This window comes from Microbacterium elymi, assembly GCF_021582895.2.
Taxonomy (GTDB): domain Bacteria; phylum Actinomycetota; class Actinomycetes; order Actinomycetales; family Microbacteriaceae; genus Microbacterium; species Microbacterium humicola.
The window spans coordinates 2,227,888-2,285,558 of record NZ_CP091139.2 but is presented as its reverse complement, the minus strand read 5'-3'; the positions used below and the strand labels follow the sequence as shown (position 1 = coordinate 2,285,558).

Sequence of the window (57,671 nt, the reverse complement as noted above, 5' to 3'; positions counted from 1 at the left end):
CCGACCGCCTTGTCCATGCCGCCCCACGGCGCCATCGCGGGCGACCCGTTGGTCGTGAGGATCGCCGCGCATCCGGCGGCCGCGGCCCGTCGGGTGAAATACGCCGCAGTGCCGAAGTGGTTCGAGTTGCGCACCCCGACGACGCCGACCCCGTGCACCTTGGCCCGTTCGACGGCCAGGTCCATGGCGCGCGCCGCCACGACCTGGCCCACGCCGGAGTGGCCATCCACGCTGACCAGCGCACCGGTGTCGTTGAGCACCTCCATGCGCGTGACGGCCTCGATCCGGCCGGTGCGCAGCCGCTCGACGTACCAGGGCAGCCGCAGCATCCCGTGCGACGGATGCCCCCACTCCTCGGCGACGACCAGCGAGTCGGCGACCAGCTCGGCATCCGGCGTCGGCACCCCGAACGTCTCGAGCACGCGGGTGCCGAACGCGCGCAGGTCGGCGGCAGAAGCCATCATGCGTCCTCCTCCGCGGTCGCACCCGCGACCGGATCGCGCGGCACACCCGTCCCCGACCACGCCGCGACCAGCAGCATCACGCTGCTGGCGGCCAGCACGCCGGCGGCGCCGGTCGCCGCGGCGAGGATCCCGAGGCTGGCCGGCAGCACGGTCTGCCCGAGTCGATTCGCCGCCAGCCGCATCGACATGGCGAGCCCGCGGGTGCCGGGCGGGGCGATGAGCGAGATCCACGACATCGTGATGGGCTGGCAGATCCCGATCACGAACCCGTATCCGCACGCGAACGCGATCAACGCCCACGGCGGCAGGTCGAGCACGAAGCCCGCGAGCATGACCGCGGAGAGCAGGATGCTGCCCACCAGCAGTCGTCGTCGCCCCAGCATCCGCGACAGCGCCCCGAGGAACAGGCGCGAGAACATCGAGAACCCGGACCGGGCGATCAGCATCAGGCTGATCACCAGAGCGGGGAACCCGCGGTCGTGCCCGATCAGCGGCGCGTACGCGATGAAGATGTCGACCGATGCCAGCACCAGGCTGCCGGCGACGAGGGCGTTCGGCAGCCCCGCGTGGACAGCACGCCGCGGGCGGTGCGCAGCATCCCGAGCCGCTCGACCAGCCCGGAGCGGGCCGGGGACCGGATGAACAGCGAGACCACCAGCATGAGCACCGCGCAGGCGAGGCTGACCCCGAAGATGAGCGTCACCGGCGGCATGTCGACGGTGCCGCCGGGCAGGATCAGCATCGCCGGGCCGACGGTCTGCCCCAGTGCCACGGCGAACCCGTAGATGCCGAACGTGGTGTCCGAGCGCCGCGCGGTCGAGATCGCGCCGACATAGGACTGCTCGCCCAGCACGGTGAACATCTGGCCGCAGCCCAGCAGCACCGAGGCCACCATCAGCGTCACCAGCGACGAGCCGGCGGACACGGCGACGGCCGCGGCGGCGGCGACCGTGACCGCTCCGATCACCATGCCGCGGCGTTCGCCGATGAGGTCGGTGACCCGGCCGGCGGGCAGTGCGAGGAACAGAGCCGGCAGCGCGTAGAACGCCGACAGCACGCCCAGCACGGCGGGCGAGCTGCCCAGCCCGAGTGCCGCGTACGACAGCGACGGGCGCATGCCGAAGATGATGATCTGCATCAGGGCGGCGTGGATCAGCAGCAGGATCAGCCCACGACGCCCGGTGGCCATCAGCGCCCGCGCCCGCGGTCGAGCTGGTGACGCAGCACGTACTTCATGATGCCGCCGTGGCGGTACAGCTCGCGTTCGCGCGGCGTGTCCAGGCGGACGGATGCCGAGAACTCGATGTCGCCGGCCTGCACCGTGACCTGCCCGGAATCGAGGTCCGCCAGGCCCCGGATGTCGATCGGCTCGGCGCCGGTGAGCCCGAGCGCATCGGCACCCTGGTCGGGCTGGAACTGCAGCGGAAGAATCCCCATGCCGATCAGATTGGCACGATGGATCCGCTCGAACGACTCCGCGAGCACCGCGCGCACCCCCAGCAGGGCGGGAGCCTTGGCCGCCCAGTCCCGGGATGACCCCGTGCCGTACTCCTTCCCGCCGATCACCACGAGCGGCACGTCGGCGGCCCGATACGCCTGCGCGGCATCGAAGATCGTCTGTTGAGAGCCGTCGAGCAGGTTGCGCGTGTACCCGCCCTCGACGCCCGGCAACAGCCGGTTGCGCAGCCGCACGTTGGCGAAGCAGCCGCGCATCATCACCTCGTGGTTGCCGCGCCGCGATGCGTAGGTGTTCAGCGCGCGCGCCGGAACGCCGAGGTCGGCCAGGTAGCGCCCCGCCACCGACGCGGCCGGAATGGCCCCGGCCGGCGAGATGTGGTCGGTCGTGATCGAGTCGCCGAGCAGCGCGAGCACCCGGGCGCCGACGATGTCCGCCGGCGCGTCGGCGTTCGCGCTCATCCCGTCGAAGAACGGCGGATGCCGGATGTAGGTGCTGTCCGGATCCCAGTCGAACACCGCCTTCTCGGGTGCCGCCAGCGCCCGCCAGCGGTCGTCGCCGGCGAACACGTCGCGGTAGGCGGCGGTGAACATCTCGGGGCTCAGCGTCCGCTCGATGAGCGCGGCGATCTCGTCCTCGGCGGGCCACAGCTCGGCGAGCCGGATCGGCCGGCCCGCGGCATCCTCCCCCAGCGGATCGTGCACGAGGTCGATGTCCATCGTCCCGGCCAGGGCGTACGCGACGACCAGCGGCGGTGAGGCGAGGTAGTTCATCCGCACGTCGGGGTTGATCCGCCCATCGAAATTGCGGTTGCCGCTCAGGACGGCCGCCACCGCGAGGCCCTGCTCGCGCACGGCGTCCTGCACGGCGGGGATGAGCGGGCCGGACGCGCCGATGCACGTCATGCAGCCGTAGCCGGCGGTGGTGAAGCCGAGGGCGTCCAGGGCGGGGCTCAGCCCGGCCTTCTCGAGGTACTCGGTGACCACGAGCGAGCCGGGCGACAGCGTCGTCTTCACCCACGGCTTGCTCCGCAGACCGGCCGCCACCGCGTTGCGGGCGAAAAGGCCCGCGGCGAGCATGACGGCGGGGTTCGACGTGTTCGTGCAGGAGGTGATGGCGGCGATCGCGACGGTTCCGTGTCCCAGGGATCCATGCCCCAGCTCGGCGGATGCCGCGGGCAGCGCCACCTCGAAGCGCTCGGCCGGATCGGCGCCGGCGGGCAGGAGCTTCCGGGAGGGTCGCGCGATGGGAGGTCCGGGCGTCGGCCAGCGCCACCCGATCCTGCGGGCGGCGGGGGCCGGCCAGCGATGCGGTCACGGTGCCCAGGTCGAGCTCGATGATCTCGGTGTAGGCCGCGGTCTGCTCGGGCCGGTGCCACAGCCCCTGCCGCTTGGCGTACGCCTCGACCAGAGCCACCCGCTCCGGCGAGCGCCCCGTGAAGCGCAGGTAGCGGATCGTCTCGGCGTCGATCGGGAAGTAGGTGCAGGTGGCGCCGGCCTCCGGGCTCATGTTCGCGATCGTCGCCCGGTCGGCAAGCGTCAGCCGGGTGACCCCGTCGCCGAAGAACTCCACGAACGAGCCGACCACGCCGTGGCGGCGCAGCATCTCGGTCACGGTCAGCACCAGGTCGGTGGCGGTCGTCCCCGCCGGCAGTGCGCCGGTCAGGCGGAAGCCGACCACGCGGGGAACCAGCATCCCGAACGTCTCGCCCAGCATGATCGCCTCGGCGTCGATCCCGCCGATGCCCCAGCCCAGCACGCCGAGTCCGTTGACCATGGTGGTGTGCGAGTCGGTGCCCAGGCACACGTCGGGGTAGGCCCAGCCGTCCACGGCCTCGACCACCCGGGCGAGCCGCTCGAGGTTCACCTGGTGCATGATCCCGGCGCCCGGCGGCACCACCTGGAAGCCGTCCAGTGCGTGCTGCCCCCATTTCAGGAAGCGGTACCGCTCGGCGTTGCGCTCGTATTCGCGCTCGACGTTGCGCTCGCGCGCGTCGGGCGTGCCGAAGAAGTCTGCGATGACCGAATGGTCGACCACGAGCTCGGCGGGGATCCGCGGGCCGATGGCCGCCGGGTCGCCGCCGAGCGCGGCCATCGCATCGCGCATCGTCGCCAGGTCGACCAGGGCCGGCACCCCGTTCGTGTCGTGCAGGAAGGCGCGGGACGGGGTCAGCTCGATCGCGGTGCGGAATCCGGCATCCGTCCCCCACCCGATCAGGGCATCGGCCTGCGCCCGTGTGACGCGGTGCCCGTCCTGGTTGCGCAGCACGTTCTCCAGCAGGATGCGGACCGAGTACGGCAGTCGGTCCGGCGCGACGCCGTCCAGGGCCGCGATCCGGTAGCGGCCGAAGGCGGTGGTCAGGAAGGCGTCGGACTCAGCCATCGGCATTGATCGCGGCGGCCACCGCCGCCGCGAAGCCGCTCGTCGAGGCCGAGCCGCCGAGGTCGCCGGTGGCGGTGCCTGCGGCGACCGTGTCGTCGACCGCCGAGCGGATCCGCCGCGCCGCCTCGACGAGCAGGTCGTCGTCGTGGCGGGCGCCCAGCCACTCCAGCAGCATCGCGGCCGAGAGGATCATCGCAATCGGGTTCGCGATGTCGCGGCCGGCGATGTCGGGGGCCGACCCGTGCGCGGCCTGCGCCATCGCCTGGGTGAGCGAACTGTTCAGCGAGGGCGCGATCCCGAGCGACCCGGCCAGCTCGCCGGACAGATCGGAGAGGATGTCGCCGAACATGTTCTCGGTGACGATGACGTCGAAATCGCCCCCGCGACGCACCAGGTGCACCGTCATCGCATCGATGTGGAAGTCGTCGATGTGCACCTCCGGGAAGCGCGAGCCGACATCGCGGCACACGTCCCGGAACAGGCCGGTGGTCAGCGCGAGCACGTTCGCCTTGTGCACGATCGTGACGTGCTTGCGCCGCTGCATCGCCAGTTCGAACGCGGCCGTCGCGATCTTCTCGGTCGCCGCCCGGGTGATGATGCCGTGCGCGATCGCGACGTCCGGCGTGGGCATGAACTCACCCGTGCCGGCATAGGTGTTGCGGTCGGCGTAGAACCCCTCGGTGTTCTCGCGCACGATCACCAGGTCGGTGTCGGGCACGAGGGCCCGGCTGCCCGCGAACGAGGTGGCGGGACGGATGTTGGCGAACAGGCCCGCATGCTTGCGGATGGTGCCGCTCGGGTTCAGCCGCGACCGGTGCGGCTCGGGGTACGAGACGCTGTCGTGCGGACCGAGCATCCACGCTTCCAGCCCGTCCAGCGCGGTCAGGGTCTCGGCCGGCACCGCCGCACCGTGGGTGTCGATCGCGGTGCGGCCGAGCGGCAGTTCGACCCACGCGATCTCAACGAGCCCGACCGCCCGGACCGCGGCATCCACGCACGCGACCGCCGCCGGGACGATCTCGGGTCCGATGCCGTCGCCGTTGAGCAGGCCGATCCGATATGCGTCCGTGCTCATGCCGCCACCTTCATCAGATCGAGGACTTCGGTGGACGGCCCGGACGCGCCGGGGAAGACATGCGCGTCGCCCGGCGCGAAGACCAGGCGCACGGCGCCGTCCAGCGAGCCGTCGGGGGCGACCACCTGCACCGCGATGTCGCCCAGCCGCAGCATGTACTCGTACCGCGACCCGACGTACGCCTTGGTCACGACCTCGGTGTCGAGCACGTTCAGGTCGCGGCTGCCCGGCTCCTCGGTCACGATCTTCAGCTTCTCGGGCCGCACCGCGACCGTCACGGGGGCGCCGGGCAGCCAGTCCTCGGTGGTCGCCACCGACACGATGGCACCGGTGGCCTGCAGCCGCACGTCCACCTGATCGGCGCGCATCTGCTCCACGGTGCCGATCAGGAAGTTGCAGCTGCCCACGAAGGCGGCCACCGCCGCCGTGGCCGGGTGCTCGTAGACCTCGTGCGGAGTGCCGACCTGGGTCATCACCCCGTCGAACATCACCGCGATCCGGTCGCTCAGGGTCAGCGCCTCGTCCTGATCATGCGTGACGTACAGCGTGGTGATCCCGAGGTCGGCCTGCAGCCGCTTCAGCCACGCCCGGGCCTGCTCGCGCAGCTTCGCGTCGAGGTTGGACAGCGGCTCGTCCAGCAGCAGCACGCTCGGCGAGTACACCAGGGCACGCGCGAGCGCGACGCGCTGCTGCCCCCGGACAGCTGATGCGGGTAGCGGTCCTTCAGGTGCGCGAGGCCGACCTTGTCGAGCGCCTCGTGGATGCGGGCGTCCTTGTCGGCACGGCTCGCCTTGCGGATGTTCAGCGGGAACGCGAGGTTGCGCCTGATCGTCATGTGCGGCCACAGCGCGTACGACTGGAACACCATGCCGAGGTTGCGCTCCTCGGTCGGCACGTAGACGCGCTCGGCGCGGTCCACCAGCGGCCGGTCGCCGATCGAGATCGACCCCTCGGTGGGATCCTCCAATCCGGCGATGCAGTTCAGCGTGGTCGACTTGCCGCAAGCCGCTCGGGCCGAGCAGGGTGAAGAACTCGCCGTCCCTCACCTCGAAGTCGATGTCGTTGAGGACCTTGACGTCTCCGAACGTCTTGGCCATGTGGGAGACACGGATCTCAGGCATCCTTCTTCTCTTTCATCAGGAGGTTCGCAACACCGACGACGACGGCGGTGATGGCGATCTGGATGGTCGCGAGGGCCGCGACCGAGCCGGTGTTGCCCTGCACCCAGAGCTCGAGCATGGTCGTGCCGATCACATTGGTGTTCGCGGACGACAGGAACAGCGCGGCCGAGTACTCCTTGAGCATCGTGACGAACACGAGGAGCATCGCCCCGGCGAACGCCGGCACCAGGAGCTTGCGCAGAATGCGGACGAACACGCCGACCCAGTCGGCCCCGACCACCCGGCCGGCGTTGTCGAGTTCGCCGGCGATCTGCATCAGCGCCGGCGAGATCGAACCGAAGGCCGTGGGCAGCGCCCGCAGCCCGAACGCGATGATCACCGCGGCCAGGGTGCCCTGGATGACGCTGCCGCCCGGCATGATCGCGAACGCCCAGAAGAACCCGATGCCGACGATGATGCCGGGGATCGCCTGCGGCGCCAGTGCGAGGTACTCGACGGCCCGGGCGAACCGGAACGTCGAGCGTTTGGCCACCACCACCGCGATCAGAGCCAGGGCACTGACCAGGACGGCGCCGACGACGGCGATGATCACGCTGTTGTAGATCGACTGGATGTAGGTCTGGTAGGTGAACACCGTCTGGTAGTTCTGCAGGGTCAGAGTCTTCAGCGGGCTCTGCAGCGGGGTGAAGATGAGCGTGAACGAGCGGAACACCAGGCCGAGGATCGGCAGCGCCGCCCCGAACACCACGTAGATGACGATGAGCACGGTGGCCACCCACTTCAGCCAGCCGAGGTCGAGCCGGCGCGGCCGGACGGCCTTGCCGCGCACGGAGACGAACCGCTTGCGCGTTCTTGAGCACCTTGGCCTGCAGTGCGACCGTCGTGATGGTCACGGCGAGGATGATGGTCGACGCCGAGGCGAGGATGCCGTAGTCCGGCTGGATCGACTGCAGTCCGTGCGTGTACAGGAACGTCGAGAACACCTCGATGCGCACCGGGGTGCCGTACAGCAGCGGCACGCTCAGCGTCTCGATCGACATGCTGAAGATGAGGATCGACGCGTAGACGATCGGCGGGCGCAGCGCGGCACGACGACCTGGAACAGGATGCGCAGCGGACCCGAGCCGCAGACCTGCGCGGCGCTCTCCAGCGATGCGTCGGACTTGCGCAGCGCGTTCGCGCAGAACACGTACGCGATCGGGGCGAGACCGACGGCTTCGGTCAGGGCCATGCCGGGGATCGAGTAGAGGTTCCACGGCACGAACCCGATCCACCGCTGCACCTCGACGCTGACGAAGCCGGCCGGACCGTACAGCGCGATCCAGCCGAAGCCCAGCAGCAGCGAAGAGATGAAGAACGGCCACTGCATCGACCCGGCCAGCAGCCGCCCGAACGGCAGCTTGGTGCGCACGACCAGGACCGCCATCGGGATGGCGAACAGCAGCGTGAGGAACGTGGTGAGGAGGGCGAAGATCGCCGTGTTCAGGATCACCTGGCCGAAGCCGGCCTCGGTGAAGAGCTTGACGTAGGAGGCGAGCGTGAACGCGCCGGTGGAGTCGTACAGCGGCTTGCTGCGGATCGACTGGTACAGGATCGGCACGATCGGCGCGATGACGAACAGGGCGACGATGACGAGCACCGCCCACTGCACGACGCGGTCCCGCCCGACGCCGAAGAGGCGCAGGTACTTCGGCGCCGGGAGCGTCGGCGACCGATCCGCCGGCTTCTCCGGAGCGCTGGTCAGAGTTGTCATGGGTTCATTTCCCCTGTCGGAGGATGCCGCGGGGTGGCCGGGGCGATCGCCCCGGCCACCCGAGCGATCACTTTCCGAGCATCCCGTTCCACTTGTCGGTGAAGGCCTTCACGTCGGCGTCGGAGGTGACCTTGTAGGGGACGCGGATGATCGCGTCCTCACCGGCCAGGTCGACGATCTCCTGGTAGGTGTGCCGGCCCTCGACCTGCTTGACGCTGTCGCGGTAGGCGGTCAGGCCTCCTTCGGCGACCGCGTTCTGGCCCTCCTCGGACAGGACGAAGTCGAGGAAGAGCTTGGCGGTGGCCGGGTGCGGCCCCTTCGGGGTGATGCCGATGCCGCGGCCGAGCACGACCGTGCCGTCCTTCGGGTAGACGAACTTGAAGATGCCCGTCGCCTTCGTCTCCTGCGGGAACGCGACGGCGCTGGAGATGAAGAAGCCGGCCAGGTACTCGCCCGAGGTGATCTTGTCGATCTGCGTGCCGGAAGAGGTCTCGGGCCGTGCCGACGGCAGGATCTTCTCCAGGGACGACCACGCGTCCGGGTTGCCGTCCACGAAGCCCTTCGACACCGTGAAGCCGAACGAGCCGCTCACGTCGCGCGTGGTGATCTTGCCCTTGAACTTCGCCGGATCGGCGGAGACGGTCTTGGCCAGATCCGCGATGCTGGTCGGGTTGCTGCCCAGGAGCTGCTCGTTGTAGGCCAGGCCGACCGGGTCCATCGACAGCGCGTACACGTTCGGCATGACCTGTGCGAAGTCGGGCAGCTGGACAGCTCCGGCGATGTGTAGTCCAGCACGCGGTCGGGCTCGGCGTCGTACTTGGTCCACGCCTGGACGGCGTTGGTGACCAGGATGTCGGCGGGCGCGTTGCCGGTCGCCGTCTCGCTGAGCTGCTTCTGGAACACCTCGTCGGAATCGAGGTTGTTCGCGGCGATCTTCGTGACGAACGGGTACTTCTTCTGGAAGTCGCGGAAGATCGGGGCCCAGTTCTCCTGGTCGGTGTTCGAGTAGATCGTCAGCGTGCCGCCCTCCTTCTTGGCGGCGTCGACGATCTTGCCGTAGTCGGACGGATAGTAGCTGGGCCACACCCCCTGCGAGATCTTGTTCTCCGGCGCCTTGGGCGCGGAGTCGCCGGCGCAGGCGCTGAGCGAGACCGCGAGCCCGGCCACCGCCACGGTGGTGACCGCGATGGTCGACCAGCGTCGACGTGTGCGGCCCGGCTTCGATGAACGCGACAGACGATTCATGTTTTCACTCCCTTGTGATGCACGGCCGGGGCGTGCGACCCCGGATCGAAGATCACAGTATGGTTATAACGAGAACACGTCAAGGGCCCGCTGGGTTTATCGAACTTTCCGCTAGTTTCGTGCATTTAGCTCATGCGGCCCGAGATTTCGCGGGACTACCGGAATCCTTCGTTATAACCACCGCCATCGTATGTTATAACGGAGGGACTGACTTCCCGACGATGGGCACCGATGAGCACAGCGACCCCCGACTACGCGGTCAAGAGCGATCTCGCCTACGCGGTGGTGCGCGAGCGCATCCTGTCCGGCGAGTACCCGCCCGGCTCGGGGTTCAATCAGGCGACCCTCGCGGTCGAGCTCGGCATCAGCACGACGCCGCTTGCGCGAGGCGCTGCGCAAGCTGCAGTCCGAGGGTCTGGTCGACCTCGGCGCGCATCGCGACGCCACCGTGACCCGCCTCAGCGTCGAGGAGGCGCGCGACCTGCTGGAGATGCGACTGGCCCTGGATCCGTTGGCGGCCGGGCTGGCCGCCGAGCGGCGCACCCGCGACGACATCGCGCAGATCCGGGCGGCGTCCGAGATCCATGCGCTGCCCGGACACCCCACCCTCGACCAGCTCGTCCGGCACCGGCGGTTCCATCAGGCGATCTACCGCGCCTCGCACAACGACGTGCTGATCACGACGCTGGACGCGCTGTGGGACAAGTCCGACCGCTATCGGCTCGCCGCCCTGCGCCACGACCGTGCCGACGACGAGCTGCACGAGAAGGACGCGGAGCACCACCGGATGATGATGTGCGTCATCGCCGGCGACGTCGCCGGGGCGACCGAGGTGATGCGCCGGCACATCCGATCCAGCCTCGGTGCGACCGCCACGCAGCCTTGCAAGCCGAAGCGGACGCCTGAACCCGTCCCGGGAAGGACACCACATGACCACCTCCACCGCAGACCTCTGGGACGAGCGCGGCGATCAGCTGAGCTCGCTGACCACCCAGTTCCGGGACTTCGGCGGCCTCACCCGCTTCGCCGGGCCGGCCCGGACCGTGCGCTGTCACGAGGACAACGTCGTGCTGGCCGCGCTCCTGGAGACCCCGGGCGACGGTGCGGTGCTCGTCGTGGACGGCGGCGGGTCGCTGCACTGCGCGCTGATGGGCGACCGCATCGCCGGACTGGCCGTGGACAACGGGTGGGGCGGCGTCATCATCAACGGCGCCGTCCGCGACAGCGCGGCGCTGGCCGCCCTGCCGATCGGCATCAAGGCCCTCGGCGTGAACCCGCGCAAGAGCGGGAAGGCCGGGGCGGGCGAGGCCGACGTCGAGCTCCGCTTCGGTGACGCGGTCATCCGCCCCGGTGCCATGATCCACGCCGATGAGGACGGCGTGGTCGTCGACCGCTGACATGGCCGAGACATCCCCGAGGATCGCCCTGGTCGGCGCGGTCGCCGCCGCGGCCCCGCCGGCCGAGCAGGCCTTCGCCGCCGTGTTTGGCGAGGCGCAGACATGGAACATCCTCGACGATCGGCTGATCGCGGACGCGCTGGACGCGGGCCGGGTCACCGCACCGCTCGCCGCGCGGATGACCGCCCTGATCGACTACGCCCTGGCGCACGGGGCCGCCGGCGTCCTCCTGACCTGCTCGATGTACGGGCCGGTCGCGCACGCGGTCGCCGCCCGTGCCGCGGTCCCGGTGCTCGCGTCGGATGACGCCGCGTTCGCGGATGCTGCGGCCGGCGGATTCCGGCGGATCGCCCTGGTCGCGTCCCTGCCCATCCCGCTCGCCGACGCCCGCGCGCGGTTCGACGCGTTCCGCTCGGGTCGCGAGGCCGGTCTCGAGGTGGTGGACGTGCTGGCCGCCGATGCGGCCGGCGTCACGGATGCCGCGGTCCTGACCGACGCCCTCGAACGGGCGGTCCGCGGCATCCCGGACCTCGATGCCGTGCTGCTCGCCCAGTACTCGATCGCCCCCGCGGCCGACGCGCTGGCCGCGCGCCTCGGCATCCCGGTGCTGGCCGGCCCGGGTCGCGCCGCCGCGCTCATGCGCGACCTGCTGCACACGGACGCGCGATGATCGGCGCGGTGGCCGACGACCTGACCGGCGCGACCGACGTCGCCGCCGCGTTCGGCTCGGCGGGGCTGCGGGTCGGGCTGTTCTTCGGCGGCATCGACGACGACGCCTCGAGCGCCGACCTCGATGTCGTGGTGGTGGGGCTGAAGACGCGCACCGTCCCCGCCGCCGACGCCGTGTCCGCCGCTCTCGCCGCGACCCGCGCACTGATCGCGCGCGGCTGCGCGCAGGTCTTCTTCAAGTACTGCTCGACCTTCGACTCGACCCCGGCCGGGAACATCGGGCCGGTCGCCGATGCGCTCGCGACCGAGCTCGGCGCCGGGCCGGTCGTGTTCGCCCCGACCACCCCGGTGCAGGGGCGCACCGTGTACCAGGGCCACCTGTTCGTCGGGGACGTGCTGCTGAGCGAGTCGACCCTGCGCGACCATCCCCTGACCCCGATGACGGATGCGCGTCTTCCGCGGGTGCTGGCCGCGCAGACCGTGCACGGGGTCGGCCTGGTCGACCTCGCCGTCGTGCGGACCGGCAGTGCCGCGATCGAAGAGCGGATCGCGGCGCAGGCCGCCTGCGGGCGTGAGTTCGTGATCGTCGACGCCGTGGACGACGACGACCTCGACGCGATAGCCCACGCCGTGCGGAACCGGCCGCTGGTCACCGGTGCCGCGGGGCTGGCCGCCGCGCTGGCCCGCGCGCACGCCGCAGCATCCGCCCGGGGCAGGGCGGCGGTCGCAGACGACACCGCCGACCGGCTGACCGCCGCGGGAACGGCCGCCGCGATCGCGGGAAGCTGCTCCGCACGCACCCGCGAGCAGATCGCACGGTGGCAGGAGAGCGGGCCGGCGCTCCGGCTCGACCCGGTCCGCCTCCCCGACAGCGAGGCGCTCGCTCAGGATGCCCTGGCCTGGTACGACGGCGCCCGGGCCGAGGGGCCGGCGCTGATCTACTCCAGCGCCGGACCGGGCGAGCTGCGCGAGGCTCAGGAGGCCCTGGGCGCCGAACGCGCCGCGCAGCTCGTGGAGCACGCGCTCGGACTGGTCGCCGCCGGGCTCGCCCGCCGGGGTGTGGATCGCCTCATCGTCGCGGGAGGCGAGACCTCGGGCGAGGTGATCCGCGCCCTCGGCATCGGCCACGGCCGGGTGGGCGCCGAGGCCGCACCGGGCGTGCCGTGGATCTTCGCCGATCAGCCGGCGCCGATGGCGCTGCTCCTGAAGTCCGGCAACTACGGCGATTCGGACCTGCTCGTCCGGGCTGCGGAGGCGCACCGTGTCCATTGAGGAGGATCTCGCCCGGCACGCCATCGTCGCCGCCGCGCACTCTGCTTTCGCCCGCGGTCTCACCCACGGGTCGACCGGCAACATCAGCGCACGGGTCGGCGACCGGGTGCTCGTGACCCCGACCGGCAGCGCCTGGGCACCGTCGGCGTCGACGACCTGTCGGTGACCGACCTCGACGGGCGGCACCTGGACGGGCCGAAGCCGTCGAAGGAGGCGTTCCTGCACACCGCGATCCTGCGGGCCCGGCCGGATGCCCGCGCCGTCGTGCACACGCACTCCACGCACGCCGCGGCGGTCTCGTGCCTGGCCGACCTCGACCCGGACGACGTCCTGCCCGCCGTCACCGCCTATTACCTCATGCGCGTGGGCAGGATGCCGCTGATCCCGTACTTCCCGCCGGGCGATCGCCGGCTCGGCGAGGCCGCCGAACGGCTCGCACCGGAGCATCACGCCCTGCTGCTGGCCAACCACGGGCCGGTCGTGGCCGGAGCGAGCGTGGCGGCCGCGATGGATGCGGCGGAGGAGATCGAGCAGACCGCCCGCCTGTTCTTCCTGCTCCAGGGCCACCGCACCCGCCCGGTGCCGTCCTGACCCGTCAGTCGTTCAGCACCGCGCGGCCGACGATCACCCGCATGATCTCGTTCGTGCCCTCCAGGATCTGGTGCACGCGCAGGTCGCGCACGACCTTCTCGATGCCGTAGTCCTGCAGGTAGCCGTACCCGCCGTGCAGCTGCAGCGCCTCGTTCGCGACCTCGAATCCGGCGTCCGTCGCGAAGCGCTTGGCCATCGCGCACTGCATCGCGGCGTCCGGGGCCTCCGCGTCGACGGCGGCCGCGGCATCCCGCACCAGCGCGCGCGCCGCGGTGAGCTTGGTCGCCATGTCGGCGATGGCGAACATCACGGACTGCTTCTCGGCCAGCGGCTCGCCGAACGTGAACCGCTCGTGCACGTAGCGCACGGCCTTGTCCATCGCCCATTGGGCCCCGCCCAGCGAGCACGCGGCGATGTTCAGCCGGCCGCCGTTCAGGGCCTTCATCGCGATCTTGAACCCCTTGCCGACCTCGCCCAGGACGGCGGATGCCGGCACCCGCACCTCGTCGAAGATCACCTGGCGGGTGGGCTGGGCGTTCCAGCCCATCTTCTTCTCGTTGGGGCCGAAGCTCAGGCCGGGCGTGCCGTCCTCGACCAGGAACGCGGTGACACCGCGGGCGCCGGGCTCGCCGGTGCGCGCCATCACGACGTAGACGGATGCCTCGCCCCCGCCCGAGATGAACTGCTTGACGCCGGTGAGCACGTACTCGTCTCGGCCACCGTCCGAGACCCGGATTGCGCTGGTGGTCAGGGCCGCGGCATCCGACCCCGCCCCGGGCTCGGTGAGGCAGTAGCCGCCGAGGGCGCTCATCGTGGTCAGCCGCGGCAGCCACTCGCGGCGCTGCTCCTCGGTGCCGAAGCAGTCGATCATCCACGCGACCATGTTGTGGATGCTGATGTACGCGGCGATCGCGGGGTCGCCCATCGCGAGCTGCTCGAAGATCGCGACGGCCTCCGTGCGGCCCAGACCCGCCCCGCCGACATCCTCTCGGACGTAGATGCCGCCGAGTCCGACATCACCGGCCCGCTGGACCACGTCGCGCGGGAAGTGCTTGGTCTGATCCCACTCCTGCGCGTGCGGCTCGAGCTCGGCCGCGGAGAAGTCGCGCACCGCCTCCAGGATCGCCTGCCGCTCTTCGGTCGTGGTCATGCTCATGTCGGATCCGCCCATCGATCGGCCCCTCGACCGGGCATTGTGTGCCCTGGGGGCGATGCCCATGTGGGCATCACGATCATTTTACATGGACGTCCTAGTATCTGCGCGGGCGTCCGCGGATGCGGCGAACCGGGCTACAGCCGCTCGATGATGGTGGCGTTGGCCATGCCGCCGCCCTCGCACATCGTCTGCAGTCCGTAGCGGCCGCCGGTGGCCTCCAGGTGCGCGAGCAGGGTGCCCATCAGCCGGGTGCCGCTCGAGCCTAGCGCGTGCCCGAGCGCGATCGCGCCGCCCCACGGGTTCAGCCTGGCCGGGTCGGCCTGCAGCTCGTGCGCCCACGCCAGCGGCACCGAGGCGAACGCCTCGTTGACCTCGTACGCGTCGATGTCGCCGAGCGACAGGCCGGAGCGCTCGAGAACCCGGCGGGTGGCCGGGATCGGCCCGGTCAGCATCATGATCGGGTCGTCGCCGACGACCGCGAAGGCGTGGAACCGCGCCCGCGGGGTCAGGCCGAGTTCGACGGCCTTCTCCTCGCTCATGATCAGCACCGCCGAGGCCCCGTCGGTCAGCGGTGACGAGTTGCCCGGGGTGATCCGCCAGTCCAGCTCGGGGAACCGGGTCTCCATCTGCTCGGTGCGAAACGACGGGTTCAGGCCGGCCAGGCCCTCGACCGTGGTCGCCGGGCGCACGGTCTCGTCGACGGTGAGCTCCGCGGCGCCGGGCACCGGCAGGATCTGGCTGTCGAACCGGCCGCTGCTCCAGGCATCCGCCGCCCGTCGGTGCGACTCGGCCGCGAACGCGTCGAGCACGGCGCGGTCCAGGCCCCACTTCGCGGCGATGAGCTCGGCCGACACGCCCTGGTTGATCAGGCCCTCGGGGTAGCGCGCCGTCAGCCCGTCGGACGGCGTGCCGCCGTGCGCGGACGAGCCGAGCGGAACCCGGCTCATCGACTCCACGCCGCCGGCGATCACTATGTCGTACGCGCCGGCGATCACGCCCTGCGCGGCGAAGTGCGCGGCCTGCTGGCTCGAACCGCACTGGCGGTCGATGCTGGTCGCCGGGACGGTCTCGGCGAAGCCGGCCGCCAGCACCGACTGCCGGGCGACGTTCAGGCTCTGGTCGGCGACCTGGCTGACGCATCCCCACAGCACGTCGTCGACCTGCGTCGACTCCAGTCCGTTCCGCTCGAGCACCGCGCGCAGCACTCCGGCCGACAGATCGACCGGGTGGACGCCGCTGAGCGCTCCCCCGGGCTTGCCGCGCCCGACGGGGGTGCGGACGACATCCACGATGACGGCGGTGGTCATGACTGCGCCTCTTCCGGCCGGTCCGCGACCGCGGCGACCGCGGCATCCGGCACGTAGCCGTCGATGTGCCGCTCGTCCGGCCCATTGTAGGCGGACAGCGGCCGGATCAGGGCGTTGGATGCCTGCTGCTCCATGATGTGCGCGGTCCAGCCGGTGATCCGGGCGGCGACGAACAGCGGCGTGAAGGTCAGCGTGTCGAACCCGATGAGGCTGTAGGTCGGCCCGGACGGGTAGTCCAGGTTGGGGTAGATGCCCTTGCGCTGGACGAACTCGCGCTCCAGCGTCTCGTACAGCGCCAGCACATCGGGCCGGTCGTAGTGCGCGACCAGGGTGTCCAGCGCCGCCTTCATCGTGGGCACGCGCGAGTCGCCGCGCTTGTACACGCGGTGGCCGAAGCCCATGATCTTGCGCTTGCGCGCCAGCGCGTCATCCAGCCAGGAGCTGACCTTCTCGGCCTCGCCGATCTCGTCGAAGATGTGCAGCACCGCTTCGTTCGCACCGCCGTGCAGCGGACCCTTCAGCGCCCCGATCGCGCCGACCACCGCCGAGTAGAGGTCGCTCAGGGTCGAGGTGATCACCCGCGCGGTGAACGTGGACGCGTTGAACGAGTGCTCCGCATACAGCACGAGCGACCGGTTGAAGGCGTCCACGACGACCGGGTCGGCCTCTTCGCCGAACGTCATCCAGAGGAAGTTCGCCGCGTAGTCCAGGTCGTCCCGCGGGGGCACGAGGTCCTGCCCGCGGCGCCGCCGCTGGCCGTAGGCGACCATCGCCGGAAGCGCCGCGAAGAGGCGGATGCTGCGGTCCAGGTTCTCCTCGACGCTGCCGCTGGCCTCGAGCACGTTGCCGGCGCCGGCGGTGTCGTCGGCGCCGATGATGCTGACCGCGGTGCGCAGCTCGTCCATCGGGTGCGCCTGCAGCGGCACCAGGTCGATGGCGGCCTTGACGTTGTCGGCGAGGGCGCGGTGCGCATGCTCGGCGGCACGCAGCGCGGCCAGCTGGCCGGCATCCGGCAGCTCGCCGTGCCACAGCAGGTAGGCCACCGCCTCGAACGGCTGGGTGGCGGCCAGCTCCTGCACCGGGTAGCCGCGGTACAGGCGGCGAGTTCGTGTCGGGGTTGACCTTGCTGACCGCGGTGTAGTCCACCACGACCCCCGCGAGCCCCTTCTTGATGTCGATGTCTGCCATGACTCTCCTATCGGGCGATCTGGAAGTTGAAGACGCCGGTGTCGAAGTGGTTGTACCCCTCGTAGTCCACCAGATCGTAGAGCTCGGCGCGATGCTGCATCTCGCCGAGCTTCGACGTGAGGTGGCCCTCGTCGATCAGCGTATCGAGCGCCCGGTCGGCGGCGCCCATCGCGATGCGCAAGCGAGACGGGCCAGATCACGATGTTCACGCCCACGTCGCGCAGCTGGTCGACCGAGAACAGCTCGCTCTTGCCGAACTCGGTCATGTTCGCCAGGATCGGCACATCGACGGCGCGGCGGATCGCGGCGAACTCGTCCAGGGTGCGCATCGCCTCGGGGAAGATCGCGTCGGCCCCGGCATCCACCAGCGCCTTGGCGCGGTCGGCCGCGGCATCCAGCCCCGCCGCACCGTCGGCGGTGGCGCGGATGTCGGTGCGCGCCATGATGAGGAAGTCCGGGTCGCGGCGGGCATCGGCGGCGGCCCGGATCCGCTTGATCGCCGTGTCCTCGTCGACCACCTGCTTGCCGTCCAGATGCCCGCACCGCTTCGGGTTGACCTGGTCTTCGATGTGGGTGCCGGCCAGGCCTGCGTCCTCGAGCGTCTGGATGGTGCGGGCCACGTTCATCGGCTCGCCGAACCCGGTGTCGGCGTCGATGATGGCCGGCAGCTCGGTCATCCGGGCGATCTGCTGACCGCGGCCGGCGACCTCGGACAGCGTCGTCAGCCCGATGTCGGGCAACCCGAGGTCGGCCGACAGCACCGCGCCCGAGATGTAGACGCCCTCGAAGCCCTTCCGCTCGATCAGCCGCGCCGACAGCGGGTTGAACGCCCCGGGGAAGCGCAGCAGCTCGCCGGACGCGAGCCGCGCGCGCAGGGCGCGCCGCTTCTCGGCTGCGGGGGTCTGCGCGTACAGCATCAGAACAGCCCCTTCGGTGCCGGCGCACCGGCGAGGATGCCGTGCCGGGCGACGATCGACAGCTGTCTGACCTCGTCGGCGGACAGCTCGGGCAGACGCTGGGCGAGCGCGAGGAAGCGCTCGATCTCGTCCGGCTCGAGCACGGGTTCGGCCAGCATCCGGAACTTGCGGATGTAGTCCTCGCGCGCGAACGGCCGGGCTCCGAGCGGGTGCGCATCGGCGACGGCGATCTCCTCGACGAGGGTGCCGCCGTCGGCGAACGTGATCTCGACGCGGCCGCCGAACGCCTTCTCGGCGGGGTCCTCGGAGTGGTAGCGGCGCGTCCACTCCTCGTCCTCGGCGGTGGTGACCTTGTGCCACAGCGCGACGGTGTCCGCGCGGGCCGCGCGCTCGGGGGCGTACGAGTCGACGTGATGCCACGTGCCGTCCTGCAGCGCGACCGTGAAGATGTACGGGATCGAGTGGTCCAGCGTCTCGCGGGATGCCGCCGGGTCGTACTTCTGCGGGTCGTTCGCCCCCGAGCCGATCACGTAGTGCGTGTGGTGGCTGGTGTGCAGCACGATCGAGGCGACGTTCTCCGGCGAGAACGCGTCCGGGTGCTCGGTGTGCAGCTTGCGGGCCAGGTCGATCCAGGCCTGCGCCTGGTACTCGGCCGAGTGCTCCTTGGTGAACGAGTCGAGGATCGCGCGCTTGCTCTCCCCGTCGGCCGGCAGCGGCACGTCGTAGGAGGCGTCCGGGCCGTCCAGCATCCAGGCGATGACGCCGTCCTCGCCCTCGTAGATGGGCGACGGGCTGGTCTCGCCGCGCATCGCCCGGTCGACGGCCTCGATCGCCATCTTCCCGGCGAACGCGGGGGCGTGCGCCTTCCAGGTGGAGATCTCGCCCTTGCGCGACTGGCGGGTGGCCGTCGTGGTGTGCAGCGCCTGGCCCACCGCCTGGTAGATGGTGTCCACGGGCAGCCCCAGCAGGGTGCCGATCCCGGCGGCGGCCGACGGGCCGAGGTGGGCGACGTGGTCGATCTTGTGCTTGTGCAGGCTGATGGCGCGGGCGAGGTCGATCTGGATCTCGTACCCGGTCGCGATGCCGCGCACCAGTGCCGCCCCGTCGCTGCCGGCGTGCTGGGCGACGGCGAGGATCGGCGGGATGTTGTCGCCGGGGTGGGAGTACTCGGCCGCCAGGAACGTGTCGTGGTAGTCCAGCTCGCGCACGGCGACGCCGTTGGCCCAGGCCGCCCACTCGGGGCTCGTGCGGCGTTCCAGGGCGCAAGCCGAAGATGGTCGCGCCGTCGCCGGACACCGAGACCGCGTGGTCCAGGGCCTGCTGGCGGGCGGCGCTCACGGGAGCGCGGGTGAGGGATGCCGCGGCCACCGCCGCGTTGTCGATGATCCGGTTGATGATCATCTCGACGACGTCCTGGTCGGCGGGGATCGGGTCGGCGGCCACCTCGGCGATCTTGTAGGCGAGCTGCTCGGTGCGCGGCAGGCTCTCTTCGCTCTTGTGGACGCGGACGCGATGCGTGACGGTCATGCTGCTCCTTCGTGTGCGGTCGTCGTCGGCGCCTCGACGGAGGCGAGGATGCTCTCCAAGGCGTTGTGGACGTGGATGTGGGTGGCGTGTGCGGCCAGTTCGGCGTCACGCGCGGCGATCGCCCGGGCGATGGTGCGGTGCTCGGCGACGGCGGCCGCCACGCGGCCGGGATTCTCGCGGGCCAGCCGGCGCACGCGCACCAGGTGGGTGCGGATCGTGCGCAGCGCGGCGGTGAGGTAGTCGTTGGCGACGGAGGCGTCGATCTGCGCGTCGAACTCGGCGAACAGCTGATCGTAGGAGGCCGCCGGGTCCCCGGCATCCGCGCCGACCCGATCGAAGCCCTCGGCGAGCGCGGCGAAGGCCGCGGCATCCCCCGCTGCGCGGCCAGGCGGGCGGCGGTCTCTTCCAGTGCGCGGCGGACCTCGAACAGCTCGCGGATGTCGTCGGCGTCGATCTCGCTGACCACGGTCACCCGGGGCGACTGCTGCACGGCCAGCCCGTCGGCGGCCAGGCGCCCGAGCGCTTCGCGCAGGGGCGTGCGGCTCACACCGAGACGGGCGGCCTGCTCGACCTCGCCGAGGACGGTGCCGGGCGCCAGTGCGCCCGACTGGATCTCGTCCAGGAGGGTGCGATACGCCCGATCGCTTGCTCGCACAGCCGCCCTCCCTCGATTCACCCTGCCCGTCCAGTGTATACACAACCTCCCATCACTGGCGCGCGGGTGCCGCTGACCGGCGATACCGTATACATTCTGTCGGACCTGGCATCGGTGCCGAGTGGCGACTGCCCGGGCGGCTGAGGAGGCGGTCAGCGCAGCAGGACCACCGTGACGCCGAGCACCGGCGCGTTCGACAGCCGCGCGTCCGAGGTGAGCAGGTCGGCGTCGAGCAGGCGCGCTGCGGCGACGTAGAACGCATCGCTGATGCGCAGCGATGCGCGCAGTGCCCACGCCTCGGCCGTGATCAAGGCGTCGTCGACGCGGCGGATCGGGACGCTCCGATGCAAGCGCAATGGCGCGTTCGGCCTCGTCGGCGCTGATCTCGCCTGCGCGCACAAGGCGCCACAGCGTCGACAGCACCTCGAGGTCGATGATCGCCGGCGCCCACAGTTCGCATCCCTGCAGGGCAGCCAGCGCAGCGTCGCGCTGCAGCGTGGGAAGGATGGCGTCCACGAGCGCGCTCGCGTCGACGACGCGCCTCATGCGGCGTCCGGGTCGTACTCGCCGCGAGCCCCGTCGAGCGATCCCAGCACATCGATCGCACGCGCCGCGCCGGCCGCCCGCGCCTCGGTGGCCCAGTCGTCGAACAGCGGGCGGTCGAGGTCGACGCGGAGCACGCGCGTCACGTACTCCGACATCGAGATGCCCAGCCGGGCCGAGCGCTCCCCCAGCTTGGCGTGAAGATCGTCCGGAAGGTTGCGAACCTGCAGCGTGCTCATATCATGAGGCTAGCATGCACTTATCATGCACGTCGGGATGTCGAGGGAGTGACAGCCGGCAACGGACGGGGCGCGGCATCCACCCGATGATGGATGCCGCGCCCCGTTGTGCGCCGGATGTCAGACCGTGGCCTTCTCCGACTCGTCGTCGACCAGGCCCGCGGCCTCATCGGTGACCCGCAGCTCGGCCTCGTCGATGTCGCTGTCGTCGGCGAACGGCAGTCCCGCACGCGGGGCGTTGTACAGGTCGAGGTCGATGATGTGCTCGCGCTTGGCGACGATCGTCGGCACCAGCGCCTGCCCGGCGACGTTGACCGCGGTACGCCCCATGTCCAGGATCGGGTCGATCGCCAGCAGCAGGCCGACGCCCTCCAGCGGAAGGCCGAGCGTGGACAGCGTGAGCGTGAGCATCACGGTCGCGCCGGTGGTGCCGGCGGTCGCCGCCGATCCGAACACCGCCACCACGATGATCAGGATGTACTGGATCGGCGTGAGCGCGACACCGAAGAACTGCGCGACGAAGATCGCGGCGATGGCCGGGTAGATGGCGGCGCAGCCGTCCATCTTCGTCGTGGCGCCGAACGGCACCGCGAACGAGGCGTACGAACGCGGCACGCCGAGGTTGCGCTCGGTGACCCGCTCGGTCACCGGCAGCGTGCCGATCGACGAGCGGCTCACGAAGCCGAGCTGCACCGCCGGCCACACGCCCGAGTAGTACTGCCGGATCGACAGCCCGTGCGTCTTGACCAGGATCGGGTACACGACGAACAGGACGATGGCCAGACCCACGTAGACGGCGACCGCGAACCAGATCAGCGACGCGAGCTTCTCCCAGCCGTAGTTGACGACCGCGCTCGCGATCAGGCCCAGGGTGCCGATCGGAGCGATGCGGATGATCCACCAGAGCACCCGCTGGATGATCTTCAGGAACGACTCGACGACCGCCAGGAACGGCTCGGCCTTCCGGCCGGCCTTCAGCGCGGCGATGCCGATGACGGCGCTGACCACGATGACCTGCAGGATGTTGAACCCGACCGCCGAGCTGACGCTGTCTCCGTCCAGCGAGCTGGAGACCTGCAAGCCCGAGGAAGTTCTGCGGGATCAGCCCGATGAGGAAGTTCCACCAGGTGCCCACCGAGTGCGGCTCGCCGGTCTGCAGTCCCTCGCCGGCGCGGTTGCCGGGCTGGATGACCAGGCCCAGCACGATGCCGATCGAGACCGCGATGAAGGCGGTGATGGCGAACCACAGCAGCGTCTGCCCGGCCAGGCGCGCGGCGTTGCGCACCCGGCGCAGGTTCGAGATGCTCGAGACGATCGCGGCGAAGATCAGCGGCACGACCGCCGCCTTCAGCAGCGTGACGTACGACGAGCCGATCACGCCGAGGGTCGCGGCCAGCCCGTTCGGGTTGCCGGCGCTGTCGTCGCCGATCGACAGCGCCCACAGTCCCAGCACGATGCCGAGGACGAGGGCGATGAGGATCTGGAATCCGAAGTTGGTGAGCAGGCGCCGGGCAGGTCCGCGCTCTGCCTTGGCGTCGCGTGACGCGGTCTTGGTGCTCATGCGAGTCCGTTTCTGAGAGAAGACTGGGTGAGCCCGATGCTATGCAGGGCGAGCGGCCGCTGGTGCCGGTGTGACGTTTCGTGACGTCATCCCGCGTCATTTCAGAGTATTCACTAATTTGTGAAATCGGCGTACACTCGCCATCCATGACCACAGTGATCGACACCGGCGACCTGCACAAGCACTACGGTCGCGTCCACGCCCTCGACGGCCTCGACCTCCGCGTCGACGCCGGTGCGGTGCACGGCTTCCTCGGCCCGAACGGCGCGGGGAAGACCACCACCATCCGCGTGCTGCTGGGCCTTGCACGCAAGACGTCGGGGGCGGCATCCGTGTTCGGGATGGACCCCTGGACGGATGCCGTCGCCATCCATCGGCACACCGCGTATGTGCCCGGCGACGTCAGCGTCTGGCCGAACCTCAGTGGCGGCGAAGCCGTCGACCTGCTCGTCCGCCTGCGCGGCACCCCCCGCGCCGACCGGGCCTATCGCGCCGAGCGCGAGCGGCTGATGGCCGAGTTCCAGTTCGACCCCCGCAAGAAGGGGCGCAAGCTATTCGAAGGGCAACCGGCAGAAGGTCGCGCTGATCGCGGCGTTCGCCGTGCCGGCCGACCTGTACATCCTCGACGAGCCGACCAGCGGACTGGACCCGCTGATGTCGGTGACCTTCCACCGCGAAGTGGCCCGGGTGCGGGATGCCGGTGCCACGGTGCTGCTGTCCAGCCACATCCTCTCCGAGGTCGAGCAAGCTGTGCGATCGCCTCTCGATCATCCGCGCGGGACGGATCGTCGAGTCGGGGACGCTGGCCGAGCTGCGCCACCTCACGCGCACCGAGGTGTCGTTCGCCGCCGACGGGCAGGTCGCCGAGCGTCTGGCCGCGATCCCCGGCGCCCACGACCCGTCGGTGCAGGAGGGACGGGCGCGGTTCACGGTGGACAGCGACAAGATCGCGCAGACCCTGCCGGCGCTGGCGCAGCTGGGCGTGGAGGGGCTGCGCGTGGCGCCGCCGTCGCTGGAGGAGCTGTTCCTGCGGCACTACGGCGACGACGTCGCCGAGCTCGAGACGGCCGGGGCCGAGCGATGAGGCGGCTGACCGCTCTGCTGCGCCAGCGCGTGCGCCGGGACTGGCTCGAGCTGCTGCCGTGGATCGTCGGCACCGCCCTGATGGCCTACGCCGGCTACGCCGGAGTGACCCAGTCCTACTCCACCCTCGCCGACCGGCAGAACATCCTCGCCGCCGCCGTCGCCAACCCGGTCATCCTGATGTTCCGCGGCCTGCCGTCCGGCCCGAGCGAGGGCGCGTTCCTGGCATTCGAGATCCTGCCCTGGCTGGCGATCCTCGCGGCGCTGATGACGACGTTCCTGGCGGTGCGGCACACCCGCGGCGACGAGGAGGCGGGCCGGACCGAGCTGCTGTCGGCGACCCCGGCGGGCCGCACGATGCCCACCCTGGCCACGATCGTGCACGGCGTGCTCGCCAGCGTCGTGCTCGCCATCCTCACCGCCCTGGCGCTGATCTCCACCGGGCTGGGCCCTGCCGGATCCTGGCTGGCCGGTGCCGCCGCCGGCGCCACCGGCATCGCCTTCCTGGGCATCGGGCTGATCGCCGCCCAGCTGGCCCGCACCTCGCGTGCGGCCAACTCCATCACCATCTGGGTCCTGGTGGGCACGTTCCTGCTGCGCGGAATCGGCAACGCCGCGGGCACGCCCAGCGACGACCTGACGCACATCACCAGCAGCTGGCCGGCCTGGATCTCGCCGTTCGGCTGGGCCGAGCAGACGCGTCCGTTCGATGAGGGCACCTGGTGGCCGGTGCTGCTGGCGGTCGGGGTCGGGCTCGGGCTGAGCGTGCTGGCCACCGTCCTGCAGTCGGTCCGCGACATCGACGCGAGCTTCCTCGTGGGGCGGCAGGGACGGGTGCATGCGCGGCCGGCACTGTCGACGTCGCACGCGCTGGTGTGGCGCCTGGCGTCCGGCTCGATCATCGGGTGGGCGATCGGCGGGGCGCTGACCGGCATCCTCGCGACGAGCTTGGGCGGCATCGTCGACCAGGTCGCCGGTTCGAACCCCGCGGTGGCCGACATCATCACGAAGCTCTCGCAGTCGGGCTCGATCGACGAGGCGGTCGTGACGGTCTTCTTCACGATGCTCGGCATCGTGGCCGGGTGCTGCGCGGTCCAGACGGTCGTCCGCGCCCGGCAGGAGGAGGCCCACGGCACCGCAGAGCCGGTGCTGGGAACGCTGGTCGGCCGCGTGCGCTGGCTCGCCGACTACCTCATCGTCGCCAGCTGTGCGGTGCTGATCATCGTCGTGGCCGCCGTCGCCGCCGGATTCCTGGGGCTGGCCGCGGCCGGCGGCGACGGCGACCTGTACCGCACGGTGCTCGTGGACGGCGGCGGCGAGTTCGTGGCGGCATCCGTGTTCACGGTCGTCACCGCGCTGGTGTTCGTGCTCCTGCCCCGCGCGACGATCGGGCTCGCCTGGGCGCTGCGCTGATCGCCACGATGCTGGGGATGTTCGGCCCGCTGTTCGGCCTGCCCGAGTGGACCACGAACTTCTCGCCGTTCGGCGTGACGCCGGTGGTCTCGGGCAGCGACGTGGACGTGCGGGGGCTGTGGTGGCTCATCGCCGCGGTCGTGGTCGGGGCCGCCGCATCCCTCACCCTGATGCGGCGGCGCCAACTGGCCGCCGACGGATAGATTCGATGTGATGAGCCAGCACCGAGCGAGCGAGCAGGCCGAAGAGGCGGCGGCCGTGATGACGGCCGCCGGCATGCCCCGCATGCCGGCCCGGGTGCTGATGGCGCTGCTGGCCGCTCCCGACGGCGGCTACACCGCCGCCGAGCTCGGCGATCGTCTCGGCGTGAGCGCCGCCGCCGTGTCGGGCGCGGTGCGGTATCTGCAGACGCTGCACTTCATCCGCCGACGTTCCCGGCCCGGGCATCGGCGCGATCGCTACGAAGTCGTCTCGGACTCGTGGTTCGGCGTGATGACGGCCAACGCCCCGGTGTACAACCGGCTCGCCGACCTGATCGACGGGATCCGGGCCGCGCAGGACGACCCGGATGCCGCGGTCCATGCGGCCGAGATGTCCTCGTTCCTGCGGTTCATGGCCCGGCGGATGCCGGAACTGGTGCAGGAGTGGGAGGCCGAGCGGAACGGGCCGGAGGGCGCCTGAGCACCCTCCGGCCCGTCGGAGTCAGGCCGACTCGGTCTCGCCGCCTGCCTCGAGGACCGACACCGTGCCGGTCGCGACGGCCATCAGCGCCTCTTCGGCGTCGATGTCGGTCGCGGCCTGCTCGAACTGGGCCTGATACAGCCGCCAGTACGCGCCCTCGCGCGCGATCAGCTCGTCGTGCGTGCCCTGCTCGACGATGTCGCCGTGCTCCATCACGAGGATGAGGTCGGCGTCGCGGATGGTGGAGAGCCGGTGGGCGATCACGAACGAGGTGCGGCCCTGGCGCAGGCACCGCCATCGCGTGCTGCAGCGAGCTCGGTGCGGGTGTCGACCGAGCTGGTCGCCTCGTCCAGGATCAGCACCGACGGCTGTGCCACGAACGCGCGGGCGATGGTGATCAGCTGCTTCTCGCCCGCCGAGACGTTCGACGCGTCCTCGTCCAGCACGGTGTCGTACCCGTCCGGCAGCGAGTGCACGAACCGGTCGACCCGGGTCGCGGTGGCCGCGGCGACGATCTCGTCGTCGGTGGCCGACTCGCGCCCGTACCGGATGTTCTCCCGGATCGTGCCGGCGAACAGCCAGGGGTCCTGCAGCACCATGCCGGTGCGGCTGCGCACGTCGTCGCGGGTGAGCGCGCCGATGTCCTGCCCGTCCAGCAGGATCCGGCCGCCGTCCAGCTCGTAGAACCGCATCAGCAGGTTCACCAGCGTCGTCTTGCCGGCCCCGGTCGGTCCGACGATCGCGACGGTCTGCCCCGGTTCGACCCGGAACGAGAGATCGCGGATGAGCGGATGCTCGGGGTCGTACGCGAAGCGCACCCCCTCGAACTCGATCACCCCGGCGCCCGGCTCGGAGCGCGGGCGCGTCGTCGGAATCCGGCTCCTGCTCGTCGGCATCCAGCAGCTGGAACACCCGCTCGGCCGACGCCGTGCCGGACTGCACGACCGCGGCCATGCCGCCCAGCTCGGACAGCGGCTGGGTGAACTGCTGCGAGTACTGGATGAACGCCTGCACATCGCCGAGCCGCAGATTGCCGGACGCGACCATCAGTCCGCCCAGCACCGCGATGCCCACGTAGGTCAGGCTGCCGATGAACATCATGCCGGGCATGATGATGCCGGACAGGAACTGCGCCTTGAACGAGGCCTGGAACAGCTCCTCGTTCTCATCGGCGAACTTCTCGCGCGAGTCGCGCTCGCGGCCGAACACCTGGACCAGCGCGTGGCCCGAGAACGACTCCTCGACGCGGGCGTTCAGTCGCCCGACCTTGCGCCACTGCGTGTTGAACGCCTTCTGCGACTTCGGGCCGATGACCCCGAAGATGACCGCCATCAGCGGCAGCGAGACCAGCGCGACCAGGGCCAGCTGCCACGAGATGGTGAACATCATGATCAGCACGCCGACCACCGTCAGCACGCTGGTCAGCGCGCCCGACAGGGACTGCTGCATCGTCTGGGTGATGTTGTCGATGTCGTTGGTGACCCGCGAGATCAGCTCGCCGCGCTGCACCTTGTCGAAGTACGACAGCGGCAAGCCGGTTCAGCTTCGCCTCGACCTCTTCGCGCAGTCGCCACATGGTGCGGACCATGATCACGTTGATCACATAGCCCTGCACCCAGCTCGAGCAGCGCGGAGGCCACGTAGATGACCAGGACCCAGGCGATGATGTAGCGCAACCGCTCGAAGTCGACCCCGGCGCCGACGTGGAAGTCGCTGAACGCGGCCACCATGTTGGCGATGTCGGTCTGCCCCGCCTGCTCGAGCGCGTCGACGACCTGCTGCTGGGACGCCCCCGCGGGGAAGTTCGCCCCGAGCGCGGCCGAGATGACGCCCTCGAAGATGATGTTGGTCGCCTCGCCGAGCACCTTCGGTGCGATCACGGCCAGGGCGACGCCGATCGCTCCGGCTAGCGAGACCAGGGAGAAGGCGATCCAGTGCGGCCGCAGCAGTCCGATCATCCGGGTGAAGCTGGCGCGGAAGTTCGCGGCCTTGCCGGGCGCGACCCCGCCGCTCCAATCGTCGGCGTTCAGCCGCGCCTGCTCGGCGAGCTCCTGTTCGAGCCGCTCCTCTTCGGTGAGCATGTCCGGCGCGCTCATGCCTGCACTCCCAGCTGCGAGTCGACGATCTCTTTGTAGGTGGAGCAGGTCTGCAGCAGTTCGTCGTGCGTTCCGATGCCGACCACCCGGCCGTCGTCGAGGACGACGATCCGGTCGGCGTCGGTGATGGTGGACACGCGCTTGCGCGACGACGATCTTGGTCACCTCCGGCATCCGCTCCCAGAGGGCGTGTCTGAGCCGGGCGTCGGTGGACAGGTCCAGGGCCGAGAACGAGTCGTCGAAGATCAGGATGTCGGGCTGGTGCACGATCGCGCGCGCGATCGCCAGCCGCTGCCGTTGCCCGCCCGAGACGTTCGTGCCGCCCTGGGCGATGCGCGCCGACAGCCCGCCGTCCTTCTCGGCGACGAAGTCGCGGCCCTGGGCGATCTCCAGCGCCGCCCACAGCTCGGCGTCGGTGGCCTCTTCTCGGCCGAAGCGCAGGTTCGAGGCGATCGTCCCGGTGAACAGGAACGGGCGCTGCGGGACCAGCCCGATCCCCTTCCACATCTGATCGAGGTCGGCCTCGCGCACGTCGACGCCGGCGACCCGGACGGCGCCGGAGGTCGCATCGAACAGGCGCGGGATGAGCGAGACCAGCGTGGTCTTGCCGGCGCCGGTGGAGCCGACGATCGCGACCGTCTCGCCCGGCTCGGCCCGGAACGAGATGTCCTTGAGGACCGGCTCGTCCGCCCCCGGGTAGGCGAAGGTGACGTGGTCGAACTCGACGGCGCCGCGCTGCGGGAAGGCGGCCACCGGGGCGTCCGGGCGGGCGAGCGAGCTGTCGGTGTCGAGCACCTCGCCGATGCGCTCGGCCGAGACCGCCGCCCGCGGGATCATGATCGTCATGAAGCTGGCCATCAGCACGCCCATCAGGATCTGCCCGACGTACTGCATGAACGCGAACAGCGTGCCGATCTGCACGTCGCCGTCGTTGACCGCGATGCCGCCGAACCAGATGACGCCCACCACGGTGAGGTTCAGCACGAGCATCGCCAGCGGGAACAGGATCACGAACAGCGATCCGACCCGGCGGCCGATCACCATGATGTCGGTGTTCGCACCGCGGAAGCGGTCCTCTTCGATCCGCTCCCGCACGAACGCGCGCACCACGCGCACGCCGGTGAGCTGTTCGCGCATGATGCGGTTCACCGCGTCGAGCTTGAGCTGGTAGCGGCGGAACAGCGGCACCATCCGGCTGACCACCACGATCGCCAGCAGCAGCAGAAGGGGCACTGAGACGGCGATCAGCCAGCTCAGTCCGACGTCCTGCTCGAGCGCCATGATGATCCCGCCGATGGCCAGCAGCGGGGCCGTGACCAGCATGGTCGCGCCCATCATCGCCAGCATCTGCACCTGCTGCACGTCGTTGGTGTTGCGGGTGATCAGCGAGCCGGCGCCGAAGCCCGAGATCTCGCGCTCGGAGAACGAGCTCACCCGGTCGTAGACGTCGCGGCGGATGTCACGGCCCGTGGCCATCGCGGCCCGGGCGGCGAAGTAGGTGGCGATGATGGACGCGACGATCTGGCCGAGCGAGATCAGCAGCATGAAGCCGCCGTGCGACCAGATGAAGGCGGTGTCGCCGACGGCGACGCCCTTGTCGATGATGTCGGCGTTCAGCCGCGGCAGGTACAGCTGCGCCATGACCGACGCGAACTGGAACACGAGCACCGCCAGCAGCGCCAGCGGTAGGTCTTGAGATAGCGGAAAAGGACTTTCGCGAGCACGGAGGACTCCAGAGGGGGATCGCGCGAGTGCGCGGACGTACTAGAGTGCCACGGACCGCCGACACTCTGCTAGTCGCCGGCGTCCACCAGTGCGTCCAGGGCCGGCCGCTGGCCCTTCACGAGCCGCGTCCGGGCGCTCTGGATCGGCGTCCACTCCGCCCGGTCGACCTCTCCGAACGCGTGCCGGGTGCCCGAGTGCGGCGGCCATTCCAGCTCGAACGTGCCGTAGGTGAACACGGATGCCGTGAACCCGGTGCCGTCGACGGCGAACACCGTCACCCGCTTGCCCGAGGAGTACGCCCAGGTGCCGAGTTCGATGCGGGGCCCGTCGGGCGGGTCGACGCCGAGCTCCTCGCGGAACTCGCGCTCCGCGGCATCCGCCGCCGTCTCGAGGTCCGGGTCGAACTCGCCCTTGGGGATCGACCAGGCCGCGGCATCCTTGCGCGCCCAGAACGGGCCGCCCATGTGCGCGATGAACACCTCGAGCGCACCGCCTGTGCGGCGATGCAGGAGGAGCCCCGCGCTGCGGATCATCAGGCCGGTCGCGTCTTCGGCGACACCTCGTACGTCTTCTGCGGGTCGCGCACGACGACGTCACCCAGCGCGGCGTCGATCGCCGCGAGGGCGGCGGCATCCAGCGTCACTCCGGACGCGGCCACGTTCGACGCGATCTGCTCGGGGCGGGATGCCCCCACCAGCGCCGAGGCCACGTTCGGGTTCTGCAGCACCCACGCGATCGCCAGCTGCGGCATCGTCAGGCCGGCCTCGGCTGCGATGGGCTTCAGCTTCTGCACCGCCGTGAGCACATCGTCGCGCAGGAAGCGCCGGATGAACGCGGCTCCGCTGTTCTCATCGGTCGCGCGCGACCCCTCGGGCACGGGCTCGCCGGGGAGGTACTTGCCGCTGAGCACGCCCTGCGCCATCGGCGACCACACGATCTGCGAGATGCCGACCTCTTCGCTGGCCGGCACGACCTTCTCCTCGATGACCCGCCACAGCATCGAGTACTGCGGCTGGTTCGAGATCAGCGGCACATGCAGCTGCACCGCCAGGGCGGATGCCTCGCGCAGCTGCTCGGCCGTCCACTCGCTCACGCCGATGTACAGCGCCTTGCCCTGACGGACGACGTCGGCGAACGCCTGCATCGTCTCCTCCAGCGGGGTCTCGTAGTCGTAGCGGTGGGCCTGGTACAGGTCGACGTAGTCGACCCCCAGTCGCCGCAAGCGATCCGTTGATCCCCTCCAGGATGTGCTTGCGCGACAGGCCGGCGTCGTTCGGCCCCTTCGGCCCGACCGGCCAGTACACCTTGGTGAACAGCTCCAGCCCCTCGCGGCGCTGACCCGACAGCGCCTTGCCCAGGACGACCTCGGCGGCGGTGTTCGCATACGTGTCAGCCGTGTCGAACGTCGTGATCCCGGCATCCAGCGCCGCGTGCACCGTCGCGATCGCGGCGCTGTCGTCGATCTGCGAGGCGTGCGTCACCCAGTTGCCGTAGGTGATCTCCGAGACCTTGAGTCCGCTGTTTCCGAGGTACCGATAGTTGACCATTCCATTACGCTACCGGTGTCGCACGGCACCCTGTTCATCTCGCAGGACATTCGACCGCGGCATCCGCGACACGCCGTTCGACACGCTGAGACCGCACAGATCTTCCTGCGATCTGAACGCGGTGGGGCGGATGCCGAAGCCGGCGCGGTCTGTCAGCCGGCGCTTCCCAGGGCGATGCCGGCCCGCTCGTTCCAGCTTGCGGCTGGTGACGCGGTCCAGCGCGACCTGCCGGCGCAGGGCGTCGGCCTTCTCGTACAGCGACGGATCCCCGTAGCTGGTCAGCACCTTCACCAGGACCGGCAAGAGCTCGATCATGAAGAACAGCGCGGCGATCAGCCAGTGTGCCCAGGCCAGTGTCGGCTCCTTCTGCGAGAGTCGGTCCAGCGCGCCGATCTGGCTGAGCAGACCGACCGCGTCGGCGTTGCCGCCGGCGACCGACGATGCGCGGGCGTCGTAGGCGGCCAGGGCCGCCTTGTAGGTCGCGCGGGCGGCGGGCAGCTGGTCCTGCGCCTGCTTCTTGTTCTGCGCCTCGGCCGCGCCGACCGCGGCCGTGCCCGAGGCGTCGGCCGCGGCGAGCGCGGCGTTCGCGTCCCGCAGCTTCGCAGCCAGGGCGTCGTACGACGACTGGGCGGCGGCCAGCTGGTCCTTGGCGGCGGCCGAGCTCGCGCCGGAGCCGACGACGCCGGTGCAGCCGGGACGCTGCCCTGCCCCTTTCCGGTCAGCTCGCACTGATAGAGGGCGCGCGCCCGGTCGATGACCTTCTGCTTGCGCGGCGAGCTTCGCATCGAGGTCGTCGACCGTCTGCTGCGCGGCGACCGACGCCGCCGACGTCGACGAGGTGCCCGCGACGATCCCGGTGGCCGCCTGGTTCTCCAGGGCGGCGACCCGGGTGGTCGCGGCATCCATCGCCTTCTTCTCCGGGCCGTCCGAGACGCCCTTCTGATCGGCGAGGGCGTGCGCGACGTTGCTGGAGGTGACCTCGCGCGCGATGTCGTTGTGGAACACCTGCAGCACGAGCGGCTCGGCCACCACGATGCCGATGATGGCGGCCATGACCACTCGCGGCAGGGCCAGGCCGAGCAGCTTCAGCGCACTGTGCGTGGCGCGCATGGTCGAGGTGAGGAACCGGTCGAGGTTGAAGATGATCAGCGCCCAGACCAGGGCGATCGGCACCGCGACCCACACCGCGACGCGCACGCCGGTCATCAGCGCGAAGAACATCGACAGCGCCGAGACGAGGGCGGTGCCGGCCAGGACGAAGAACATCTGCACGAACCGGGGCGTCTCGATCGGAACCTCGGCCAGGACGTCGGCGTCGGCGCCGCCGAGGACGGCCAGCCGCCGGGTCCATGGCATGCCGGCGCGCGCACGACGCGGGCGGCGGGTGGGCGCGGGCTCGGCGGGTGCGTCCGGTGCGGGGGCGAACTCGGCGGGCTCGGGCTCGGCGGGGGCGTCCGGGTCATCCATCCCCTGCAGGTCGCTCAGATAGAGCGGCTCGGTCTCGTCCTCCGCGTCGGGTGCGTCGAGCTCGATGCGGCCGTCGGAGTCGAAGCGGCCAGGCCGGTGGACGGAAAACGACATCGTGCCAGCGTAGACGGCCGCGGCTGGACGCCGGATGGGCGGCGGTTGTGTGCGCGGTGTGACCGGGGTCAGACCTCGACCGGGGTCGCCTGCGCCGCCTGCTGGTCGTCTTCGGTGGCCACGAGCTGTCCGCAGGCGCCGTCGATGTCCTTGCCGCGGGTGTCACGGATGGTGGTGGGGATGCCGTGGGCCTCGAGCCGGCGGACGAACTCGTCCTGCGCCTGCCGGGTGGACGCGGTCCACACCGACCCGGGCGTCGGGTTCAGCGGGATCGGGTTCACGTGCACCCAGCCGTGCCCGCGGGCGTTCAGCTTCTCGGCCAGCAGGTCGGCCCGCCAGCCGTGGTCGTTCATGTCCTTGATCAGCGCGTACTCGATCGAGACGCGACGTCCCGTCTTCTCGAAGTACTCGCGGGCGGCATCCAGTGCCTCGTCGACCTTCCAGCGCGAGTTGATCGGGATCATCTCGTCGCGCAAGCTCGTCGTCGGGCGCGTGCAGCGACAGCGCGAACGTCACCGGCACGCCCTCATCCGACAGCTTGCGGATCGCCGGGACCAGCCCGACCGTCGAGATGGTGATGCCGCGGGCGCTCATGCCCAGGCCGTGCTTCTTGTCGGTCATCACGCGCACCGCGTGCATCACCCGGGCATAGTTGGCCAGCGGCTCGCCCATGCCCATGAACACGATGTTCGAGACGCGCTCGCCGGTGTGCCCGACCGCGCGCGGGTCGCCCAGCTCGCCGTCGGCGATCACCCGGTTGGCGCGCACGACCTGGGCGACGATCTCTGCCGCCGACATGTTGCGGGTCAGTCCGGCCTGGCCGGTGGCGCAGAACGGGCAGTTCATGCCGCAGCCGGCCTGGCTGGACACGCACAGCGTGATCCGGCCCGGGTAGCGCATCAGCACCGACTCGACCAGCGCGCCGTCGTGCAGCTTCCAGAGGAACTTGATCGTGTCGCCCCGGTCGGTGCGCAGACGCCGCACCTCGGTCAGCAGCGGGCAGCATGCCGTGCACGAACGCCTCCCGCCCCTCGGCGGGCAGGTCGGTCATCGCGGCCGGGTCGTGCGTGCCGTGGGTGAAGAAGTGCTTCTCCAGCTGTGCGGCACGGAATCCCGGCATCCCCAGCTCGACGACCTTCTCCACGCGCTGGGTGTGCGTGAGGTCGGCCAGGTGCACCGGCGGCTTGCCGCGGCGGGGGCTGGCGAACTGCAGCAGCGGCTTGCCCTCGGCATCCTTCTTCTGCGTCCACCCTTCGGTGCGCGGCCGGACCTGCGTCGCGGGCGGGGTCGAAGGAGGGGTGGAGGTCATCCGTCCAGGGTACGCGAGCCGCCTGCGCGCTCGCCGAGTCCGGCTGCCGTCCGGTTCTGCGAGTCCTCGGATCACACCAGGAGGTACAGCGAACCCACGACCGTGAGCGTGATGATGATGCGGTCGAACAGCACCTGGCTGATCCGGCCGGCGATGGCGCGGCCGACGAAGGCCGCGCCGACCACCACCGGGATCAGGACCAGGTCGACCAGCAGTCCGGACGGGGTGATCAGGCCCAGTCCGATCGAGAACGGCAGCTTCGTGACGTTCACGATGGCGAAGAACCAGGCGCTGGTGCCCAGGAACGCCTTGACCGGGAACCGCGCGGCCAGGAAGTACATCGACATCACCGGGCCGGCGGCGTTGGCCACCATCGTGGTGAATCCGGCGAGGCTGCCGTAGGTGGCTGCGGCGGCCCGGTGCGAGCCGGCGGTGCCGGGGGCGGGCTGGTGCGATCCGGCGGTGCCGGGGGCGGCCTCGCGCCGAGCCTGCCGCGCCCGCCGCCAGAGGCTGACCGCCACCACCGTCAGGAGCAGGATCGCGATCATCCGGCGCACCCACGTATCGGAGGCGAAGGCGAGGAACACCGCTCCCCCGACGAGCCCCACGATCACGGCGGGCGCCAGCCGTATCAGGGTGCGGATGTCGGCGTGCCGGCGATACGCCCACAGCGCGAAGACGTCACCGACGATCAGCAGCACCAGGATCGTGCCGGTGGACTGCTTGGCCGGGAGCACCGCGGCGAACAGCGCCACGGCCAGGGTGGCGGCCCCCGGCAGCGCCGCTTTGGACAGCCCGATCACGGCGGCCCCGACCGCCAGGGCGACCCACACTAGCGCGCTCAGCTCGGGCATCGGCTCACGGAGGTCACCGCTTCACGGTATCCGGTCGTGGTGGCTGCCGGGTGCCATGCCCCAGCCGCCGTCACGAGGCGACGTGCTCCAGCTGTCGCACCCGCCGGGTGTCCTCGTCGAACGCGAACACCGCCACGGCCTCGGGCACGCCCTGGTCGAAGCATCCGCGTGCGAAGACGTCCACGCCGAGGGTGCGGAAGCGGTCGCTGCGATGATAGTGCCCGTGGAAGCTCGCGGCGGGAGCGACCAGCTCGAGCGCTCGACGCACGGCGGGGTCGCCGACGTAGGCGGTCTTGTGCACGTAGCCGCTGCCGGCGGGCCAGTCGTGGGTCAGCACGATGTCGGCCGGCCCGGCGGTGCAGAGGCGGAGCACCTCCTCGACGCTGTAGTAGCCGTGCACGCGGGTCTCGGCGCTGCGCGCCCGTTCCCAGGTGCGCAGCGGGCGGCCGTCGGGCGGTCGGATGCCGGAGAGGAAGGCCACGTCCATCCCGGCGATGTGCGCGTGTCCGGCGCGGCCGAGGAACCAGACGTCGGGGGCCAGACGCGCTCCCCCGGCGATGAAGCCGCCGTTCTCGTCGAGCGTGCGCCAGGGTTCGTGGTTGCCGCCGATGAAGTAGACCGGCGCCGGAAAGCGGATGCGCCCGGCCTTGACATCGGCGAAGTCGCTCAGGCGCCGGCGCTCGGGCTTGATGTGCACCTCCGCCAGCTGCTCCTCGTCGGCGGTGGGCTCCGCATCCCCGACTTGGAAGACCGCCGACAGCTCGGCGCCGTCGGGAAGGAAGCCCGCCGCCACCCGGATGTCGTCGGCAAGACCCGCCCACCGGCCGTGCACGTCTCCGGCGACCGCGAAGTACACCGTCACAGATGCCACCGCTGCGCGCGCGCGTCGTGCTCGTACTGCGCCCGCGCGCGCTGCGTGCTGGGCAGCGACGACACCTCGGCCACCGGCACGTCCCACCATGCGCCACCAGGGGCCGACGGGGCGAGCGGATCGGTGCGCACGTAGATCGCGGCGGTCTCGTCGGCGGCGAGCGCGCGCCGCACGGCATCCCGGAACGATGCGGTCGAGTCGGCCTCGAACACCTCGACCCCGAGGCTGCGCAGGTTCGCGGCGTAGTCGACCGGCAAGCCGTCGCCGTCCAGGCGCCCGGATGCAGTGTCGCGATACCGGTACTTCGTGCCGAACCGCTGTGAGCCGACCGACTCCGAGAGGTTGCCGATGGAGGCGTACCCGCGGTTGTCGACGAGCACCACCACGAGCTTCTGCCGCTCGGCGACGGCCGTGACGAGCTCCTGCGACAGCATCAGGTACGACCCGTCGCCGACGAAGGCGACGACCTGACGGTCGCCTCCCGCGAGCTTCACGCCGAGCGCCCCCGCCACCTCGTAGCCCATCGTCGAGAACGCGTACTCGACGTGGTACTGGCGCGGCGAAAGCGGCTCCCAGATCCGGTGCAGGTCGCCCGGGGCGCTGCCGGCCGCGTTGACGATCACGTCCTCGGGGGCGAGCTCGTCGTTGAGGATGCCGATGAGCTCGGCCTGACTCGGCAGGCCGAGGGCGCTGTGCGCGGCCCAGTCCTGGGTGACGGCGGCGCTGCGCTCGGCATCCCATGCGGAGCGCAAGCTCGGCGACCCGCGCCCCGTGGGCCGGCTCCGGCGCCGCGTTGGCCGTCGCCGACTCGAGCTGCGCGAGCACCGTGCGGGCGTCGCCGAGCAACGGAAGACCGGCGAGCTTCGGCGTGTCCATCGGGGTGATGTTGATGTTCACGAACCGCACGTCGGGGTTCTGGAACAGGCTCATCGAGGCCGTCGTGAAGTCGGAGTAGCGCGTTCCGATGCCGATGACCACGTCGGCGTCGCCGGCGAGCGCGGTGGCGGCCGTCGTGCCGGTGGCGCCCAGCCCGCCGATGTCCATCGCGTGGCCGGGCGGGAGGACTCCCTTCCCGGCGTGCGTCTGTCCGACGGGGATCCCGAGCCGCCGGGCGAACGCGGCGAGCGCGTCGCCGGCCCGCGAGTAGTGCACGCCGCCTCCCGCGACGATGAGGGGATGTCGCGCCCCGGCGATCATCGCTGCGGCCTCGGCCACGGCGTCGGCGTCGGCCGGCGTGCGGGGGATCGCCCAGGTGCGACGTCGGAACAGCTCCTCCGGCCAGTCGAACGCCTCGGCCTGCACGTCCTCGGGCAGCGCCACGACCACGGCGCCGGCCTGCGTCGGGTCGGACAGCGCCCGCATGGCCTCCAGGAGGGCGGCGGGCAGCTGCTCGGGCCGCCACACGCGGTCGAAGAACACCGAGACGGCGCGGAACGCGTCGTTCACGCTGACATCACGACTCTGCGGGCGCTCGAGCTCGTCGAGCACCCGGGTCGGGACGCCGATTCGCGAACACGTCGGCCGGGAACAGCAGCACCGGAATGCGGTTCGTGGTCGCCAGCGCCGCACCGGTGATCATGTTCATCGCGCCCGGACCGACTGACGTCGTCACCGCCATGGTCGAGAGCCGATCCCGGTCCTTGGCGAAGGCGACGGCGGCGTTGACGGCACCCTGCTCGTTCCGGGTGAGGATGTAGGGCATCTCGGCCGGATCGTGCAGCTCGGCCTCCAGCAGCGCCTGCCCGATGCCCGCGACGTTGCCGTGGCCGAAGATGCCGAGGAACCCCTCGACGAGTCGATGCTCGACGCCGTCCCGGCGTGTGTACTGCTGCGCGAGGAATCGAATGGTCGCCTGCGCGACCGTCAATCTGACGGTGGACATGTCACCTCCGGAACGGGAGCCGAGGATCGACCTCGAGCTCGGGCCAGGTCTGGCGGATCCACGCATGCGCGGGATCGTCTGTGATCAGCCATCGGCGGGCCGGCCCGGTGCCCGGTCCCGCCATGACGTTGAGGTAGTAGAGGTCATGTCCGGGCGCGGCGACGGTCGGCCCGTGGTAGCCGTACGGGATCAGCACGGTGTCGCCGTCGCGCACCTCGCGCGCCAGGTCGATGTCGCGCGCGTCGGAGGCGTATACCCGCTGCAGGGCGAAGCCGGGCGTGCCGGTGGGCGACGCGGCGATCTCGTAGTGGTAGATCTCCTCGAGCTCCGATTCGTCGGGACCCTCCGCGTCGTGCTTGTGCGGCGGGTAGCTCGACCATTCGCCGCCGGGGGTCAGCACTTCGCACACGATGAGCCGGTCGGCGTGCAGGTGCGCCGGCGTCCCGTGGTTGCGCACCTCCCGTGAGCACACTCCCGCCCCGCGCAAGCTCGACGCCCACCTCGGCGGGGGTGATGTGCTGGACGGGATGCCGCACCCGCGTCGGCGCCCAGCAGAACGCGAACCGTGCGTCCGACTCGCAGCTCACAGCGGCGTCCGCACCCTCGGGGACGTAGAGCACGTCGGTCTGGTGCCAGACGGACGGCCGGCCGGCCAGCGTGTGCATCGTGCCGTCGATGGCCACGTCAGCGCCGCCGGCGAGGGGGACGATGAGCGTCTCGCGTCCTGTCGTGGTCAGCCCGACGGTCTCACCCGGGCCCATCCGCCGGACGACGAGTCCCGTGTAGCGCCATTCGACGCCGTCGGGTGCGACGTCGACGACGGTGGCCCCGGCGCCTGCGCGCACGAAACCGGTCATGCCGCCCTCGCAAGGAGGTTCCGCAGGTAGGTGGCGGCGGCCGCGACGTCGGCGGCGGGTCCGTCGCCGGGCTGCGGCGCCTCGTCGAGGATGACGTCGCGCTCGAGCACGTAGACCCCGCGGTACCCGGCGCGCTCGAGGGCTCCCACGATGCGGTCGAGGTCGATGTCACCCGTGCCGATGGCGGTGTACAGCCCGTGCCGCACGGCGTCCGTGTAAGCGATCTCGCCGCTGCGGACGCGGGCAGCGAGGGCCGCATCGACATCCTTGACGTGCACGTGGCCGATCCGCCCGGCGTGCTCGTCGACGAACGCGGCGACGTCGGTGCCGCCGATCGTCATGTGACCAGTGTCCAGGCACAGCGGGATCTGCGTGCCGGCCAGGACCCGGTCGATCTCGTCGCGGGTCTCGATCATCGTGCCGATGTGCGGGTGGAGGGATGCCGCGAGGCCGTGCTCGCGGACCGCGGCGGCGACGCGGTCGAGGTTGCCCAGCAGGGTCGCCCACCCCTCGTCGTCCAGCGCCGGACGGGAGTCGTAGCCGTCCTGCCCGGTGGCCGCGGCCAGCACGACGCGGTCGGCGCCGGCGCGCACGAATGCGGGGTGCGCCGCTCGATGTCGGCGACCGGGTCGATGTCCGGATCGTGGAGCACGACCGGGATGAAGCCGCCGACGGCGGCAAGACCGTAAGCGGCGAGAAGGTCCCGCCGGGCTTCGGGCGCGCCGGGGAGGAACCCGTCGGGACCGAACTCCGTACCCGCGAGGCCGATGTCTCGCATGTCGCCGAGCACGCGCTCGACCGAGAGTTGGTGCCCCCATCCGGGAACCTCGCACACGCCCCAGCTGATCGGCGCGCCGGCGATGCGCCCGCCGGTCATCCGCGTACCTCGGCGATGCGCACGGTGCGGCCCTCCCGACGCGAGCGGTCGGCCGCCTCGGCGGCGTACAGCGCCTCCAGTGCGTCGCGCGGCGTGCACACGACGGCCGCGCCCGAACGGACGACCTCGATGAAGGCGACGAGCTCGGCGACGTACGCATCGGCGAATCGCTCGAGGAAGCCGGCCCAGGGGGCGTCGGCGGGGAAGGCGACATCCGGCTCGGCGCTGCGCACCGGTGTCTTGTCCGACAGCCCCGCCACGACGGTGCCCGCAGTGCCGGCGGCTTCCAGACGCACGTCGTACCCGGCTCCGTTGTAGCGCGACCCCTGCATCGTGACGAGCGTGCCGTCGTCCAGGGTCAGGAGCACGACCGACTCGTCGACGTCGCCGGCCTCCGCGAAGAACGCTTGCGCCCCGGTTGGCGCCGAGGGCTGTCACGCTGTCGACCTCACGGCCGCTGACGAATCGGAGGATGTCGAAGTCGTGGATGTGGCAGTCGCGGAAGATGCCCCCGCTGTGCGGCACGTACTCGGCGGGCGGTGGCGCGGGATCGCAGGTGAGCAGGTGCATCCGACGCAAGCTCGCCCACCTGGCCGCCATGGACGGCGTCGCGCACTCTCCGGTAGCCCTCGTCGAAGCGTCGCTGGAAGCCGATCTGCACAGGTATGCCGCTCGATTCGACCTCGGCCACCGTGGCGACGGTGTCGGCCAGCGACTGCGCAACCGGCTTCTCGCAGAACACCGGCACTTGCGCGCGGACGGCCTCGCGGATGAGGGCGGCGTGCTGTGAGGTGGGAGCGGCGATCAGCACCCCGTCCGGTTGCGCCGCGAACAGCGCCGCAGTGCCCTCGGCCGCAGAACCGCCGACCTGCTGGGCGACCCCGCGCGCACGATCGCCGTCGACGTCGCAGACGATCACCTCGTCCACGTCGCTGCGTGCGGCCAGCACAGCAGCGTGCTGGCTCCCGATCCTGCCCGTGCCGATCACTCCAAGTCGCATTCGGACCTCCATCGCTCCTTCTGCCCATCATCGGGCATCCTCAATATGTTAAAACATTCCGACAATAGGACACAACGCGGTCGTTAGTCCTATCATCGGAGGGACGAACACCGCTCTTCGGGGGACCCATGGAAAAGATCTCGCAACTGTTTCTCGACGTGGACCGATCGGGTCCCGTGCCGCTGTACTACCAACTCGCCCGACGCATCGAGGCGGCGATCGAACGCGGCGACCTTCCTCCGGGATCCAAGCTCGAGAACGAGATCAAGCTCGCCGAGCAGTTGGGGCTTTCGCGCCCGACCGTCCGTCGGGCGATCCAGGAACTCGTCGACTCGGGACTGCTCGTGCGCCGGCGCGGCGTGGGCACCCAGGTCGTGCACGGCCGCGTCAACCGCAAGGTCGAGCTGACCAGTCTGTACGACGACCTGCAGCGCTCGCACATGAGCCCGAGCACGATGCCTGCCTGCATGAAGTCACGCCGGCCCCCGACGAGGTCGTTGAGGCCCTCGGCATCACCACGGCGACTCCCGTGCTGCGCATCAAGCGCCTGCGCTACGCCAACGAGACACCATTCGCGCTCCTGGAGAACTACCTCAGCCCGCAATTCTCGGATCTCGACGTCTCGCTGCTGAAGGATCACGGCCTGTACCAGCTTGCGCACGCGCGGGACGACGATGCGCGTGGCCAAGCAGCGCATCGGCGCCCGTGCAGCGACGGCGGAGGAAGGCGCGCTGTTCCATCAGCCGGTGGGTTCCCCGGTGCTCACCATGTCGCGCACGCTGTACGACGACTCGGGGAACGCCATCGAGTTCGGCAATCACTCCTACCTCCCGGACATGTACTCGTTCGAGATCACTCTCGTGGACAAGTAGCCTCAGTCGTTGCCGGGAAAGCCCATGCTGAGTCCGGCGCTCATGTGCTCGGGCCAGCGCAGGGTGACGGCCTTCTCTCGAGAGAAGAACTGGAACGACTGGGGGCCGTACGCCTTCGTGTCGCCGAACAGGGAGTCCTTCCAGCCCCCGAAGGAGTGGAATGCCACCGGCACCGGGATCGGCACGTTCACGCCGATCATGCCCACATGCGCGTCGCGCTGGAAGCGCCGGGCGGCGCCGCCGTCGGCGGTGAACAGCGCGGTTCCGTTGCCGTAGCGCGACGTGTTGATCAGAGCGATCCCCTCGGCGAGGTCGCGCACCCGCACCACCGAGAGCACCGGCCCGAAGATCTCGTCGGAATAGACGGCCGAGGAGGTCGGGACCCGGTCGATGAGGGTCGGGCCGAGCCAGAAGCCCGCGTCATCGCCGTCGACGGTGATGTCCCGGCCGTCGCGCACGACGGTGGCGCCGTCCTGTGCGGCGACATCGATGTACGACGCGACGCGCTCGCGGTGTTGCGCCGTCACCAGCGGACCCATGTCGCAGTCGCGCCGTCCGTCGCCGACCCGGAGCGTCGCCGCACGCTCGTCGATGCGGCGCACGAGATCGTCGGCGATCTCCTCGACGGCGAGGACCACACTGACCGCCATGCAACGCTCCCCGGCCGAGCCATAGGCGGCACTGACGGCGGCGTCGGCGGCCGTGTCGAGATCGGCGTCGGCGAGGACCAGCATATGGTTCTTGGCTCCCCCGAACGCCTGCACCCGCTTGCCCTGCGCCGAGCCGCGCTCGTACACGGAGCGCGCGATCGCCGTCGAGCCGACGAAGGAGATCGCCGCGACATCCGGGCTCTCGATGAGCCCGTCGACAGCCTGCTTGTCACCCTGCAGCACGGTGAAGACGCCTTCGGGCAGACCGGCCTCCGCCAGCAGCTCGCCCATCCAGACGGCGGCGCTCGGGTCCTTCTCGCTCGGCTTGAGGATCACGGCGTTGCCGGCGGCGAGGGCGATCGGCGCGAACCACAGGGGCACCATGGCGGGGAAGTTGAACGGCGAGATGATCGCGACGACGCCGAGCGGCTGGCGGAAGGTGAACGCATCGACACCGGTGGAGACGTTGTCGGAGAACTCGCCCTTCGTCAGCTTGCGCGAACCCCGTCGCGAATTCGACGACCTCGAGGCCGCGGGCGATCTCGCCCAGCGCATCTGAGACGACCTTTCCGTGCTCCTGCGTGATCAGCAGCGCGAGTTCGTCCATGCGGGCGTTCAGCAGCTCGCGGAATGCGAACATGACACGCTGCCGACGGGTTACCGACAGGTCTCCCCAAGTCGGGGCGGCGGCCCTCGCGCTGTCGACGGCGGCCCGCACATCGGCGTCGTCGGCCAGAACGACTGCGGCCCGGGGCGTGCCGAGGGCCGGGTCGTACACCGGTGCTGTGCGGGCACCGGAGCCGGTCGTGCGGGCTCCGTCGATCCAGTGCGGGATGACCGGGGTGTGTGTGTCCATGGTGCGTCTCCTTGTGATGTCGGCTTTCAGCGCGCAACGGCCGGCGTCGGCGCGTGCACGATGCTCGCGGCGGTGGCCACCGCATCCGCCACCCGTCCGTCCTCCGGGTACAACAGCCGGCGCCCGGCGACGACGCCGTGCACCCCGGGAAGGACGAGGGCGTCCTGCCATGCGCGGTAGATGTCATCGGCGCCGCTGTCGGGGTCGCCGCCGAGCAGCGGCACGGGCAGGGTGGTGGCGGCCATGACCTTCTCCATGTCGGGCACGACCGGCAGCTTCAGCCAGGTGTAGGCGGAGGTGTCGCCGAGCCCGGCCGCGATCGAGACCGCCTGGACCATCGCGTCGGCCGTCAGGGCGTTGACCACCCGGCCGTCGCGCCGGGTCGTCAGGAACGGCTCGATCATGATCGGCAGCTGCAGCGCCGCCGACTCGCTGACGAGCCGCCCGACGGTCTCCAGCATGGGGGCGGTCGCAGGATCCTGGAGATCGATGCGCGCAGCACCTTCCCGAAGTCGAGGCCCGCCCGCGACAGGGCGCCCGGCGTGTACGCGGTGACGCGGTCGTCGAGTTCGAACACGGCTCCCGGCAGGCCCGCCCGGTTGATCGATCCGGCGATCACCTTGTCGTCGAGGACGCCCATGATGAGCAGATCTTCGACGATGTCGGGAGTCGCCAGCAGGCCGTCGACACCGGGACAGGCGAGCGCGACGGCGAGTCGGTCGAGGAGGTCGTACCGGTCGCTCATCGCTGACTCGTCCGACCCGACGCGCAGCGCACCCCGTGCCGGGTGGTCGGCGGCGATCAGCACGGCCGCCCGTCGTCGCGCGCGATCGGTCGCGTCACCCGCCGGCGGGCGAGCTCCGCGATCTGCTCGGGTTCATGCAGGCGGATCCGCCGGATCTGCTCGTAGGTGTCATTCATGGGATCCTCCCGACATGATCGCCTCCACCTCGGCGGTGCTCGGCATCGCCGTCGAGCATTCGCGGCGGCCGGCCACGATCGCCCCTGCCGCGTTGGCGAAGCGAAGACTGCGCTGGAGTGACCACCCCTCCAGCAGGGCATGACACAGGGCGCCGCCGAAGCCGTCGCCGGCGCCGAGGCCGTTGACGACGTCCACCGGATGCGCGGGGACCTCGACGGTCTCCTCGGCCGTGCGCCCGAGGACGCCCAGGGGCCCGCGCTTGACGACGGCGAGCTGTACGCCCCGCGCGAGGAGCGCGTCGGCCGCCCGATACGGGTCGGTCTCCCCGACCGCGACCTCGCACTCCTCGGCGTTGCCGATGGCGACGGTGACGTTCGGCAGCGCCTGGGCGACCGCCTGCGACGCCTCGGCACGACTGCTCCAGAACATCGCCCGGTAGTCGAGGTCGAGCACGGTCAACGGTGCCCGGCCGCGCGCATCCCATGCCGCGTGATGGGCCGAGCGGCTCGGCTCGGCACTCAGCCCCGTCACCGTCGCCCAGAAGATGCGCGCATCGCGGATCACCTTCGCGTCGAGCTCGTGCGGTTCAATCTGCAGGTCCGGGGCCTTGGGCCGGCGGTAGAAGTAGAGCGGGAAGTCATCGGGCGGATAGATCTCGCAGAACGTCAGCGGGGTCTGTTCGCCGGGCAGCGCCGCTACCTGGCTCACGTCGACGCCGAAGCGGCCGAGCTCGCGGGCGATGAAGCGCCCGAACGGGTCGTCGCCGACGCGGGTGATGACGCCGGCACGGCGGCCGTGCACGGCGGCGGCGATCGCCACGTTGGTGGCGCTGCCGCCGACCGACTTCGTGAAGGTCTCGACGTCTTCGAGTCCCACGCCGGAACGCGTGGGATACAGGTCCACGCCGACTCGGCCCATCGTCACGACGTCGTGCGGGCGCATCCCGGTGCCTTCTTCGGCCACAGCGGCCCATCCCTTCTGGCTGGCGAACTGCCTCGTATATGTTCTAACATACTGACATAGCTTCATCCAAACCCGGATGTTCTCGGCGGTGAGACGCAATGTCGGAGGAAGTAAATGTCACTACATATGGACGTATCGGCACTGTTGTCGCTCACAACGGAGCCCAGCGGCATCGAGCTGGCCCTCCGTGTGCTGTTCGCCCTCGTCGTGGGCGCAAGCCGTCGGGCTCGAGCGCCAGTGGCGGGCGGGCCTCGCGGGCCTGCGCACCAATGCCCTCGTCGCCACCGGCGCGGGGCTGTTCGTCGTCATGGGGGCGTACGCGTTCGGCAACGGCACGAGCGCCGACCCCACCCGCGTCGCCGCCCAGGTCGTCTCGGGCATCGGGTTCCTCGGCGCCGGAGTGATCCTGCGCGAGGGGCTGAACATCCGCGGTCTGAACACCGCCGCCACGCTGTGGTGCTCGGCGGCGCTCGGATGCCTCGCGGGCATGGGAATGTACTTCGTGGCGGCGGTCGGCACTGTGGTGATCATCGCCGCGAACATCCTGCTGCGGTGGCTCGGCAAGTCGGTCAACCGGCGCAGCCGTCGGGCGATGGCGATGACGCCGGACGAGACCGAGTACGTGTTCGAGGTCGTCACGAGCGAGAAGTCGGAGCCGCGCGTGCGCGCCCTGCTGCTGCAGACCCTGAACAGGCCCGAGTACAAGCTGCTGGCGGTGTCGGCGTCACACAAGAAGAACAGCAGCACCGTCTCCCTGCAGGCCTCGCTGCAGTCGGCACTGGAAGATGCCGGGCCGCTGGAGCGCGCGGTGTCGCGCATGACGCTCGATCCCAAGGTGAAGAAGGCGCGCTGGTGGATCAACGACGACGACAACGAGGACGAGTACTGAGACGGATGCGGGCGGTCCGGCGGCCGCCCGCATCCCGCTCCGCTCATCCGGTGATGGCTTCCGCGACCGCGTCGAGGGTGGGGCACTTCAGTCCCGCGACGGTGGCGACGTATCCGGGGCGGTGGTGCCAGGGGGCGTCGGCGGCCCCGCCCATGGCACGGTAGACGCCACCGGCCTGGGTGAGGATGAATCCCGCGGCCGACACATCCCACGGGTTCACGCTGAAGCCCGCCGCCGCGTCCACCCAGCCGGCCGCGACATGGCAGACGCTCATGGTCGCGCTGCCGGGTCTGCGCAGCGCGCGGTGCGCCCCGACGAGGGCACCGAAGCGCTCGAGCGCCACGTCGCCGTGCGCATCGATCTCTCGCGCGTTGGGATAGCCGGTGATGAGGGTGGCCTCGGCCTCCGTCTGCGCGCCCTGTGCCCGCAGTGGGCGGTCATCGAGCCAGGCACCGCCGACATCCGCCGAGAACAGGATGTCGGCGACCGGGTCGTAGACGACGCCCGCGACGATCTGTCCGTCCACCTCCGCCGCGATCGACACGCACCAGAACGCGAAGCCCACGGCGAAGTTGCTCGTCCCGTCGATGGGATCGATGTACCAGCGCACGCGACCCTCGCCGGTCGCGCCGCCCTCTTCGCCCAGGAAGGACGAATCCGGCACGTCGGCGGAGATCTGCGCGACCAGGGCATGCTCGGTCGCCTTGTCGTACTCGGTGACGATGTCGCGCGCGTCGCGTTTGAAGCCGAGTGTCATCTCGCCGCGGAACGCCCGTCGCAGCGGATCCCGCTGCGCGCGCGCGGCGGTGGCGGCGGCATCTTTCAGCCGGCGGGACTCGGTCGCTTCGATGGTCATGCTCTCGTCCTCTCTCATGGCTGCGGGGCCGCCTTCCGGCGACCCCGAGCGTTGTCCCGTGTGGGGTCAGCCGGCGTAGTTGACCTGCCAGAGGTCCTGCCAGTACTGCCGGGAGTCAAGATCCTTGTCCGCCGTCGACGTGTCGGTCACGTACAGCTGGTCGAGCACCGCTGACACGCCGCTCGCCTCGTCGGCGGGCAGCTCGACGCCCTTCAGCACGGGGGGCTTGCCGTCGGAGGTCTGCGGCTCGATGCCCTCCTCGGTGAGGAGGTAGTCGACGAACAGCTTGGCGGTGTTCGGGCTCTTGGTCTGGGCGGCGATCAGCGCGACCTTGGGGTACATCCGACCCGGCCACGGCGACATCGTGTCGCACAGACCGAGCTTGTAGCCGCTGTCCTCGTTCTCGCGGAACTTCGAGGTCGCGATGTCGCCGAAGAACGGCTTGTCCTGCCCGGGGGCCCCGATCGACTCGGCGATGTTGTCCGAGCTCTTGTTCAGCAGCGGGCCGTTCTGTGCGAGACGCTTGACCCACTCGGCCGTCGCGCTGTCCTCATCAGTATTCAGGTCCTCGCCGAAGAACTCCTTGTAGGCGGCGGCGACCTCGTCGTCGGCGTGGGTCGCGAGCTGGTTCCAGAAGTCGGTGTCCTGCGGCTTCAGCAGCGGGTCCTGCAACGAGACGCGACCCTTCCAGTCGTCGGTGGTCAGCGCCCACATGTTCTCCACCGGGCAGGTCTTGTACGCCTCGGTGTTGTAGGCCCACACGTTCGCACTGAAGTTGATCACGAGCGGGTCGCGCATGTCGGCGGGGACGACATCCGTCTTGTCCGGCGGCATCCAGCTGGTGACATAGCCGCGCGGGATGAGCTCGCCCATCGCCTCGGCGGCATCGCTGAGCAGGATGACATCGCCCTGCACGTTGCCCGACTCGCCCTCGCGGATGACCATGTCGGCCTGCGCGTCGGCCTCGACCTTCACGCCGGTGGCCTTCACGCCATACTTCTTCGAGAAGGCCTCGGCCATGTCGACGATCTTGCCGGTGGAGTCGTAGACGGTGATGCCGTCCTCCTCCTTGGCCGCCGCGATGAGCTTGTCGAGCGTGAATCCGTCGTCCGGGATGCCGATCTCGACGTCGCCGGTGGCTTCGGCCTGAGGCGCGGAGGACGGCGCGCACCCCGCCAGGGAGAACCCGAGGGCGAGGGCGCCGAGCATGCTGAGTGCGGCGACACCCGTCCGCCGCGTGGTGGTGCGTTTCATTGACTTCCTTGTCTGTGATGGTGCTACACGGGGGTGGATTGGGTCTGCGATGGGAGGGCGGTGCCGACGGCATCGAGGAACAGCTCGCGCAGGCTCGAGGGGGTCGGTGACGATGGCGTGCGGGCGGATGGCGAGGTCGTACGGCTGGTCGTACGTGTCGCGCGCCTCCATGATGATGTTGCCGCCGACGCCGGCGCGGGCGCCGCACAGCGCATCACGATCGAAGTTGTCGCCGACGTACCAGCAGTCGGGGACGGGCACTGCCACGGCCTCGGCGCCCAGCACGATCATCTGCGGGTTGGGCTTTCGCACACCGACCTCGTCGCTGTAGATCTGGGCGGCGAACCGATCGGCCAGCCCGTACGCGTCGAGGTAGTCACGGTGGACGACTCCCATCAGCGTGTTGCTCACGATCCCCACCGGAACCCTGGCGGCATCGGCGGCGTCGAGCAGCTCGATCATCCCGACGCGCGTGCGGCGGGTCTGCTTCAGCTCGCCCATCTGCCGGCACAGCTCGCGCGCGCGCTCGGTCACCCAGTGCAGTGCGGGCGCCGGCCAGTCGGCCGCGACGAAGTCCGCCCAGAACTGCTCGTACCGCAGCTCGGCGGGGGCGAACGGCCGCGACATGGCGTCCTTCCACCGCGAGTCGGCCTTCGCGCCGGCGCGCAGGTCGCGCTCGACCGCCACCACATCGAGCAGGTCGATGCCGTCGGTGTGCATCTCGGCGACCAGCTGGCGCGCGAACACGAGCTGCCAGTCGGGGTTGTTCTCCGTCTCGACGACGACACCGCCGAAGTCGAGCAGCAGGGCACGGGGCAGGCACAGCTGGTCGGAATGGTCGGGTGTGCGGGGCATGTGATCTCTCTCCGGGTCGGGGTGCTACGAGCCGCTTCGGCTCAGGGAGTCTTCGAACAGCGCATGCAGGGCATGACCGTCGGGGACGACGGCGTCAGGCTGCTCGTCGAGGTCGTAGGGCAACTCGTAGGTGCTGCGGGCCTCGACGATGATGTTCGCGCCGACGCCGGCGCGCCGACCACAGACCGTGTCGCGGTCGAAGTTGTCGCCGACGTACCAGCAGTCGGCGACCGCCACGTCGATCGCACGGGCGCCGAGGACGATCATCCGCGGGTTGGGCTTGCGGATGCCGACCTCGTCGCTGTAGATCTGCGCGGCGACGAGGTCGGCCAGGCCGTTCTCGTCGAGGTACGCGCGGTGCACCTGTCCGCTGAGCGCATTGCTGACCACCGCGACGGGGATGCCCTGCCGGCGCGCCGTCATCAGCAGCTCACGGATGCCCGGCCGCGTGGCGCGGTGCGCCTTGGCGAGGGTGAGTCGCCGGCACAGCTCCTTCGCGTCGCGGATGACGGCTTCGCGTGCCGGGGCCGGCCAGTCCGCGGCGACGAAGTCGCCCCAGAACTGTGCCCAGCCGAGCTCGTCGGGCGCGAACGGCCGCGACATCGCGTCGCGCCAGTTGCCGGCGCTGGCCGTGCCGGCGACGATGTCGCCGACGACGCGGCGGCGGCTCGGCACGGCGTGGGCGCCGAGACTCCCGGCGAGGAGCTCGTGCACTTCACCGCCCAGGCGCTGCTGCCAGCCGACGGCGCGCTCGGACTGCACGATCACCCCGCCGAAGTCGAGCAGGAGCCCTCGTGGCGTCGTCAGGACGGCTGTCGGCATCTCAGTTCCTGCCTCGACGCCGGGAGAGCGTCTCGATGACCGACTCGAGCGTGGGGTACTCGGCGCCGCGGCCGACGCCGAAGTAGTCTTCGGCGTGCTGGAGCGGTGCGGACTGCTCGCCGCGGGTGTACCCGCGATAGCGGCCCCCGGCCTGATGCAGGATCAGCAGGCCCGCGGCCACGTCCCACGGGCTCGTGGCGAAGCCCATGGTCGCATCGGCCCAGCCGGCCGCCACATGCGCCAGGTTCAGGGCGCCGCTGCCGAGGTTGCGGACCGCCTGGAAGTTCTCCAGCAGGAGCCGATGCGCCTGCAGCGCATCATCGCCGAACATCTTGATGTCGATCGCCGCCGGGAAGCTCGAGACGATCGTCGCCCCCGCCTCCGCCGCCGAAGCGTCGGCGGACAACGGTTCGCCGTTGCACCAGGCACCCGTCAGATCGGCCGAGAAGAGGTTCTCTGCCATCGGGTCGAAGACGACGCCGGCGATCACGCGTCCCTCCACCGCTTGCGGCGATCGACACGCACCACAGCGCGATGCCGCGGGCGAAGTTCGACGTGCCGTCGATGGGGTCGATGTACCAGGTGACGCGACCGTCGCCGCTGGTGCCGCCCTCCTCACCGACGATGACCGAATCGGGTACGTCTTCGAGGATCTGCGCCACGATCGCCGTCTCGGCCGCTTTGTCGTGGACTGTCACGATGTCGTGCATGTCGCGTTTGAAATCCACGCGCATGTCGGTACGGAACGCCCGGCGCAAGCTGGTCGGCGACGCCGCGAGCGGCGGCCTTTGCGGTCTCCCTGAGTGCGGCCGACTCGGCGGTCAGTGTGTCTTCGAGCGCCTCGATCATCCGTTCACCCGCCAGAAGTCCTGCCATTCCGGAAGGGCCTCGTAGTCGTCCTTCGCGGTCGTGGCGTCGAACTGGTAGATCTGGTCCCAGATGTCGCCGACGCCGCTCGGCTCGTCGTCCGCCGGCGGAACCGTCGAGTTCGTGGAGAACTTGCCGTCTGCTGTCTGCGGGGCGATGCCGTCCTTGGTGTAGACGTAGTGCACGAACAGCTTCGCCGCGTTCGGGCTCTTGGTCCCCGAGGCGATCACCGCGGCCTTCTGATACGCCCGGCCGGAGAACGGGTCGATGTCCTTGCATAGGCCGAGCTTGAGGCCGGCATCATCGTTGTCGCGGAACTTCGCCGTGCTGATGAACGCGAGGAACTGGTCCTTCTGCCCGGGTGCGCCGGCCGTCGTGGCGGCGTCGTCGTCCGACTTCGTGACGAGTGGCTCGTTCGCTGCGAGGCGCTTGACCCATTCCGCCGTCGCGCTGTCCTCATCGGTCTTCAACGGCTCGCCGAACTTGGTCTCGTAGGCCTTCGCGATTTTGTCGTCGGCGTGCATCGCCCACTGGTTGAACCAGTACATGTAGTCGCTCTTGAGCAGCGGGTCCTGGAACGACAGGTGGCCCTTCCACTTCGCGTCGGTGAGATCCCAGATGTTCTTGACCGGGCACGAGTCGGCGAGCTCCGTGTTGTAGGCCCAGACGTTCGCCTCCTGCGTGATCACGGCGGGCGACTGGTACTGGGCGGGCACCTCGTCCTTCAGATCCGGTGGGAACCAGCTGACGACGTAGCCCTGGGGCACGAGCTCGGCCTCGATGGCCGAGACGTCGGTGTTCAGATACACATCGCCGCGCACGTTCTTCGACTGCGCCTCGCGAGAGACGACGTCGAGCTGCTCGCCGGCCTTCATCTTCACTCCGGTGGCCTTGATGCCGTACTCCTTCGTGAAGGACTCCGCCATGTCGGTGATCTTCCCGGTGGAGTCGTACACCGTCAGCGGCCCCTCCTTCTTGGCTTGCGGCGATCAGGGCGTCGAGTGAGTAGTCGGCGTCGGCGATGCCCAGGGCGGCCGGGGCGGATCCTGGTTCGGCGGGGGCCGACGACGGGGCGCAGGCTGTCATCAGCAGCCCTGCCGTCGCGAGGCCGGCGACGGCGAACAGCGTCGTTCGCGTCAGACGGGATTTCGTGTCAGTCATCATCTCTCCTCGGGGGTTCGGATGTCAGAGCTGGGACAGGAGCGTGTCGGCTAGCGTCGAGCGCGCTCCCTCGGTATCGAAGACGTGCAGGTCCGCGGGCTTGACCCAGGCGCGGACGTCGCCGCCGATGGCGACGGTGGGCGGTTCGCTCGTGATCATGAAGAGCTTCTGGTCGGCGGCGGTGAGTTCGACGATCCAGCTCCCGCCGGTGGGGAGGATGCCGCTGACCTCGGCCGGGCAGTGGAACGCGACATCCGGCACCGGCGTCTGCTCGGTGGCCAGGTGCACGGCCTCGGGACGGATGCCGATCGAACCCAGGTCCTTCAGCTTGCCCAGTCGCGTGCTGGCGTAGCCGATGGCGGCGAGGCCGAGGCCGCCGGCGGCGTCGTTGGCGAGTTCGACGATGTTGATCGGCGAGTTGCCTACGAACTCCGCGACGAAGCGGTTCGCGGGCCTGTTGTAGATCTCGTCGGGCGTGCCCACCTGCTGCAGAACGCCCTCACTCATCACGGCGATCTTGGTGGCGAGGGTCATCGCCTCCCACTGATCGTGCGTGACGAACACGATGGTGGTGTCGAACTCGCCGTGCAGGCGCTTGAGCTCTGCGCGCATCTCGAGCCGCAGCCGCGCATCGAGGTTCGACAGTGGCTCGTCGAGGAGCAGCACGTCGGGGCTGACGGCGAGCATCCGGGCGAGGGCCACGCGCTGCTTGCCCGCCGGAGAGTTGCGAGGGGTAGCGATCACGGTACTTCTCGATGCCGAGAGCCTTCATGACGGCTTCGGCGCGAGCGATGCGGCTCTTCTTGTCGACCTTGCGCAGACGCAGGCCGAACTCGACGTTGTCGCGGATACTCAGGTGCGGCCACAGCGCATAACTCTGGAACACCAGGCCCATCCCGCGCTTCTCCGGTGGCACGAAGACGCCGTCGTCGACGGCGTCGACCGCCCGCTCGCCGACGACGATCTTGCCCCCGGTGAGGTGCTCGAGCCCCGCGATCATGCGCAGGGTGGTGGTCTTGCCGCAAGCCGGAGGGACCCAGCAGACACATGAATTCGGCGTCCCCGATCTCGAGGTTGAGATCCTGCACGGCGCTTGTGCCGCCGCCGCCGTAGTTCTTCTCTACGCGCTCGAGGTTGATCGTCGGCATGTCTACTTGCCCATCCCATCTGCGAGGTTGCTCCCCGCGAGCTTCTGTCCGAGAACTGTTCCGAAGAAGGCGAGCGCGGCGACCATCAGCACGACGACGTTCGCCGCCTGGTCGTAGCCGTAGTCGACCAGCTTGCACGGAGTAGGTGGTGAGCACGTTCGTGCCAGGCACGGCGAGGATCACCACGAGGCTCAGGCCCTTCACGCCCGAGATGAACGGCAGCAGGATCCCGCTGGAGAACGAGCTCTTCTGGATGGGGATCACCACCCGCCGCATCCGCGTCCACCATCCGGCCCCCGCCACCTGGGCGGCCTCCTCGGGGTCCTTGCCGAGCTGCATCATGGCCGAGATGCCGGCCCGCGACGCATAGGGCATCTGCTCGGCGATGAACGCGAGCACGAGGATCGCCCAGGTGCCGTAGAGGGCGGGGATCGGGCCGCGCTGAACAGCGAACAGCGACAGATACGCGACGGCGAAGGCGATCCCCGGTACGAGATACGGCAGGAACGTGACGTTTCGCAGCATCCATCCCACGGGTCTGACCGGGGTGCGCACAACGACGTAGCCGACGAGCAGTCCGAGGATCCCGGCGGTGACCGACGCCACGCCGACCATCCAGAGGCTGTTCCAGGCCGCCAGCCAGAAGTCGCCGGTCAGCAGGACGCCGTTCTTCATCGCCACCGTCGGCAGATCATGGCCGATCCAGTAGTCGAGGGTGAAGTTGTCCCAGGTGAACTTGCCCGGCACCTTCATCACAGTGGTGAGCAGCAGCGTCATCAACGGCAGCACCACGCTGAATGCGAACACGGCGATCGGCACAAGCGTCATCGGCGTCCGCCAGCGACCGAGCTGCGTAATGCGGTCCATCGAGCCCTTGGAGCCGATCGTGACGAACTTGCGCGCTTCGCGCACCATCCAGGCGTCGACGACCAGGGAGACGATGCCGATGAGGATGATGGCGCCGGCGATCACCGCGGCGACGCCGGTCTGGCGCGAGGAGATGTTGCGGTACAGAGACGTCGCGAGCACGTCGTAGCGCACGGGCATGCCGAGCACATACGCGACGCCGAACTCGCCGAGGCACTTCGCGAACATGAGGATGATCGCCGAGGTGAGCGAGGGGAGCATCAGGGGAATGATCACCCGACGGGCAACCGTGATCTTGCCTGCCCCGAGGATGCGGGCCGAGTCCTCGAGCTGCGAGTCGAAACGTCGCAGCGCGTTGCCGAACAGCAGGATGACGAACGGCGCGTAGTGCAGTGCCAGCACCAGCGAGATGGGCATGTAGCCATAGGCCGCCCAGTTCGGCGGTTCGATGCCGAGGGTCTCGAGCCAACCCGCCTGTCCGCCGACCTTGCGGTTCTTGAAGAGGTTCGTCCACGCCAGCGCGAACGTCCAGGCGGGGAGCATGTAGGGGACGATCAGCGCGGTCATGAACCACTTGCGACCCCAGATGTTCGTGCGGCTCAGCAGCCAGGCCAGCACGCCGCCGATGAGCAGGGCCAGCACGATCGCGGTGACGGCGATCGAGAGCGTGTGCCCGAGCGGCCGCCAGAACAGGTCCGCCGCCACAGGCGAGGCGAAGACGCGCTTGAGGTAGTAGGCGGTGATCGATCCGAAGTCACTGCCCGCGCGGCTCTCGTCGCCGTACTGCACGCGCACAGCGTCGCTGAGCATCGTGACGATGGGCACGACGATGAGGTAGAGGAAGAGGGCGAGCGCGGCGATTCCGATGATCGTCGTCGGCTCGCGGAACGAGATCTTCAGCCGGTAGACCCAGCGACGGGAGCGCGTGCGCGGCCCGCGGGGGGCGGTGGTGTCGCACCGGGGCTGGTGTTCTCGTGTGCCGGAGCAGTGAGGGTTTGACTCATCGCAGACGCCGTCGTCCTTCATCATCCAATTCGTCGATGCCACGGTGTCGAGCACCGCGTGCCATGGGGCGGGTGGCCGCGTCCATGTCCGTATGTCCTTACAATAACACAAGGGCCCTCCGTGTCCAGTCTTTGTCATGACAAGCCGGACAGACGAAGGGGGCGCCCGGGTCACCCGGGACACCCCCTCGTCGACGTCGTTCTACCGTACGGCGGAAAGGCAGCGCGTCAGTTCATCGACGCTGTAGAAGAAGCTGTTGCGGTGGATCGGCCGGCACTCCCCGCCGAAGGCGGTCTCCTTCTCGTTGTAGAGCATGCGCACAATCGTCCGGTCGTGGGGTCCCTGGTAGACATCCCACTGCAGATTGGCAGCCATCGGCGCCACCTGTGCGCCGCGCCACGGGTTGTCGGCGTAGGCGAACAGGTCGCCCGGCGTCTGCTGCACAGTGCTCCCGGGAAGTCGCAGCAGGGCCACCAGCGGAATGATCTCCTCCGCATGGGCGAAGCGGAACTGGGCCGCATACTCCTGGTCGCCGTCGGCGGCCGCCTCCACGGAGTCGAGGAACGCGTCCACGAGCACGTGTGACATCCCGAAGGTGACGTCGGAGCCGGCGAAGGCGGGTCCCTTCTCGTAGAAGTCCTTCCCGTCGGAGAGGTAGGCGAAGGTCGCGGCATCCTCATCCGTCAGGTAGGGCGTCATATCGACGTCGGCGTCGAGCGCCATGCCCGGCGCGATGACGTACAGCTCGTAGATGTCGGCGGCCACGTCGACCGCGCTCTGGAGGTGGGTCTTGCCCTTGCCGTGGTCGACGAGGTCGAACTCACCCGCGTCGATGCGGGCGACGAACTCCGGCGTGAACAGCCTGTTCACCACATCGCGCGCAGTGGTCGCGATGACCGGCAGCTGCCTCGAGTTCGGCATCCACATCGGCCAACTGGTCCGACTCTTCATAGTCGAGATAGGCCGGATCGCTGTCGTGGAAGTACAGCAGGTCCTTGTCGTAGGTCTGAGGCTGGATGACAGCAGCCAGAGCAGGGTCGGCGCTCTCCAGTCCGTCGACGAAGCTCTCGGCACTGTCGACGGCACGGTCGACGCCCGACGAGACGATGCTGATCGGCGTGTTCTTCTGCACCGCGGTGGTGAACAGCGCGCGCATGCGCGTGACGGCCCGCTCGGCGATCTGCTCCTGCTCCTGTGCGCCCAGCGTGCTGAGGATGCCGTAGCCGAGCTCATCGTGCACGGCGATGATCTCCTGCAGATCGGTGCCGAGCTGTTCGCCGAGGGCCGTCAAGCCGCCGTCGGCGTCGGCGATCTGCCACAGCTGCCAGAGCAGGTCGTCGTACTTCTTGCTGGACAGCGCGCGGGAGCCGTGCCGGCTGACGTGCTCGATGAGCACGGCATGGTAGCTCCGCGGAGCCTTCTCGTAGGTGCGTGCGTCCTGGAACGGCTCGTACACGGCCTTCGTCCCATAGAGGTTCCCGGTCGTGCGCACCTCCTGCTGCTGACCCTGGTGGTTGCCGTGGCCGTGGCCCTCGCTCTGCCCGTGCGCGAGCGCCGGGCCGCCCTGCGTGAGCAGCGCAGCGGCCAGCACCGCCGTGGTCAGCGCCGCTGTGACGCATCCGCGTCGACGCAATCGATGAGACATCATCGTCCTCCTCTTCGCCCGAAGGCTTCGGTGAGGCGTCGCCGTGCACGCGGCACGCACATCGAGTCGGATCGGCGCAGCCCCTATTTGTCAGGACAATAGGATGTCTAAGCAACTGCTGTCAAGCGCGACTCAGTCGAGGAAGATGTCCGGGAACAGCTCGGCGTCCGGCGTGCCGGGCACGGCGGCGTAGCCGGAGAAGTCGTCGACGCCGGCGGCGGCCAGCACCTCTTCGACGATCAGCGACTGCCCGGTGAACTCACGCGCCGGCTGGGTGATGACCTGGTAGGCGGCGTCGGCGTAGATCTCCGGCGTGCGGCTGGCCCGCATCATCCGGTCGCCGCCGAGGGCGAACTGCACCGCCGCGGTGGCGATGGTCGTGCGCGGCCAGAGCGTGTTGGCGGCGATCCCGTCGGCGGCGAACTCGGCGGCCATGCCCAGCGTCGCCATGCTCATGCCGTACTTGGCCAGCGTGTACCCGGTGTGCGCGCCGAGCCACTTCGGCGACAGGTTCAGCGGCGGGGACAGGGAGAGGATGTGGGGGTTCTCGGCATCCTTCAGGATCGGCACGGCCGCGCGCGACAGCATGAACGTGCCGCGCGTGTTGACGTCCTGCATCAGGTCGTACTTCTTGGCCGCCAGCTCGAGCGAGCCGGACAGGTCGATCACGCTGGCGTTGTTGATCACGATGTCGATGCCGCCGAACTCGCCGCGGGTCTTCAGCACCGCCTCGGTGACGTCCTCGTCGTTGCGCACGTCGCCGACGATCGGCAGGGCGTTGCCTCCGGCATCCCGGATCGCCGTGGCCGCCGTGTGCACGGTGCCCTCGAGCTTGGGATGCGGGGTGTCGGTCTTGGCGAGCAGCGCGACGTTCGCGCCGTCGCGCGCCGCGCGCAGCGCGATGGCCAGGCCGATGCCCCGGCTTGCCGCCGGACAGGAGGATGGTCTTGCCGGCGAGAGGGGTGTCGGTCATGTCGGGTCTCCTGATCGGGTCGGGGGATCGGTCAGCGCTGTGCGAACGCCCGGATGCGGGCCTGGGCCTCGGCGGTGTCGAAGGCGACGCCGATCGAGCGGGCCTCCTCGCTCAGCTGCTCGATGAACGTGCGCGCGGGCTGGCTGCGGATCAGGCGCTTGGCCTGGCCGTACGCCCCGCGGGCTCCGGACAGCCAGAATCGGGCGACCTCTTCGGCGCGCAGCCCGACGGCGTCCGGCGCGGCGATCTCGGCGATCAGCCCCCACTCCAGCGCCTCGGTGGCCGACAGCATCCGGTCCTGGAGCGACGAGCCCAGGGCGCGCCGCTCGCCCACCGCGCGGGTCAGCTGCGCGGTCACCGAAAGGTCGGGGGTGAGCCCGACGTTGGCGTATCGGCTGCCGATCTGCGAGTCCTCGCCCACCACGGCGTAGTCGCTGGCCATGAGGATTCCCAGGCCGCCGCCGGCGGTCGTGCCCTGCGCGGCGGCCACCACCGGCACCGCCGATTCGGTCAGCGCCCGGATGCCGGTGTTGATGACCTCGGCCAGCGCCGTGATCTCGGACCCCGAGCCCATGTTCTGGGCCATGTCGCGGACGTCGCCGCCCGCGCAGAACGCGCGGCCCGCGGCATCCAGCAGGATCGCCCCCACGTCGTCACGACTCGTGGCCTCGCGGGCGACGTCGGCCCAGGTCTGCGCCGCCTCGGCATTGAACGCGTTGAGCCGATCGGGCCGGTTCAGTGTGATGCGGGCGAGACCCTCCTCTACCTGCAG

40 protein-coding genes and 26 pseudogenes (2 of these 66 only partly in view) are annotated in these 57,671 nt (G+C 70.1%); 12 read left to right on the top strand and 54 right to left on the bottom strand.

The annotated features are described in order from the left end of the window. The 12 genes and pseudogenes from L2X98_RS12385 to L2X98_RS12335 form a co-directional block, all read right to left on the bottom strand. Window positions 1-464: the 5' end (the start) of an Ldh family oxidoreductase gene (locus L2X98_RS12385; RefSeq protein ID WP_259611099.1), read on the bottom strand. Its footprint begins 595 nt before the window's first position; the window shows 464 of its 1,059 coding nt (coding positions 1-464); its start codon is at window positions 462-464; its stop codon lies beyond the left edge, outside the window. Continuing rightward, window positions 461-994 (bottom strand): MFS transporter, encoded by a 534-nt coding sequence (locus L2X98_RS12380; protein WP_259611098.1) that lies wholly within the window; start codon window positions 992-994, stop codon window positions 461-463. Before L2X98_RS12380 ends, L2X98_RS12385 begins: the two co-directional genes overlap by 4 nt. Then, complete coding sequence (locus L2X98_RS12375; protein ID WP_259611097.1) at window positions 952-1,653, bottom strand: MFS transporter; 702 nt, start codon at window positions 1,651-1,653, stop codon at window positions 952-954. The genes L2X98_RS12380 and L2X98_RS12375 overlap by 43 nt, the downstream gene beginning before the upstream one ends. Next, window positions 1,653-3,107: an aconitate hydratase AcnA gene (gene acnA, locus L2X98_RS22350; RefSeq protein ID WP_435526194.1), complete on the bottom strand. Its 1,455-nt coding sequence runs from the start codon at window positions 3,105-3,107 to the stop codon at window positions 1,653-1,655. Before acnA ends, L2X98_RS12375 begins: the two co-directional genes overlap by 1 nt. Window positions 3,108-3,225: 118 nt before the next feature. Continuing rightward, window positions 3,226-4,302: pseudogene (locus tag L2X98_RS22345) on the bottom strand (aconitase family protein); the annotation flags it as partial. Continuing rightward, window positions 4,295-5,377: an isocitrate/isopropylmalate dehydrogenase family protein gene (locus L2X98_RS12365; RefSeq protein WP_259611096.1), complete on the bottom strand. Its 1,083-nt coding sequence runs from the start codon at window positions 5,375-5,377 to the stop codon at window positions 4,295-4,297. The gene L2X98_RS12365 and the pseudogene L2X98_RS22345, both read right to left, overlap by 8 nt. Continuing rightward, window positions 5,374-6,024, bottom strand: a complete 651-nt coding sequence (locus L2X98_RS12360; RefSeq protein ID WP_259611095.1) for an ABC transporter ATP-binding protein — start codon at window positions 6,022-6,024, stop codon at window positions 5,374-5,376. The genes L2X98_RS12365 and L2X98_RS12360 overlap by 4 nt, the downstream gene beginning before the upstream one ends. After that, on the bottom strand, window positions 5,955-6,344 hold the full coding sequence (locus L2X98_RS12355) for an ATP-binding cassette domain-containing protein (RefSeq protein WP_259611094.1): 390 nt from the start codon (window positions 6,342-6,344) through the stop codon (window positions 5,955-5,957). Before L2X98_RS12355 ends, L2X98_RS12360 begins: the two co-directional genes overlap by 70 nt. 146 nt (window positions 6,345-6,490) lie before the next feature. Next, on the bottom strand, window positions 6,491-7,327 hold the full coding sequence (locus L2X98_RS12350; RefSeq protein ID WP_259611093.1) for an ABC transporter permease: 837 nt from the start codon (window positions 7,325-7,327) through the stop codon (window positions 6,491-6,493). A 192-nt stretch (window positions 7,328-7,519) separates the two neighbouring features. Next, the gene (locus L2X98_RS12345; RefSeq protein WP_259611092.1) at window positions 7,520-8,251 is read right to left on the bottom strand and encodes an ABC transporter permease; all 732 of its coding nucleotides are present in this window, start codon (window positions 8,249-8,251) and stop codon (window positions 7,520-7,522) included. Window positions 8,252-8,318: 67 nt separating this feature from the next. Continuing rightward, window positions 8,319-8,933 carry an ABC transporter substrate-binding protein gene (locus tag L2X98_RS12340; protein ID WP_259613308.1) on the bottom strand — a complete coding sequence of 205 codons (615 nt, stop codon included), beginning with the start codon at window positions 8,931-8,933 and terminating at the stop codon, window positions 8,319-8,321. After that, complete coding sequence (locus L2X98_RS12335; protein ID WP_259611091.1) at window positions 8,840-9,496, bottom strand: hypothetical protein; 657 nt, start codon at window positions 9,494-9,496, stop codon at window positions 8,840-8,842. Before L2X98_RS12335 ends, L2X98_RS12340 begins: the two co-directional genes overlap by 94 nt. Before the next feature lie 490 nt (window positions 9,497-9,986). Between L2X98_RS12335 and L2X98_RS12330 the strand changes: the two are divergent. The 5 genes and pseudogenes from L2X98_RS12330 to otnC all read left to right on the top strand — a co-directional run. Continuing rightward, window positions 9,987-10,289, top strand: a pseudogene (locus L2X98_RS12330) (FCD domain-containing protein); the annotation flags it as partial. 136 nt (window positions 10,290-10,425) lie between these two features. Continuing rightward, window positions 10,426-10,893 carry a ribonuclease E activity regulator RraA gene (rraA, locus tag L2X98_RS12325; protein WP_259611090.1) on the top strand — a complete coding sequence of 156 codons (468 nt, stop codon included), beginning with the start codon at window positions 10,426-10,428 and terminating at the stop codon, window positions 10,891-10,893. A 1-nt stretch (window position 10,894) separates the two neighbouring features. Then, complete coding sequence (locus L2X98_RS12320) at window positions 10,895-11,563, top strand: aspartate/glutamate racemase family protein (protein WP_259611089.1); 669 nt, start codon at window positions 10,895-10,897, stop codon at window positions 11,561-11,563. An 8-nt stretch (window positions 11,564-11,571) separates the two neighbouring features. Further along, complete coding sequence (gene otnK / locus L2X98_RS12315) at window positions 11,572-12,834, top strand: 3-oxo-tetronate kinase (RefSeq protein WP_259611088.1); 1,263 nt, start codon at window positions 11,572-11,574, stop codon at window positions 12,832-12,834. Beyond that, window positions 12,824-13,425, top strand: a pseudogene (gene otnC / locus L2X98_RS12310) (3-oxo-tetronate 4-phosphate decarboxylase). The gene otnK and the pseudogene otnC overlap by 11 nt, the downstream one beginning before the upstream one ends. A gap of 4 nt (window positions 13,426-13,429) precedes the next feature. On the opposite strand, the gene L2X98_RS12305 reads toward otnC, so the two are convergent. The 9 genes and pseudogenes from L2X98_RS12305 to L2X98_RS12265 all read right to left on the bottom strand — a co-directional run bounded on the left by L2X98_RS12305 (window position 13,430) and on the right by L2X98_RS12265 (window position 22,518). Continuing rightward, window positions 13,430-14,581: an acyl-CoA dehydrogenase family protein gene (locus L2X98_RS12305; protein ID WP_259611087.1), complete on the bottom strand. Its 1,152-nt coding sequence runs from the start codon at window positions 14,579-14,581 to the stop codon at window positions 13,430-13,432. Window positions 14,582-14,715: 134 nt separating this feature from the next. Then, window positions 14,716-15,888 (bottom strand): thiolase family protein, encoded by a 1,173-nt coding sequence (locus tag L2X98_RS12300; RefSeq protein WP_259611086.1) that lies wholly within the window; start codon window positions 15,886-15,888, stop codon window positions 14,716-14,718. Next, window positions 15,885-17,076 (bottom strand): annotated as a pseudogene (locus L2X98_RS12295) (bifunctional 2-methylcitrate synthase/citrate synthase). Before L2X98_RS12295 ends, L2X98_RS12300 begins: the two are co-directional and overlap by 4 nt. A gap of 7 nt (window positions 17,077-17,083) precedes the next feature. Further along, window positions 17,084-17,993, bottom strand: a pseudogene (gene prpB, locus L2X98_RS12290) (methylisocitrate lyase). After that, window positions 17,993-19,520, bottom strand: a pseudogene (locus tag L2X98_RS12285) (MmgE/PrpD family protein). The pseudogenes prpB and L2X98_RS12285 overlap by 1 nt, the downstream one beginning before the upstream one ends. Next, window positions 19,517-20,175, bottom strand: a pseudogene (locus L2X98_RS12280) (GntR family transcriptional regulator). The pseudogenes L2X98_RS12285 and L2X98_RS12280 overlap by 4 nt, the downstream one beginning before the upstream one ends. Before the next feature lie 152 nt (window positions 20,176-20,327). Continuing rightward, entirely contained in the window at window positions 20,328-20,486 is a 159-nt protein-coding gene (locus tag L2X98_RS12275) for a PIN domain-containing protein (RefSeq protein WP_259611085.1), read from the bottom strand. A 231-nt stretch (window positions 20,487-20,717) separates the two neighbouring features. Continuing rightward, a complete protein-coding gene (locus L2X98_RS12270; RefSeq protein ID WP_259611084.1) occupies window positions 20,718-20,957 on the bottom strand; it encodes a FitA-like ribbon-helix-helix domain-containing protein in 240 nt (79 codons plus the stop codon). A gap of 120 nt (window positions 20,958-21,077) precedes the next feature. Further along, window positions 21,078-22,518 (bottom strand): annotated as a pseudogene (locus L2X98_RS12265) (dicarboxylate/amino acid:cation symporter). Window positions 22,519-22,664: 146 nt separating this feature from the next. On the opposite strand from L2X98_RS12265, the pseudogene L2X98_RS12260 reads away from it, so the two are divergent. The 3 genes and pseudogenes from L2X98_RS12260 to L2X98_RS12245 all read left to right on the top strand — a co-directional run bounded on the left by L2X98_RS12260 (window position 22,665) and on the right by L2X98_RS12245 (window position 25,695). After that, window positions 22,665-23,602 (top strand): annotated as a pseudogene (locus L2X98_RS12260) (ABC transporter ATP-binding protein). Next, a pseudogene (locus L2X98_RS12255) lies at window positions 23,599-25,217 on the top strand (ABC transporter permease). The pseudogenes L2X98_RS12260 and L2X98_RS12255 overlap by 4 nt, the downstream one beginning before the upstream one ends. 10 nt (window positions 25,218-25,227) lie before the next feature. Next, window positions 25,228-25,695 carry a GbsR/MarR family transcriptional regulator gene (locus L2X98_RS12245; RefSeq protein ID WP_259611081.1) on the top strand — a complete coding sequence of 156 codons (468 nt, stop codon included), beginning with the start codon at window positions 25,228-25,230 and terminating at the stop codon, window positions 25,693-25,695. Between the two features lie 21 nt (window positions 25,696-25,716). On the opposite strand, the pseudogene L2X98_RS22340 reads toward L2X98_RS12245, so the two are convergent. From L2X98_RS22340 to L2X98_RS22330, 17 genes and pseudogenes are all read right to left on the bottom strand, one after another. Next, window positions 25,717-27,791 (bottom strand): annotated as a pseudogene (locus L2X98_RS22340) (ABC transporter ATP-binding protein). Next, window positions 27,788-29,515: pseudogene (locus L2X98_RS12235) on the bottom strand (ABC transporter ATP-binding protein). Before L2X98_RS12235 ends, L2X98_RS22340 begins: the two co-directional pseudogenes overlap by 4 nt. Window positions 29,516-29,584: 69 nt before the next feature. Further along, the gene (locus tag L2X98_RS12230; RefSeq protein WP_259613307.1) at window positions 29,585-30,052 is read right to left on the bottom strand and encodes an NUDIX hydrolase; all 468 of its coding nucleotides are present in this window, start codon (window positions 30,050-30,052) and stop codon (window positions 29,585-29,587) included. Next, a pseudogene (locus L2X98_RS12225) lies at window positions 30,049-31,063 on the bottom strand (aldo/keto reductase family protein). The gene L2X98_RS12230 and the pseudogene L2X98_RS12225 overlap by 4 nt, the downstream one beginning before the upstream one ends. A 9-nt stretch (window positions 31,064-31,072) precedes the next feature. Further along, the gene (locus L2X98_RS12220) at window positions 31,073-32,644 is read right to left on the bottom strand and encodes a DUF4407 domain-containing protein (protein WP_259611080.1); all 1,572 of its coding nucleotides are present in this window, start codon (window positions 32,642-32,644) and stop codon (window positions 31,073-31,075) included. 68 nt (window positions 32,645-32,712) lie between these two features. Beyond that, window positions 32,713-33,953 (bottom strand): annotated as a pseudogene (gene rlmN / locus L2X98_RS12215) (dual-specificity RNA methyltransferase RlmN). A 71-nt stretch (window positions 33,954-34,024) separates the two neighbouring features. Next, window positions 34,025-34,807: a sulfite exporter TauE/SafE family protein gene (locus L2X98_RS12210; RefSeq protein WP_259611079.1), complete on the bottom strand. Its 783-nt coding sequence runs from the start codon at window positions 34,805-34,807 to the stop codon at window positions 34,025-34,027. 70 nt (window positions 34,808-34,877) lie between these two features. Then, window positions 34,878-35,678: a metallophosphoesterase family protein gene (locus tag L2X98_RS12205; protein WP_259611078.1), complete on the bottom strand. Its 801-nt coding sequence runs from the start codon at window positions 35,676-35,678 to the stop codon at window positions 34,878-34,880. Next, on the bottom strand, window positions 35,666-36,430 hold the full coding sequence (locus L2X98_RS21145) for a thiamine pyrophosphate-dependent enzyme (protein ID WP_354003048.1): 765 nt from the start codon (window positions 36,428-36,430) through the stop codon (window positions 35,666-35,668). Before L2X98_RS21145 ends, L2X98_RS12205 begins: the two co-directional genes overlap by 13 nt. A 118-nt stretch (window positions 36,431-36,548) precedes the next feature. Beyond that, a pseudogene (locus L2X98_RS21140) lies at window positions 36,549-36,875 on the bottom strand (3D-(3,5/4)-trihydroxycyclohexane-1,2-dione acylhydrolase (decyclizing)); the annotation flags it as partial. 256 nt (window positions 36,876-37,131) lie between these two features. Next, window positions 37,132-37,560, bottom strand: coding sequence for a thiamine pyrophosphate-binding protein (locus tag L2X98_RS21135; RefSeq protein ID WP_354002768.1), 429 nt, complete (start codon window positions 37,558-37,560; stop codon window positions 37,132-37,134). 1 nt (window position 37,561) lies between these two features. Further along, on the bottom strand, window positions 37,562-38,047 hold the full coding sequence (locus L2X98_RS12195; RefSeq protein WP_259611077.1) for a 5-deoxy-glucuronate isomerase: 486 nt from the start codon (window positions 38,045-38,047) through the stop codon (window positions 37,562-37,564). Between the two features lie 88 nt (window positions 38,048-38,135). After that, window positions 38,136-38,417: pseudogene (locus L2X98_RS12190) on the bottom strand (5-deoxy-glucuronate isomerase); the annotation flags it as partial. Further along, window positions 38,414-39,010 (bottom strand): TIM barrel protein, encoded by a 597-nt coding sequence (locus L2X98_RS12185; protein ID WP_259611076.1) that lies wholly within the window; start codon window positions 39,008-39,010, stop codon window positions 38,414-38,416. The gene L2X98_RS12185 and the pseudogene L2X98_RS12190, both read right to left, overlap by 4 nt. A gap of 280 nt (window positions 39,011-39,290) precedes the next feature. Beyond that, complete coding sequence (locus L2X98_RS12180; RefSeq protein WP_259611075.1) at window positions 39,291-39,662, bottom strand: Gfo/Idh/MocA family oxidoreductase; 372 nt, start codon at window positions 39,660-39,662, stop codon at window positions 39,291-39,293. Between the two features lie 103 nt (window positions 39,663-39,765). After that, window positions 39,766-39,864, bottom strand: a pseudogene (locus L2X98_RS22335) (dehydrogenase); the annotation flags it as partial. A 136-nt stretch (window positions 39,865-40,000) separates the two neighbouring features. Next, window positions 40,001-40,294: pseudogene (locus L2X98_RS22330) on the bottom strand (Gfo/Idh/MocA family protein); the annotation flags it as partial. 128 nt (window positions 40,295-40,422) lie between these two features. Between L2X98_RS22330 and L2X98_RS21130 the strand changes: the two are divergent. From L2X98_RS21130 to L2X98_RS21120, 3 genes and pseudogenes are all read left to right on the top strand, one after another. Then, a pseudogene (locus L2X98_RS21130) lies at window positions 40,423-40,656 on the top strand (GntR family transcriptional regulator); the annotation flags it as partial. A 101-nt stretch (window positions 40,657-40,757) separates the two neighbouring features. Beyond that, a pseudogene (locus L2X98_RS21125) lies at window positions 40,758-40,889 on the top strand (UTRA domain-containing protein); the annotation flags it as partial. 79 nt (window positions 40,890-40,968) lie between these two features. Next, window positions 40,969-41,166, top strand: a complete 198-nt coding sequence (locus tag L2X98_RS21120; RefSeq protein WP_354002767.1) for a UTRA domain-containing protein — start codon at window positions 40,969-40,971, stop codon at window positions 41,164-41,166. Between the two features lie 2 nt (window positions 41,167-41,168). Here L2X98_RS21120 and L2X98_RS12165 read toward each other — a convergent pair. From L2X98_RS12165 to iolC, 3 genes and pseudogenes are all read right to left on the bottom strand, one after another. Further along, a pseudogene (locus tag L2X98_RS12165) lies at window positions 41,169-42,672 on the bottom strand (CoA-acylating methylmalonate-semialdehyde dehydrogenase). A 26-nt stretch (window positions 42,673-42,698) separates the two neighbouring features. Then, window positions 42,699-43,593 (bottom strand): annotated as a pseudogene (locus L2X98_RS22325) (Cgl0159 family (beta/alpha)8-fold protein). Continuing rightward, window positions 43,586-44,536 (bottom strand): 5-dehydro-2-deoxygluconokinase, encoded by a 951-nt coding sequence (gene iolC / locus L2X98_RS12155; RefSeq protein ID WP_259611073.1) that lies wholly within the window; start codon window positions 44,534-44,536, stop codon window positions 43,586-43,588. The pseudogene L2X98_RS22325 and the gene iolC overlap by 8 nt, the downstream one beginning before the upstream one ends. 208 nt (window positions 44,537-44,744) lie before the next feature. On the opposite strand from iolC, the gene L2X98_RS12150 reads away from it, so the two are divergent. Continuing rightward, a complete protein-coding gene (locus L2X98_RS12150; RefSeq protein ID WP_259611072.1) occupies window positions 44,745-45,446 on the top strand; it encodes an MgtC/SapB family protein in 702 nt (233 codons plus the stop codon). 43 nt (window positions 45,447-45,489) lie between these two features. Here L2X98_RS12150 and L2X98_RS12145 read toward each other — a convergent pair whose 3' ends face one another. The 13 genes and pseudogenes from L2X98_RS12145 to L2X98_RS12095 form a co-directional block, all read right to left on the bottom strand. After that, complete coding sequence (locus L2X98_RS12145) at window positions 45,490-46,302, bottom strand: inositol monophosphatase family protein (RefSeq protein ID WP_259611071.1); 813 nt, start codon at window positions 46,300-46,302, stop codon at window positions 45,490-45,492. 66 nt (window positions 46,303-46,368) lie between these two features. Beyond that, window positions 46,369-48,411: an HAD family hydrolase gene (locus tag L2X98_RS12140; protein WP_259611070.1), complete on the bottom strand. Its 2,043-nt coding sequence runs from the start codon at window positions 48,409-48,411 to the stop codon at window positions 46,369-46,371. Between the two features lie 24 nt (window positions 48,412-48,435). Next, entirely contained in the window at window positions 48,436-49,233 is a 798-nt protein-coding gene (locus L2X98_RS12135; protein WP_259611069.1) for an HAD family hydrolase, read from the bottom strand. A 1-nt stretch (window position 49,234) separates the two neighbouring features. Beyond that, window positions 49,235-49,723, bottom strand: a complete 489-nt coding sequence (locus tag L2X98_RS12130; protein WP_259611068.1) for an inositol monophosphatase family protein — start codon at window positions 49,721-49,723, stop codon at window positions 49,235-49,237. 76 nt (window positions 49,724-49,799) lie between these two features. Continuing rightward, window positions 49,800-49,943, bottom strand: a pseudogene (locus tag L2X98_RS21105) (inositol monophosphatase family protein); the annotation flags it as partial. Window positions 49,944-50,078: 135 nt separating this feature from the next. Further along, a complete protein-coding gene (locus L2X98_RS12125) occupies window positions 50,079-51,056 on the bottom strand; it encodes an ABC transporter substrate-binding protein (protein WP_259611067.1) in 978 nt (325 codons plus the stop codon). Between the two features lie 229 nt (window positions 51,057-51,285). After that, window positions 51,286-52,005: an ABC transporter ATP-binding protein gene (locus L2X98_RS12120; RefSeq protein ID WP_259611066.1), complete on the bottom strand. Its 720-nt coding sequence runs from the start codon at window positions 52,003-52,005 to the stop codon at window positions 51,286-51,288. Between the two features lie 16 nt (window positions 52,006-52,021). Beyond that, window positions 52,022-52,261, bottom strand: a pseudogene (locus L2X98_RS21100) (spermidine/putrescine ABC transporter ATP-binding protein); the annotation flags it as partial. A 304-nt stretch (window positions 52,262-52,565) separates the two neighbouring features. Further along, a pseudogene (locus tag L2X98_RS12115) lies at window positions 52,566-54,086 on the bottom strand (ABC transporter permease); the annotation flags it as partial. Window positions 54,087-54,482: 396 nt separating this feature from the next. Continuing rightward, window positions 54,483-55,151 carry a histidine-type phosphatase gene (locus tag L2X98_RS12110; RefSeq protein WP_259611064.1) on the bottom strand — a complete coding sequence of 223 codons (669 nt, stop codon included), beginning with the start codon at window positions 55,149-55,151 and terminating at the stop codon, window positions 54,483-54,485. Beyond that, window positions 55,102-55,929, bottom strand: coding sequence for a histidine-type phosphatase (locus tag L2X98_RS12105; protein ID WP_259611063.1), 828 nt, complete (start codon window positions 55,927-55,929; stop codon window positions 55,102-55,104). The genes L2X98_RS12110 and L2X98_RS12105 overlap by 50 nt, the downstream gene beginning before the upstream one ends. Window positions 55,930-56,058: 129 nt before the next feature. After that, window positions 56,059-56,899 (bottom strand): annotated as a pseudogene (locus tag L2X98_RS12100) (SDR family oxidoreductase). A gap of 31 nt (window positions 56,900-56,930) precedes the next feature. After that, window positions 56,931-57,671 carry the 3' portion of an enoyl-CoA hydratase/isomerase family protein gene (locus tag L2X98_RS12095; RefSeq protein ID WP_259611062.1) on the bottom strand. 18 nt of this gene lie beyond the right edge of the window, so the window shows 741 of its 759 coding nt (coding positions 19-759); its start codon lies beyond the right edge, outside the window; the stop codon is at window positions 56,931-56,933.

Bases quoted from the DNA above. Each gene is read 5' to 3' on its own strand.
- L2X98_RS12375 (WP_259611097.1), bottom strand. From the start codon at position 1,653: ATGGCCACCGGGCGTCGTGGGCTGATCCTGCTGCTGATCCACGCCGCC.
- L2X98_RS12365 (WP_259611096.1), bottom strand. From the start codon at position 5,377: ATGAGCACGGACGCATATCGGATCGGCCTGCTCAACGGCGACGGCATC.
- L2X98_RS12345 (WP_259611092.1), bottom strand. From the start codon at position 8,251: ATGACAACTCTGACCAGCGCTCCGGAGAAGCCGGCGGATCGGTCGCCG.
- L2X98_RS12335 (WP_259611091.1), bottom strand. From the start codon at position 9,496: ATGAATCGTCTGTCGCGTTCATCGAAGCCGGGCCGCACACGTCGACGC.
- rraA (WP_259611090.1), top strand. From the start codon at position 10,426: ATGACCACCTCCACCGCAGACCTCTGGGACGAGCGCGGCGATCAGCTG.
- L2X98_RS12320 (WP_259611089.1), top strand. From the start codon at position 10,895: ATGGCCGAGACATCCCCGAGGATCGCCCTGGTCGGCGCGGTCGCCGCC.
- L2X98_RS12305 (WP_259611087.1), bottom strand. From the start codon at position 14,581: ATGAGCATGACCACGACCGAAGAGCGGCAGGCGATCCTGGAGGCGGTG.
- L2X98_RS12300 (WP_259611086.1), bottom strand. From the start codon at position 15,888: ATGACCACCGCCGTCATCGTGGATGTCGTCCGCACCCCCGTCGGGCGC.
- L2X98_RS12270 (WP_259611084.1), bottom strand. From the start codon at position 20,957: ATGAGCACGCTGCAGGTTCGCAACCTTCCGGACGATCTTCACGCCAAG.
- L2X98_RS12245 (WP_259611081.1), top strand. From the start codon at position 25,228: ATGAGCCAGCACCGAGCGAGCGAGCAGGCCGAAGAGGCGGCGGCCGTG.
- L2X98_RS12220 (WP_259611080.1), bottom strand. From the start codon at position 32,644: ATGTCGTTTTCCGTCCACCGGCCTGGCCGCTTCGACTCCGACGGCCGC.
- L2X98_RS12210 (WP_259611079.1), bottom strand. From the start codon at position 34,807: ATGCCCGAGCTGAGCGCGCTAGTGTGGGTCGCCCTGGCGGTCGGGGCC.
- L2X98_RS21135 (WP_354002768.1), bottom strand. From the start codon at position 37,560: ATGTCCACCGTCAGATTGACGGTCGCGCAGGCGACCATTCGATTCCTC.
- L2X98_RS21120 (WP_354002767.1), top strand. From the start codon at position 40,969: ATGCGCGTGGCCAAGCAGCGCATCGGCGCCCGTGCAGCGACGGCGGAG.
- iolC (WP_259611073.1), bottom strand. From the start codon at position 44,536: ATGCGCCCGCACGACGTCGTGACGATGGGCCGAGTCGGCGTGGACCTG.
- L2X98_RS12145 (WP_259611071.1), bottom strand. From the start codon at position 46,302: ATGACCATCGAAGCGACCGAGTCCCGCCGGCTGAAAGATGCCGCCGCC.
- L2X98_RS12140 (WP_259611070.1), bottom strand. From the start codon at position 48,411: ATGCCCCGCACACCCGACCATTCCGACCAGCTGTGCCTGCCCCGTGCC.
- L2X98_RS12135 (WP_259611069.1), bottom strand. From the start codon at position 49,233: ATGCCGACAGCCGTCCTGACGACGCCACGAGGGCTCCTGCTCGACTTC.
- L2X98_RS12105 (WP_259611063.1), bottom strand. From the start codon at position 55,929: ATGATGTCTCATCGATTGCGTCGACGCGGATGCGTCACAGCGGCGCTG.